At 36.2% G+C, this 57,671-nt stretch carries 39 protein-coding genes and 1 tRNA gene (2 of these 40 running past the window's edge); 20 read left to right on the top strand and 20 right to left on the bottom strand.

Annotation, left to right across the window (positions count from 1 at the left end; genetic code table 11):
- From ACN5L8_RS09840 to ACN5L8_RS09825, 4 genes are all read right to left on the bottom strand, one after another.
- Positions 1–173 carry the beginning of a hypothetical protein gene (locus tag ACN5L8_RS09840; protein ID WP_419172928.1) on the bottom strand. Its footprint begins 1,015 nt before the window's first position, so only the first 173 of its 1,188 coding nucleotides appear in the window; it begins with the start codon at positions 171–173; its stop codon lies off the left edge, out of view.
- A 161-nt stretch (positions 174–334) separates the two neighbouring features.
- A complete protein-coding gene (locus tag ACN5L8_RS09835; RefSeq protein WP_419172927.1) occupies positions 335–1,465 on the bottom strand; it encodes a hypothetical protein in 1,131 nt (376 codons plus the stop codon).
- Between the two features lie 141 nt (positions 1,466–1,606).
- A complete protein-coding gene (locus tag ACN5L8_RS09830; protein ID WP_114705625.1) occupies positions 1,607–3,142 on the bottom strand; it encodes a lytic transglycosylase domain-containing protein in 1,536 nt (511 codons plus the stop codon).
- 152 nt (positions 3,143–3,294) lie between these two features.
- Complete coding sequence (locus ACN5L8_RS09825; RefSeq protein WP_114705626.1) at positions 3,295–4,551, bottom strand: dicarboxylate/amino acid:cation symporter; 1,257 nt, start codon at positions 4,549–4,551, stop codon at positions 3,295–3,297.
- Between the two features lie 47 nt (positions 4,552–4,598).
- Between ACN5L8_RS09825 and ACN5L8_RS09820 the strand changes: the two genes are divergently transcribed.
- Positions 4,599–5,174: a hypothetical protein gene (locus ACN5L8_RS09820; protein ID WP_419172926.1), complete on the top strand. Its 576-nt coding sequence runs from the start codon at positions 4,599–4,601 to the stop codon at positions 5,172–5,174.
- Here ACN5L8_RS09820 and ACN5L8_RS09815 read toward each other — a convergent pair.
- The gene (locus ACN5L8_RS09815) at positions 5,143–5,952 is read right to left on the bottom strand and encodes a hypothetical protein (RefSeq protein ID WP_334677999.1); all 810 of its coding nucleotides are present in this window, start codon (positions 5,950–5,952) and stop codon (positions 5,143–5,145) included. The two genes, ACN5L8_RS09820 and ACN5L8_RS09815, sit on opposite strands and share 32 nt — an antisense overlap.
- Positions 5,953–6,196: 244 nt before the next feature.
- Between ACN5L8_RS09815 and rplU the strand changes: the two genes are divergently transcribed.
- The 5 genes from rplU to ACN5L8_RS09790 all read left to right on the top strand — a co-directional run bounded on the left by rplU (position 6,197) and on the right by ACN5L8_RS09790 (position 8,832).
- On the top strand, positions 6,197–6,502 hold the full coding sequence (rplU, locus tag ACN5L8_RS09810) for a 50S ribosomal protein L21 (protein ID WP_419172925.1): 306 nt from the start codon (positions 6,197–6,199) through the stop codon (positions 6,500–6,502).
- Between the two features lie 26 nt (positions 6,503–6,528).
- Positions 6,529–6,783, top strand: a complete 255-nt coding sequence (gene rpmA, locus ACN5L8_RS09805) for a 50S ribosomal protein L27 (RefSeq protein ID WP_114705630.1) — start codon at positions 6,529–6,531, stop codon at positions 6,781–6,783.
- A gap of 103 nt (positions 6,784–6,886) precedes the next feature.
- The gene (gene obgE / locus ACN5L8_RS09800; RefSeq protein WP_114705631.1) at positions 6,887–7,891 is read left to right on the top strand and encodes a GTPase ObgE; all 1,005 of its coding nucleotides are present in this window, start codon (positions 6,887–6,889) and stop codon (positions 7,889–7,891) included.
- The gene (gene rsfS, locus ACN5L8_RS09795) at positions 7,892–8,353 is read left to right on the top strand and encodes a ribosome silencing factor (RefSeq protein WP_114705632.1); all 462 of its coding nucleotides are present in this window, start codon (positions 7,892–7,894) and stop codon (positions 8,351–8,353) included.
- Positions 8,354–8,364: 11 nt separating this feature from the next.
- Entirely contained in the window at positions 8,365–8,832 is a 468-nt protein-coding gene (locus ACN5L8_RS09790) for a 23S rRNA (pseudouridine(1915)-N(3))-methyltransferase RlmH (RefSeq protein WP_114705633.1), read from the top strand.
- Between the two features lie 3 nt (positions 8,833–8,835).
- Here the strand turns inward: ACN5L8_RS09790 and ACN5L8_RS09785 are convergent, their stop codons facing one another.
- On the bottom strand, positions 8,836–9,843 hold the full coding sequence (locus tag ACN5L8_RS09785) for a tryptophan--tRNA ligase (protein WP_419172924.1): 1,008 nt from the start codon (positions 9,841–9,843) through the stop codon (positions 8,836–8,838).
- A gap of 100 nt (positions 9,844–9,943) precedes the next feature.
- Positions 9,944–10,246 carry a hypothetical protein gene (locus ACN5L8_RS09780; protein WP_114705635.1) on the bottom strand — a complete coding sequence of 101 codons (303 nt, stop codon included), beginning with the start codon at positions 10,244–10,246 and terminating at the stop codon, positions 9,944–9,946.
- 142 nt (positions 10,247–10,388) lie between these two features.
- Here ACN5L8_RS09780 and ACN5L8_RS09775 point away from each other — a divergent pair.
- Positions 10,389–10,464 (top strand) — tRNA-Met (locus tag ACN5L8_RS09775).
- 222 nt (positions 10,465–10,686) lie between these two features.
- Positions 10,687–11,916, top strand: coding sequence for a sensor histidine kinase (locus ACN5L8_RS09770; RefSeq protein ID WP_114705636.1), 1,230 nt, complete (start codon positions 10,687–10,689; stop codon positions 11,914–11,916).
- On the opposite strand, the gene ACN5L8_RS09765 is transcribed toward ACN5L8_RS09770, so the two are convergent.
- The 3 genes from ACN5L8_RS09765 to alaS form a co-directional block, all read right to left on the bottom strand.
- Positions 11,913–12,212, bottom strand: a complete 300-nt coding sequence (locus ACN5L8_RS09765; protein ID WP_419172923.1) for a hypothetical protein — start codon at positions 12,210–12,212, stop codon at positions 11,913–11,915. The two genes, ACN5L8_RS09770 and ACN5L8_RS09765, sit on opposite strands and share 4 nt — an antisense overlap.
- 69 nt (positions 12,213–12,281) lie before the next feature.
- Positions 12,282–12,635: a hypothetical protein gene (locus ACN5L8_RS09760; RefSeq protein WP_114705638.1), complete on the bottom strand. Its 354-nt coding sequence runs from the start codon at positions 12,633–12,635 to the stop codon at positions 12,282–12,284.
- A 138-nt stretch (positions 12,636–12,773) separates the two neighbouring features.
- Positions 12,774–15,344: an alanine--tRNA ligase gene (gene alaS / locus ACN5L8_RS09755; RefSeq protein ID WP_334677996.1), complete on the bottom strand. Its 2,571-nt coding sequence runs from the start codon at positions 15,342–15,344 to the stop codon at positions 12,774–12,776.
- 227 nt (positions 15,345–15,571) lie between these two features.
- On the opposite strand from alaS, the gene ACN5L8_RS09750 reads away from it, so the two are divergent.
- The 8 genes from ACN5L8_RS09750 (at position 15,572) to ACN5L8_RS09715 (ending at position 23,764) form a co-directional block, all read left to right on the top strand.
- Positions 15,572–17,155 carry a phosphoenolpyruvate carboxykinase (ATP) gene (locus ACN5L8_RS09750; protein WP_419172922.1) on the top strand — a complete coding sequence of 528 codons (1,584 nt, stop codon included), beginning with the start codon at positions 15,572–15,574 and terminating at the stop codon, positions 17,153–17,155.
- On the top strand, positions 17,155–17,691 hold the full coding sequence (locus ACN5L8_RS09745; protein ID WP_419172921.1) for a CopD family protein: 537 nt from the start codon (positions 17,155–17,157) through the stop codon (positions 17,689–17,691). Before ACN5L8_RS09750 ends, ACN5L8_RS09745 begins: the two co-directional genes overlap by 1 nt.
- Positions 17,691–17,936, top strand: coding sequence for a DUF1653 domain-containing protein (locus ACN5L8_RS09740; RefSeq protein ID WP_334677994.1), 246 nt, complete (start codon positions 17,691–17,693; stop codon positions 17,934–17,936). The genes ACN5L8_RS09745 and ACN5L8_RS09740 overlap by 1 nt, the downstream gene beginning before the upstream one ends.
- A complete protein-coding gene (locus ACN5L8_RS09735) occupies positions 17,933–18,727 on the top strand; it encodes a 2-oxo acid dehydrogenase subunit E2 (RefSeq protein WP_419172920.1) in 795 nt (264 codons plus the stop codon). The genes ACN5L8_RS09740 and ACN5L8_RS09735 overlap by 4 nt, the downstream gene beginning before the upstream one ends.
- Positions 18,728–18,810: 83 nt before the next feature.
- Positions 18,811–20,643 (top strand): phospholipase D-like domain-containing protein, encoded by a 1,833-nt coding sequence (locus ACN5L8_RS09730; protein ID WP_419172919.1) that lies wholly within the window; start codon positions 18,811–18,813, stop codon positions 20,641–20,643.
- 89 nt (positions 20,644–20,732) lie between these two features.
- Positions 20,733–21,236: a hypothetical protein gene (locus ACN5L8_RS09725; protein ID WP_419172918.1), complete on the top strand. Its 504-nt coding sequence runs from the start codon at positions 20,733–20,735 to the stop codon at positions 21,234–21,236.
- A 90-nt stretch (positions 21,237–21,326) separates the two neighbouring features.
- Positions 21,327–22,412, top strand: a complete 1,086-nt coding sequence (locus ACN5L8_RS09720; RefSeq protein ID WP_114705646.1) for a hypothetical protein — start codon at positions 21,327–21,329, stop codon at positions 22,410–22,412.
- Positions 22,412–23,764 carry a hypothetical protein gene (locus tag ACN5L8_RS09715; protein WP_419172917.1) on the top strand — a complete coding sequence of 451 codons (1,353 nt, stop codon included), beginning with the start codon at positions 22,412–22,414 and terminating at the stop codon, positions 23,762–23,764. Before ACN5L8_RS09720 ends, ACN5L8_RS09715 begins: the two co-directional genes overlap by 1 nt.
- On the opposite strand, the gene ACN5L8_RS09710 is transcribed toward ACN5L8_RS09715, so the two are convergent.
- The gene (locus tag ACN5L8_RS09710) at positions 23,765–25,501 is read right to left on the bottom strand and encodes an ABC-F family ATP-binding cassette domain-containing protein (protein ID WP_419172916.1); all 1,737 of its coding nucleotides are present in this window, start codon (positions 25,499–25,501) and stop codon (positions 23,765–23,767) included.
- 65 nt (positions 25,502–25,566) lie between these two features.
- On the opposite strand from ACN5L8_RS09710, the gene typA reads away from it, so the two are divergent.
- Together typA and ACN5L8_RS09700 are read left to right on the top strand one after the other, a co-directional pair.
- Complete coding sequence (gene typA / locus ACN5L8_RS09705) at positions 25,567–27,399, top strand: translational GTPase TypA (protein WP_114705649.1); 1,833 nt, start codon at positions 25,567–25,569, stop codon at positions 27,397–27,399.
- A 175-nt stretch (positions 27,400–27,574) separates the two neighbouring features.
- Positions 27,575–28,276, top strand: coding sequence for a response regulator transcription factor (locus tag ACN5L8_RS09700; RefSeq protein WP_120405416.1), 702 nt, complete (start codon positions 27,575–27,577; stop codon positions 28,274–28,276).
- On the opposite strand, the gene ACN5L8_RS09695 is transcribed toward ACN5L8_RS09700, so the two are convergent.
- From ACN5L8_RS09695 to ACN5L8_RS09665, 7 genes are all read right to left on the bottom strand, one after another.
- Complete coding sequence (locus ACN5L8_RS09695; protein ID WP_419172915.1) at positions 28,262–29,341, bottom strand: UDP-N-acetylglucosamine--N-acetylmuramyl-(pentapeptide) pyrophosphoryl-undecaprenol N-acetylglucosamine transferase; 1,080 nt, start codon at positions 29,339–29,341, stop codon at positions 28,262–28,264. The genes ACN5L8_RS09700 and ACN5L8_RS09695 overlap by 15 nt on opposite strands.
- Positions 29,342–29,348: 7 nt before the next feature.
- Entirely contained in the window at positions 29,349–30,506 is a 1,158-nt protein-coding gene (locus ACN5L8_RS09690; protein WP_419172914.1) for an NAD(P)/FAD-dependent oxidoreductase, read from the bottom strand.
- A 6-nt stretch (positions 30,507–30,512) separates the two neighbouring features.
- A complete protein-coding gene (locus ACN5L8_RS09685; RefSeq protein WP_419172913.1) occupies positions 30,513–32,309 on the bottom strand; it encodes a DEAD/DEAH box helicase in 1,797 nt (598 codons plus the stop codon).
- A gap of 173 nt (positions 32,310–32,482) precedes the next feature.
- Positions 32,483–33,187 carry a hypothetical protein gene (locus ACN5L8_RS09680; RefSeq protein ID WP_120405420.1) on the bottom strand — a complete coding sequence of 235 codons (705 nt, stop codon included), beginning with the start codon at positions 33,185–33,187 and terminating at the stop codon, positions 32,483–32,485.
- Between the two features lie 215 nt (positions 33,188–33,402).
- Positions 33,403–33,804, bottom strand: a complete 402-nt coding sequence (locus ACN5L8_RS09675; RefSeq protein ID WP_419172912.1) for a hypothetical protein — start codon at positions 33,802–33,804, stop codon at positions 33,403–33,405.
- Between the two features lie 113 nt (positions 33,805–33,917).
- Positions 33,918–34,319, bottom strand: coding sequence for a response regulator (locus ACN5L8_RS09670; protein ID WP_158536756.1), 402 nt, complete (start codon positions 34,317–34,319; stop codon positions 33,918–33,920).
- Between the two features lie 11 nt (positions 34,320–34,330).
- A complete protein-coding gene (locus tag ACN5L8_RS09665; RefSeq protein WP_419172911.1) occupies positions 34,331–37,471 on the bottom strand; it encodes a FecR domain-containing protein in 3,141 nt (1,046 codons plus the stop codon).
- 56 nt (positions 37,472–37,527) lie between these two features.
- Here ACN5L8_RS09665 and ACN5L8_RS09660 point away from each other — a divergent pair, with 56 nt between their 5' ends.
- Positions 37,528–39,729: an ATP-binding protein gene (locus ACN5L8_RS09660; RefSeq protein ID WP_419172910.1), complete on the top strand. Its 2,202-nt coding sequence runs from the start codon at positions 37,528–37,530 to the stop codon at positions 39,727–39,729.
- Here the strand turns inward: ACN5L8_RS09660 and ACN5L8_RS09655 are convergent.
- Entirely contained in the window at positions 39,726–40,451 is a 726-nt protein-coding gene (locus ACN5L8_RS09655) for a LysM peptidoglycan-binding domain-containing protein (protein ID WP_419168101.1), read from the bottom strand. The genes ACN5L8_RS09660 and ACN5L8_RS09655 overlap by 4 nt on opposite strands.
- Positions 40,452–40,503: 52 nt before the next feature.
- Positions 40,504–41,553: a hypothetical protein gene (locus ACN5L8_RS09650; RefSeq protein ID WP_419172909.1), complete on the bottom strand. Its 1,050-nt coding sequence runs from the start codon at positions 41,551–41,553 to the stop codon at positions 40,504–40,506.
- 272 nt (positions 41,554–41,825) lie between these two features.
- On the opposite strand from ACN5L8_RS09650, the gene ACN5L8_RS09645 reads away from it, so the two are divergent.
- Positions 41,826–57,671 carry the 5' portion of a LamG-like jellyroll fold domain-containing protein gene (locus ACN5L8_RS09645; protein ID WP_419172908.1) on the top strand. The gene runs 2,184 nt beyond the window's last position, so 15,846 of the gene's 18,030 nt are visible here — the first part of the coding sequence; its start codon is at positions 41,826–41,828; the stop codon falls past the right edge of the window.

Raw genomic sequence — 57,671 nt, 5'->3', positions numbered from 1 at the left:
ACCATGTCGCCGTAGTTGTTTACAAATGAAGCGTTAGTGAAAATGTAACGATCATCCATTGTGTAGTAGTTGTCTTCAACTTCGTCACCAAGTGCAAGTAGTCTTGCCTTAGTTGCGTAAGCGCTAGTACTTAGTAGTGCAAGTGTAGCTGCTCCTAAAAATACCTTTTTCATATTCCTCTCCTTGAGTGAGTAAAAAAATCCGTGTGTCGTCTTTATATGAAGAGACACTGATAAAAAATGTTAGTTATTAAATTTTCAAGGCAGTTGAGATGAATGTCAACACCCCGAAATTGCATAAGAATTAGCATTTACGGGGTGTTTATAGGTTGTTTTTATTTTATTTTTGATTGCACTGCAAGGCCTCTTGCGAGGAATTTTGACGACATCCAGGAATCTACGAATGTTTCATTTTTCACTGCTGACTGCCTAAGAGGAGCGTTAAAACTAAAGAAAATTAAATGATCTTCATTTAAAGACTCCTGTGTAATCTTTGAATCGTCAATTTCTGGACTATAAGAATAGTCACGAAGTATGACGCGCTCTTTTGACTTATTTACGTCAAAAGCGTCGAAATTTTTGGCCAAGTTTTTTTTCAGAAGATTGATTTTTTTAGAAATATCTTCTTCTGTACTCTCTTCTTTATCAATAAAAGTCACAAATTTAGCTGTTTGAGCATATCCTTCGCTTTCTGTTTCTCCAATCTCACCAATGAAATGTCCCCATTCATGTGTAAATGAAAGTGGAAAAAAGTATGTCTTTTCATCATCAGTAATCTTCTCTTCAAGATCGAGGTGAACATATAGAGAACAAGGTGTTTTAGTACTTTCGCAAAACTCGATAAACTCGGTAGAAAGTGTTTTCTTATCCTTGAATAAGTCTAAGAAAATGGCAGGAGACTCTCCCCAATAAAGGTTCTCACATTCAATAATTAAACCGTTCGTTAAGTACACTTTCCAATGGGCCTGATCGATTAACTCCTCAGGAGTTGTACGATAGATTTCTTTAATTCTTAAGCTATAACTATTTTCGCGAATACGATCTAAAAGCCCTTCACTATTAAGTGATGGAAGAAGATCAGTTGGGCGAACTTTTATATGTTCATCAATATAACTTTCTTCTCCCCATAAAAGAGGCATTGGCTTTGTACGTGAACCAAAATCATGAAACTTAGAGTCCTTATAAAAGCATGAGCTCAATGGATTAGCTTCTTCAATAATCCCAAGGTCACGCAGGACTGAAATATTATTTTCTCCTCTAACAAGTGACGGTCCCATCACTTTAAAATTATCTTCAGTAACTTCTTCTTCAGTTAATAATTTCACTGAAGTTGAGTCCTTTTTATAGAGATGGTCAAAGAGATCCATTGCAAAAATATCATTACCAACAATGAGATTTTTAATGAATACCTTTTCTTCGTTTTTAACTTCGACTTTTTTAAGCTTTAAAATATCGCTATAGGCCATAGTTTGAATTTCCTCGTGTATACGTGTGTTGTGTTCGTGAGGAATACAATAGCTTATTTTTTTTAGAATTAAAATAGCGAAACCACGCATTAGAGCGTGGTTTCAATATGTTTTACTATTTTTTTCTTACATTTTTTGAAATTAGCGAATCACTAGGCGGTCACCTGCACGAATTTGTCTCTTCTTAATGATTTTTAGGTTAGAGACAATTAGTGTATCTAGGCTAACTCCCGTTTTACGAGAAACAGACCAGAGAGAATCTCCTCTTTTCACAGTGTAGAATTGTGATGGATTACTGATCTTTTTCCCACGTCTCTTAGCGACACGGATACGGTTACGATATTTTCTTTTACGAATGACAGACTTACGAGGTTTATCATATAGGTCCGCATACATATTATCTTTCTTACTCTGTCCAATTCTAAATGGAAGAGTCACATAAGTTCCTCTTGGAACACGAGAGCGGTGAGACTTGTAATTATCATTTAGCCAAGTAAGAACCTTCTTATCTTTGATTTTAAACTTTCTTGCTACATCATCAAGACGAGTTTTACGACCTCTTACACGATATTTTTGAAAGACTTCTTGGGAAGCAATATACTCTTCTTTTTTAGCTGAACAACAAGCTGCCCACGTCTCTCTTTTTCCTACAGGAACTCGAAGCGTATATGTTTCATGCGTTGGTGGTGTAAACCATCTTTGAATTTCTGGATTTAAATAATGAAGATCATCAAATTCAACATTTAAATCTTTTGCAATTTTAAATAAATCCGCTCCGCCAGGAACTTGAATTTCTTGAAAATCAAGAGGCTCATGCCAATCGATTTCTTCAAAGCCAAATGACTTTAAGTTTTTACCAATAATGGCCAATGCCATAATTTTTGGAACATAATTCTTTGTCTCAGGCTTTAGGTATCGACCTCTTCTGATCTTCCAAAAGTTTTTTGTTCGGTATCTTCTTATCGCTCTTCCCATCTTACCTTCACCTGCATTATAAGATGCAGCGGCAAGCTCCCAAGAACCAAATTGCTTATATAATTTTTTTAAGTATTTTGATGCTGCGATTGAAGACTTAATTGGGTCTCTTCTTTCATCAACATACCAATTTACCTCAAGGCCATAACGACGACCTGTATATGGCATGAACTGCCATGGGCCAACTGCTTTTGCCCAAGACTTTGCTTTTGTTTGAAATCCTGATTCGGCCATTGCTAAAAAGATTAAGTCCTGTGGAAGTCCATTGTCTTTTAGAACTTTAGAGAGGATCGGCGCATATCTTCCGGCCCTTCCTGAATATCTTTGAAAGAAGCCTCGTCCTCTTCCTGTGAAATATTTAATCCACTTCTTAACAGCGGCATTATAAACAACAGGAATATCAAAATAATTATTTTCAAGATTTAAGTGCTCAGCACCATATAAGAAATAAGTTTTGATTTCGTGACTTGCAGGGTGCTCAATAACAGCAGAACCAACAATTTGATCACTAGAAAACTCTGCACCATGTTTTGCAGTTCGAGCAATGATCTTTTCTTCAGAGAAATCAGCACCATCGAGATTCTCATCTTCAGTACTAAATGACTCCGTAATCTCTTTTGGACTTGGAACGTCTTTTTCTGTACTGATGCACGAAAAAAGTAGTTGGCCTAGAACCAGTAACAACAATCCGTTTTTTCTCATTGATCTTCCTTATATGTGTTCAATTCTCTCTTTACGAAAAAGGGCCCCAAAAATGGGGCCCTAATATTTTTTCAAATTGTGGTGTCTGAGTCAACGAGGAAAAGATTTTTTCGAGTTAAGAGCTCTACTAAAATCAATAACTTATATTTTACCTATGAGTTTTTCCTAAGCATCGAGTCAACAACTACTGTCCCCATAGCATCGCCAAAAACGTTCACAGCTGTCCTGAACATGTCCAGTACTCTATCTACTGCTAAAATAAGCCCAATCCCCTCAATAGGCAGTCCTACGGCCGATAGAACGATCGACATCGTAATAAGTCCTGCGCCAGGAATCGCAGCTGCACCAATTGCGGCCAGAGATGCAGTCATAAAGATAATTATTTGATGAGTTATCCCTAATTCAATACCATAGGCCTGTGCAATGAAGATTGCCGCAACTGACTCATATAGCGCAGTTCCGTCCATATTTATTGTCGCTCCTAGTGGTAACACGAACTTAGCAGTGTCTTTATCGACCCCTAAGTTTTCCTCAACATTCATCATTGTAATCGGTAAAGTAGCCGCTGACGATGCAGTTGAAAAGGCCGTAATAATTGCTGGACCAATTCCCTTTAAGACTTCTAAAGGTGACATCTTTCCACGGATACTTCCGACAATAAGTAGAAAGATTCCATGGCATAGAAGACCTAGAATAACTGTAAGCATATACTTTGATAGTGAGACAATCGCACTTGTTCCAGACTTTGCAAGTACTCCAGTCATTAGAACAAAGATACCGTAAGGAGCTAATTTCATTACTCCCATTGTAAGTTTATTTGCAAGCTCTTCTAATGCACCTACAAATTTAACAAAAGGCTCACTCTTTTTAGGAATAAATAAAGCTGTCATTCCCATTAGGATTGAAAAGACAATTACTTGTAGAATATTACCTTCAGCAAATGCACCAAATGGATTTGTCGGAATTGCACCTAAGAGAACTTCTTTTATAGAAGCAAAAAGTGAAGCCCAACCTCCAGAATTTCCTGCAACCTTTGATTGCATCGCTTCTGATAATCCTTGAACACCTGCTGAGCCTAAGTCTGCTCCGATTCCAGGGTTGATAATATTAACAAAAATGATCCCAAATAATACGGCGATACAAGTTGTGAAGAAATAATAAGCAACGGCCCTTACTCCCATTCTTCCAAGAGACTCCGGAGTCCCAAGGTGATACATGGCCATAAAGATAGAAGAGAAAACTAATGGGACAATAACCATTTTTAGTAGGCCAATAAAGGCATCACCAATTGGAGCAATATATTGAACATAAGCTCCTTTCCCAAAATAATGTAGCACTAGCCCTAGAACTAGACCTAAAACCATCGCAATACCGATCTTCTGCGCTTCCTTCTTTGCTGCTGGTTGCATTAAATTCCCCTTTTAAATATAAAAATCTAAATCGTTTAAAATAACGTATGTTCAAAAAAACTCTAAAAAAATTATTAACTAGTTCATATATTCTCTTATCATTTTGCATATTTATCAATACGGCAAAAGCGAAGGTTGAAGAACCAAATTATAATTTTACCTTTGATAAATTTAAGCCGTTTCATCCCGGACAAAAACTATCGGATATTCAAAAAGAATATAAGGCCATAAGACTTATCAATAATGGCAAAGTCGTAAAAACTTATGAAATACAAATTAGACATCAGAACTATTTCTTTCCTGTTTTTGTTCACATAAAAAACTCGGATAATACTGTCTTAGACTTCTATGCTCGACTACCAAATTACTTTCTTCACAATACATTTCATCAGTCATTAATTAACCGTTTTGGAAAGCAAGACCAATTTCTTAATCGCGATGGAACCTCTGTTTATATTTGGAAAGACGAGGAAAATAAAAGAGTAACCTATTCAGGAGCTTGTACCATAACATGCTTTCCAATCTATATTCATATGATTAGAAAAGATGAATCTGAAAATCCAAATAATTTTCTAACCCAATTACTTAAGGCTAACTCAACTCCTGGGAAAGATCCGAAATAGCAAATTTATAGCTGTGAAAATTCTTAGCTATAGTGGCCACAACTTGGCGAATTGCTAGCGGCATCCCATTGGCACCAAAGTAAGATGAATGTATGGCCAAGAAGGCCTGTGCATCTTCAAATCTCATTCTAGCTGGTGATGATTTATGAAGAGGGTCGATTTTGATAAATACTTCAGAGTTTTTAAGGCTTACACTTTCTCTCTTAGAAAATAAGGTTCTGTTTCTTACATCAATAAATACAACTTCACCCTTTACTTCATTCATGCGTCCAAGAACGATTCCTTCCTTAAGTTTTCTTCCCCAGAACCCAGCAATCCCCATTGGGGCAAGGGCCCAAGATAAGTAGCGGTTAATTACGACTCGACACTCATATTCTTTATTTGTGTGACCAAATTCAGGGAATGTTCCCATTAGCCATTCATTTGATGCGAGTGAGAGAACAATCATCGCCATATTCTTATATCGATAAACATTATATCCAGGTTTTTGGACAATACTTTCCATTCCATACTTATCATCTTGGAAGTTTGAACGAATTTGTGAGGCAACCATTGGAGTGGCCTCATCTATCGTTAAGACCTTCGCCATTTGACTCGTTGCTATAGTCTGCTGTGCAGACTCCCCTTCTTTTTCACTTAATTCCGTAAAGTTCATTACCTGTAAGAAGCCTACAACCTCCGGATCAAACTCAGCGACCCTCAATCTGATATAAATAGGAAGCGATTGCTCCTTAGCAAATTGATAATACGTGTATTTTTCATTACTTACAGATTGCATCTGATACCTCCGTCATCCTAACTTTTCGGCTATTGAAATATCTTTATGAGCAAATGACTCACTATGACAGGAGCTAGGCAAAAAATCCTCAAAAAGCTGCGTGTAATTGCGTCTAAATGCTTGACAACAGGCCCAATTTTTCATAAAAATCCTAGTTTCATAGAGTTAATATTTTCAGTCCGAGGGATAGAAAGTGTTGGAGAAAACCTCTGGCCCCCAAAGATTGCCTTTTATAGGAGAATTTATGTACGGAGTAGTAGAAATTCAAGGTCACCAGTACAGAGTAGAAGCTGGTATGACTATTGACGTTCAGAAGTTAGATCAAGAAGCTGGATCAACTGTAGAATTTGATAAGGTTCTATTTGTTGGTGGTGAGTCTGCAAAAGTTGGTGCTCCAACTGTTGCTGGTGCAAAAGTTGTTGCTGAAGTTGTTAGACATGATCGTTCAAGAAAAGTTATCGTTTTCAAAAGAAAGCCTGGTAAGTACCAGAAGAAGAACGGACACAGACAACACTTTACAACTTTAAAAATCAAAGAAGTTAAAGCTTAATCAATTATTAATTTTAGGAGTTAGATATGGCACACAAAAAAGCCGGTGGTTCAACAAGTAACGGTCGTGATTCAAACCCGAATATGTACGGTGTTAAGAAGTTTGGTGGTGAAGCTGTTGTTCCAGGAAACATCATTGTAAGACAAGCAGGATCTAAATTCCATGCTGGTAAAAACGTTAAAGTAGGAAAGGACTATACTCTTTTTGCAACAAAAGAAGGTAAAGTTCAATTCGGTTTCTACAACAAGAAGAAGCAAATTGTTTCTGTTGTTGAAGCATAAGAATTATTAGATCTTACACTATTAATTAGTTGTAAATATGAAAGGGAGCCTATACATAGTGCTCCCTTTTTTTATATAAACGCTCTATAAAGAGTGAGAAATTATGAAGTTTATTGACGAAGTAAAAATAACAGTAATCTCCGGAAACGGTGGTAACGGATGCGTAAGCTTCCGCCGTGAGAAGTATATCCCATTTGGAGGCCCAGATGGTGGTGACGGTGGAGATGGAGGAAGTGTCTTCTTCGAAGCAGATGAAGGGATGAATACTCTCGTCAACTTTCGTGGAAAGAAAATCTATCGTGCTGAACATGGTCAGCAAGGTGGTGGCCGCCAGATGTGTGGCCCTTTTGGAGACGACCTCACAATCAAAGTACCAGTTGGTACCATTGTTCGCTTACAAGAAAATGGTCAGGTCATTGCAGACTTAACTGATCACGGTATGCGAATCAAAGTAGCAGAAGGTGGCCGTGGTGGACTTGGTAACCTACACTTCAAAAGTGCAACAAACCAAGCTCCAAGAAAAGCAACGGCCGGAAAAGAAGGGCAAGAACTTGATGTTGAATTAGAACTTAGACTTCTAGCAGATATCGCATTGGTAGGTTTACCAAATGCTGGTAAATCAACATTAATATCTTCAATTTCAGCGGCAAAACCAAAAGTCGCCGACTACCCTTTTACAACTTTAGAGCCAAACCTAGGTGTTGTTACCCTAGGTGAAGAAGACTCTTTTGTTGTTGCTGATATCCCCGGCCTTATTGAAGATGCTTCTGAGGGAAAGGGACTTGGAATTAAATTCTTAAAACATATAGAAAGAACAAAGTCACTTGTTCATCTTGTTGATGTTTCTTGGTGTCTCGATGAATACGAGGCCTTTGAGCAATATGTAATTATTCGCCAAGAACTTGGTAGATATAACGAAGACCTTTTAAATAAGAAAGAAATCGTTTGCTTAACAAAAATTGATGCAATGACAGATGAAGAGATCAAAAAGTTTCAAGTCTTTTTTGAAGAGCAAATTGATCGCAAGTGCTTACCAATTTCTTCTGTTTCAGGATTAAATATTGATATATTAAAATCACTAATGCTTAAAACGATAAAGGACGAATAAATGTCACAAAACGAGTTTATTAATAAAAATGTTGATGAAATTGCAGATAATAAGGAATTAGAATTTCCATTAAATATTGCAATGGCAAGTGCATGGATTCTAGGAAACTTCAAAGGTATTAACCTTAAAGTTCTTGATATGAGAAAGACAACATCTCTTGCTGATTACTTTGTTCTTGCTTCTGCAACGAACTCTGCAATGGCAAATGCGATGTCTGATGAGATTGGTAAGCAAATGAAGCGCAAGGGGCAAACAATTGTCTCCAAAGAAGGTCTTCACCAGTCAACAGATTGGATTCTTATCGATGCTGGAGATATCATTGTTCACATCTTTGATGAATCATCTCGTGAAGCTTACGATATCGACAATCTATGGTCTGTTCCTTCAGTTGATATTCCAAACGAATATTATTATTCAGATGAAGCTGAATCAACTTCAGGTGATGAAAAAGGTTATTTCTAAACCTTCAAGTTATGAAAGACTTTCATCTCATCGTCATTGGGAAGTTAAAGGATAAGAATCTCATCGCCCTTGAGAACGATTATCACAAACGAATTAACTTCCCAAAACTTCACATCCATGAATGCAAGGGCCACAAAGAAAATATTGATCTCGAATTAAAAGAACTCTTAAATAAAGTTGAATCCATTAAGGCCAAACATGGAAAGCAGCATATTGTTGCACTTACTGAACATGGAAAAACCTTAACAAGTGATAAACTTAGCCAATATGTTTATGAAACGATGGAAAATAAACAGTGTGGAATTTGTTTTCTAATTGGTGGAGCAGCTGGCTTTCCTAGAGAGTTTTTAAAAACTGTTGATTTCCAACTATCACTCTCCCCTATGACATTTCCACATAAGATCGCTCGACTTGTTTTTGTTGAACAACTCTATCGTGCTCAAACAATTAAACAAGATCATCCTTATCATAAAAATTAAATCTTAGTTTGAAACACCAATTGCTTTTTTAATGCGACGTAGATTCTCTTGAGCAATAGGACGTATCTTAGCAGCACCATCAGCTAAAATTTTATCAATCTGAGACTTATCTGCCATTAATGCATCATACTTCTCACGCATTGGTTTTAGCTCACGATTAACAACCTCAAAGAGTTCAAGCTTGGCATAACCCCAGCCAATTCCTTCTTGGTATCTTTTTGCAAGTGCATCTTGCTCTTCTTTTGTTGCAAAGAACTTATAGATATCAAAGATTAGAGAGTCATCTGGATTCTTTGGAGCTTCTGGAGGAGTCGAATCAGTTGTGATCTTATTAATCATTTTCTTAAGCTTCTTCTCTGGAATGAAACATGGAATATGATTATTATAAGACTTACTCATCTTACGTCCATCAAGGCCAGGTAGTAACTTATTCTCTTCTTTGCTAACAATTGCTTCAGGAAGAGTTAGAATTTCACCATATTTATGATTAAAGCTTGAAGCGATATCACGTGCGATTTCAATATGCTGAAGTTGATCTTCACCAACAGGAACATACTTAGTATTCATGAAAAGAATGTCAGCGGCCATTAATACAGGATAAGAAAATAGTCCCATATTAATTCCATAATCCTCATCGCGTTTTTCTTCTGCGTTCCTATCCTTCTTTGCCTTGTAAGCATGTGCTCGATTCATTAATCCTTTCGATGCAAAACAAGAGATAATCCAGTTGAGTTCAGTAATCTCTGGAATATCACTTTGCTTGTAAAGAACGGCCTTATCTGGATCAAGGCCAGCTGCTAACCAAGTAGCGGCAACTTCATAAATGTCATTTCGAAGCTGCTCACCATCGTGAACTGTAATAAGAGAATGGTAGTCAGCAATAAAGAAGTATCCTTCCATATCAGAGTTTTTCACATTTTCTATTGCTGGTTTAATAGCACCAATGAAGTTACCTAGGTGTGGCATTCCCGTTGGCTTTACACCAGTCAAACAAATCTTCTCATTACTCATTCTCAAGCCTATTGATAAAAGTTCACAGTCATTTATAGCTAATTATTAGACAAAAAAAAAGGGCCTTAGGCCCTTTCTTATATTCAGAAATTTTTTATTCTTAATTATCGTATTTAACAACAGATGATGATTCCATCAATTCTGTTAATGCTTCAATAGCAAATTCTAAGGCCTGATCGCCATAAGGGATAGAAGAGTCTTGGTGACAAAAACGAGATTGCTTAACAAGTGAAGCACACAAGCGCATTGTTTCGGCCGTTCCATCAAAGAAGTCGGCTTCGTCTTCCGTTGTAATAATATGTGCCATTAGCATATTGATTGTTTTGATAGCTCGAAGTTGCGCTGGAGTAAGCTCTGTTGTATCGATATCAATAGTTAGCTTACTGTGGTTTTGCATTTCCATTGTTAATCTCCAAAAAATTTATTTTTTCACATCCCTCATACATAGTTCATATCGGTAGCAACTCAAGGAATTTTAGTAATTTATGTCTGACAATTTTAATTTGACATAAGGAGCTTTCGATAATATATTGATTTTACTTTGTCGCGGGGTGGAGCAGTTGGTAGCTCGTCGGGCTCATAACCCGAAGGTCATAGGTTCGAATCCTATCCCCGCAACCAATTCCAAACAAATTCACAAACTAAGCCACTCTTCTTAAAACGATACTTTCTCTAAGTTATTTCACTGTAAAGAATCGATTCAAAGTATTATCTATAAGTTATACTTTAAAACTTTAACTATCCTAAACAAAAGTAGTTAAGCGACTGAATTTAAAGACTTTTTACCGTAAATAAATTTCAATAAGGCTAGATAATTCAAGGAAATTAAGTTAGTCTCCCGCAATGAATTTCAACACAGACAAAGAGAATAAGATTGAGGGATTCCTACTCATGGCAACAATGCTCATGGTGGGAATAAGCTATCTCTATTACTTCATATATTTTCCACATATAATTTTTGAAGTTGTTTCAAAAGAGATGTTTTATTCGATAGCTGCTCTACAGTTTATTGTTTTCATCCTTGCTAAGATTTTAAAGCTTGATCATTTAGAGAAATTCACATGTGTTATTCCATCAATCCTAATGATGAATCTATTGATCTTCTCATTTGGAGGATTGAATTCTCCAGGTGTTCTTTGGATTACTGGTACCCCAATCTTTATGGGCGTCTTCTATAAAAGAACAGGTATGCTAACGGGACTTTTTGTCATGTTATGTGTCTTCACATTCTTTCTAGTATTCGACTACCATATTTTAGAGTTGGTTAGGCCATTAACATCAATTGAATACAAGTCTTTACTTCGCTCAAATATTATTCAATTTTCAGCGTTAACAACCGTTTATTTCTCTTTTTATATTTGGCTTGAATCAAATCATCGAACGCGTCTTATATATACAAATAAGCAATTGGACACTCTTTTACATGTTGTCCTACACGACTTATCTAATCCAATTACGATTCTAAAACTTAAGATCAAAAACTTATCTAGGAAGCATGATCTTGGGATGAAGTCGGAGCAACAAATTAATAATTCATTTAGTAAAATCGAAGAGATCATTAAGTCTGTTCGTACTTTTCAACTTGATACAGATAACCTAACTTTTCAAAAAGCTGAGATCTCACCTGACTTCATTCATAGTTACTCTAAGAGATTTTTTGAAAGTCATAATACAAAAAACCTTAAGCTACATTTTGATATTGATACTAATAAATCATTCCTATGTGAAAAAAGAGTTCTGACGGATCATATCCTTGGGCATGTATTAACTAACGCCATCAAATTTAGTCATGATGGCCAGGATATTTTGATTAAAGTCTATAATGATACACAAAAGCTATATATTGACGTTATCGATAAGGGTGTTGGTATACCTAAGAACTTAATTAAAGATATTTTTAAGTTTGATAAGAAGTCAAAGCGCATAGGTACACATGGTGAATCAGGAACGGGCTATGGACTTCCTATTGTTAAATACTTTACTGATTATTCAAATGGGCGTGTAGCAATTTCATCAGAGCATAAGATTGGAACTAGAGTTTCCCTTGCCTTTAATCTTGCTAAGAAATCTTAGTGGAGACCGGCAGGAGGAAGCATTAGTAACTCTTGCCAATGGGCCAGATGCTTTAATCCACTTTCATTTAGAAGGTGCTTATCTTCGAGCAATTCACGGTAGCAATTTATCCAAGTTCCTATTATCTTCTCAACGACTTCAACAGGAATAACTTTCGCTTCAATAAGAGGAGCATCCACATGTCTCAGAGACGAAAAATAAAAGATATCATTCACACGTGAGCGATTATTTGTACAAAACTCAAGTGCTGTAAATACCTTTTGAATATATGAATGTGAATAATTGAAACTTCCCATAATTAACTCCATCTCTATCTTCCCAGCTCTTCGGAGTTGGGTAAAGAAAAAGTTAATTATGAACAAGTTTTATGCAGATATTTGATTGAAACGTTCAATGGCAATATTGAAACGATCCTTTAAGAGTTTTAAGCGTATTTCATTTTTTTCAGGGAAACGACTAATCCCCTTACTTAATAAAGTAATTTCGGCCTGAACGTAGCGCTTCTTTAATTTTGTGCCACGTACACCCTTTAATTTTCCAAGATAATTTATATTGGAAGAAGTCATATCGTTCATTTTTAGAATGATTGATTTTTCGACGACTTCACGACTTTGCTCAATTTCTGCTGATTGCAAGTGTCTTTCAATCAACTCAAGTTGCATAGTTAAACGGCGAATTTCTCTCGAAAGAGAGTCTGTAGGTAATTTCTTAGTAGTCACGTCTTACACTCCATAATCAAAAAGACATAAACTTTATACCCTAGAACAGGTTCTAAGTTATTGAAGATTGTAAGAATGATTAACGTGTTAGGATTTTAGACAATGATTGGCCTAGTTAATGAACTAGGCCAATTTACATTATAGTGATTCAATAAATTCAATAACTTGTGTGCCTGAGTTAACATCAGGAGCACCACCTTGGGCGAAATTTGGGCGTCCACCACCACGTCCAGAGACTGGCTCTAGGATCTTCTTTAAGAAGTCACCGGCTTTCACATCTGAGTTAGACCAAACAAATGATTTCATCCCTTTGTCATCTTTTGTTAAAAGACAGATTAATTGATAGTCGCCTTTATTAATTAGGTTATCACCGACTTCTTTTACGGCCTTAGCGTCTGCTTCCATAGTTGCAGCAAATAACTTGAAGCCTTCGTAATCACGTTTTACTTCTTTTTTAAATTCAGTTGATCCACCTTGTGCAGCTTTTGCTTGTGCTTCTTTGATTTTCTTTTTCATCTCAGAGCGCAGATCTTTGATACGGGCAGGAACTTCAGTCGGTTTAGTACTTAGCTCTTTGGCCGCAGCATTTAATAATGCCGATCTTTCCTGCATAACTTTAATTGCAGCAGATCCAGTAACCGCTTCAATACGACGAATTCCTTTAGCTACAGATGTTTCGGAAGTGATAACAAATAAACCAATATCACCTGTGCGGCCAACGTGAGTTCCCCCACAAAGTTCAACACTATCTTTTCCAAAGGCAATAACTCGAACATCACTATCGTATTTCTCACCAAATAGTGCCATCGCTCCACTATCAATTGCTTCTTCATATGAACAAAGCTTTGTGGTACGTGAATCATTTTGCATAATCCACTTATTAACAAGGGCCTCAACTTTTATTAATTCTTCATTTGAAACAGCTTGTGGGTTTTGAAAATCAAAACGTAATCGATCGGCTGTAACCATTGAACCTTTTTGAATTGCATGCTTTCCAATTACTTCGTGAAGAGCTGAATGAAGTAAGTGAGTCGCAGAGTGATTTCTCATTGAAGCTTTGCGATTATCTTCATTAACAATTAATTCAATCTTCTCACCAGTTTCAATTTCACCAGAGATAACTTTAGCAACGTGAACATGAACATTCTTAACTTTCATCGTATCGAGAATTTGTAACTCACCCGTTGCAGTTCTAGCAGTTCCAATATCACCGGCCTGTCCACCTGACTCACCGTAAAAAGGTGTGTGCTTTGTTGCAAAGTATGTTGTTTCATCGTCACGATAAATCTTTAAAATTTCACTATCAGTTTCTAGAGAATCGTATCCAGTAAACTCTGTATCATCGACTTCAATAAACTCAAGCTCAATTCTTTCTTGATCTGCTGCCACCCCGCCTTTTCTCGAAATAACTCGAGAAGCTTTTCGATGGGCCTCATAACATTCGTTATATTCAATTTCAGCAAACTCGATATTCTTAGAAGCAAGCTCTGCCTTAATTACTTCTAAAGGAAGCCCATGAGTCGTCACAAGCTCAAATGCTACATGACCAGGAAATAGCTCTTTAGATTTAGGATTCGTTGAAAGCTCCTCTTCAATTTTCTTAAGGCCATTTTCAACAATAGGAACAAATTCATTAATTTCTTGTTCCATATTATAGATGATTGCTTCACGGGCAGACTTAAGCTGTGGATAGTAATCACCAAGCATCTCAATTGTTTTTTGAATATGCTTTTTAAAGACTGGTTTTACGCCTCTTGAAATACAGGCCGCAACACACTTTCTAATTAAACGTCTTGGAATATAACCTTGACCTTCGTTTCCTGGCATAATCCCTTCACCAAGGATCATAATACTTGCACGCATATGATCAGAGATCATACGCTCTGTTTGAACATCAGTATTTTTGCCTAATAACTCTTTTGAAAGTTGCATTAGAGGAGCGAGAAGATCTGTTTCATATACTGAGTCACAACCATTCATAACCATAGCAAGTCTTTCAAGACCAGAACCTGTATCAACAGACTTAAGAGGAAGTGGCTCAAAGGTACCATCCTTCTTCTTATTAAGCTCCATGAAGACACCAGCGTTCCAAATCTCAATGTAACGACTTACATCATCAAAATGTCCACCTGGTTTATATTCAGGGCCATATTCAGCACCAGTATCATAGAAAACTTCTGTACATGGGCCACAAGGTCCATGGTCCCCAGCTGGTCCCCAGAAATTATCATCACCTAGAACAACAATATGATCTTCAGGAACACCGCACTTTTTCCATGCTTCAATTGACTCAGTATCTGGCTTAATACCAAGGTCTTCATTTCCACCATAAACAGTGAAATATAGGCGTTTTGGATCAAAGTCCAATTCATCAACAAGTAGGTCATATGCAAGCTTACATGCTTTATCTTTGTAATAATCGCCAATTGACCACGACCCTAGCATTTCAAAGATTGTTAAGTGATGGCGATCTCCAACATCATCAATATCTTTAGTTCTAATACAAGGTTGATAATTTGCTAGCCTTGGTGATGGTGGCGTTTCTTTTCCAAGAAAGTAATTCTTTAATGGCGCCATACCTGAATTTATAAAAAGCAGTGTCGGATCATTTTGAGGAACGATCGATGAAGCACCGATTTTTAAATGGTCCATCTTTTCAAAGTATTCTAAAAATTTCTCTCTAATTTCTCGAGACGAAAGTGGCTGCATAATTTTTCTTCCTTATATTTCTTTGCCAGTATTACTACTTGCATCATTCATTATGTGTATAAGTCCCCAAAATATACTATAAAATCGAGCTTCCGACTACTTCTAGCGTTAAAAAATATGACCAGATTTAGGATAAAAACTATTATCAATGTGGGTTAAAAAGCATATATTTATACCAAAGAAGAAAGAAACAACATGTGCGCAATATTACGAACAGGAGATGATGTATGACTCAATTTTATGCAGACATGGGAATTAACATGGAGCGCCCAAATAATAGAATATTTGTGGACTCACCACGTAGTTTTTTAATCCAAGAAACAGTTGCTCGTGGCATTGGAAAACTTACTAAAGATGGAGCGCTTGTTGTCGAGACAGGAAAGCATACGGGACGAAGTGCTAATGACCGCTACATCGTTCGCGATGAAGTTACAGAAAACACTATTTGGTGGGAAAATAACTTTAAAGAAATGACACCTGATGCTTTTTCTAAGCTAAAGAGTCATATCATCAACTACCTAAATCAAGATCGTGACCTATTTATTACAGAAAGAAGTGTTGGAGCTGATGAAGTACACAATCTTGGAGCAAGACTTGTGACAACAAATCCAAATCATGCACTTTTCTCAACTCACTTATTTAGAGATAAGGTTAGAGACTTTAATGAAAATGATTTTACAATTCTTCACGCACCAGAATTACAACTAGACCCAAAAGAGTTTGGTCTTCGTTCTGAAACTGCTGTTGTTACTTGTTTAAAATCAAAACTAACAATTATTGCTGGTACTCTTTATGCAGGTGAAATCAAAAAGAGTATGTTTGCGGCCATGAACTACCTTCTGCCAGAATCAAATATTATGCCGACTCACTCAGGTGCTTCACGTCTTGAAAATGGTGAAGTTTCAGTATTCTTTGGTTTATCTGGAACAGGGAAAACAACTCTTTCAACTGATGAAGGAACATTCCTAATCGGTGATGATGAACACGGAATTAGTGAAGCAGGTACATTCAACTTTGAAGGTGGTTGTTACGCAAAAACATATAAGCTTTCTAAAGAAGGTGAACCTGAAATCTATAAAGCTTCTAATCGTTTTGGTTCATTACTTGAAAACGTTATTCTTGATGAGAATACAGGACTTGTTGATTTTTATGACAAGACTCTTTCAGAGAATGGACGTGCATCATATCCTCTAGAATTCATCGAAGAATTAGAAACATCTTCACGTGGAGATATTCCTAAGCATGTATTCTTCCTATCTGCTGATGCATTTGGTGTTCTACCGCCAGTGGCAAAGCTTACAAAAGAACAAGCAATGTTCTATTTTGTTCTAGGATATACTGCAAAGCTAGCAGGTACAGAAATCGGTGTAAAAGAGCCAACAGCTACTTTCTCATCATGCTTTGGTGCACCTTTCATGCTTCGCCACCCAAGTGAGTACGCAAAACTTCTAGGTGAATATATTGATAAATTAGGATTTAACGTTTGGATGGTTAACACTGGTTGGACTGGTGGTGCATACGGTACTGGACAACGTTTCCCACTTAATATCACAAGACAGATCATTAGAAATATTCAAGCAAATAATCTTGATAAAGTAGAAACAGAGCAAGACCCAATCTTTGGTCTACATATTCCAAAGATGGTTGGAGAAATTCCAAGCACGATTCTAAATCCACAGAAGTCTTGGGAAGATCAAGAAGCTTATACAAAGAAAGCTCAAGAACTTGCTGATAGCTTTCATAAGCAAATGAGTACATTTGGGAATTTCTATGAAGAAAATATCTCAGGTGCTCCAACATTTGGAAAGTAATGACTTACGAGTATTTAAAAGCTTTCCATTTAATTAGTATTGTTTGTTGGTTTGCAGGACTTTTTTATATTGTTCGCCTCTTTATTTATCATACAGAGGCACAAGACAAGTCACAAACTGAACGCGATATTTTAAGTGCACAATTTAAAATTATGTCACGTAGGCTATGGTATGGAATTACTTGGCCTGCGTGTATATTTACAATTATTTTTGGTTTAGCATTAGTTTATACGACTTATTGGCCATTAACAGGACACTACTGGCTTCACTTAAAACTGACTCTTGTACTCTTACTTTTAGTCTATCAATTTAAGTGTCATCGTATTTATAAAGACTTACAAAATAATATTTTTAAGCATTCTAGTTCTTTTCTTCGTATCTGGAATGAAGTGGCCACTCTCTTCCTCTTTGCCATTGTCTTTCTTGCAGTAGTAAAAACACTACAAGGAATCTTTTATGGAATTGGAGCGATAGTAGGTCTTGCAGTGGTTCTTATGATGGCCATTAAATTTTATCGTAAAGTGAGAAAAGATTAATGAAAGACATTGTTAAGGGTGGACTATACCAACACTACAAAGGAATGAATTATATCGTACACGATACTGTGAGACATTCTGAAACACTTGAAGAATTAGTTTACTATGAATGTCTTTATGAAAACGATCTTGGAAAACTTTGGGTTAGACCAAAAGAAATGTTTTTAGAAACTGTTGTCATCGATGGTGTTGAGACACCACGCTTTAAATATATTGGTGATCAAAAGGGCAATTCCCGCCTATGAAACATATTAAGCTTAAGAAGGTAAAGCGTCTGTCTTCGTGGAGAAAAGTTTCCATCAATACTTGGAAAATGCCTGTTGACCCATCGACTTATGGACTTCTTAAGTTTAATGCCAAAAACTTTGAAAGCTTTGCAAAAGAAAATGGAGTTACACCAACTCACTTATTTACAAAAGTCATCGCACAAGTGTTTCATGAAAATCCTGAGATAAATCGAATCGTAAGAGGTGCAAACCTCTACCAACGAGAAAGTGTCGATATCTTCTTACAAATATCTGTCGATCACAAAGGACATGATCTTTCCGGAGCGATTATTCGAGATGCCGACAAAAAGTCAGTATTTGAAATAAAAAAAGAGCTCATGGAAAGTGCTCAAAATATTAGAGACAATAAAGATAAGTCTTTTAAAAAAGTAAAAAAGATTGTCTCTCTCATTCCTAATTTCCTAACTCGTCCCCTTCTCTATTTACTTGATCTTGCAATGTATCGATTCAATTTCTACTCACCGCTATTTGGTGTAAAGAATGACCCATTTGGCTCATGTATGATTACAAGTGTAGGAAATTTTGGTGCCGAGTTTGCATTTGCTCCTATCCCAACGATATCTCATGTACCAATAGTTCTGAGCTTATTTAAAGTTAAAAATGAGCCTATTGTAGAAGATGACAAGGTCATCATACAGAAAACACTTAGCGTTGGTGTAACTCTAGATCACCGAATTATTGATGGAGTTTATGCCAGTCGAATTATTGCAGGCATTAAAAAGTATGTGGAAAGTCCACAACTACTTTAAATTACACCTGTCTTCCAATTAAACGGCCCAGTAGAATTTTCAAACTTCAATAAAAAACCACGAGTCTCACTTAAACTATATCTATGTTAAAAAAGAGCCTCATTCTATTAAGCTTAGCTTCGTCAGTAATGGCCCAGATCCCTTTTGGCGATACTCCTTATGTTATCGATCTTTCTTCTAGTGAAAGAGATAATTACATATACGAAAAAGACTCTTACGGACGTCTACAAAACTCACAATGGTATGAGCTAAATTGGTATAAACTTCAAACCGATTTTAAAATAGATATTGATAAATATATTGAATTCTATAATGGCCAAACTTTTAATGAGGCGAAAATCAACTATTATTCTCAATTCGATTTTTCAAAAGAAGAAAGATTCCATTTAACAGATACTAGACCTCTTAGAGAATGGGGATTCTTAAATCATCCACCATTGCTAGAAAAACTAGATAATTTATCGAAGTTTTCAAAGAACTATCATCAAATTGATTATAAGAACTTAAATCATAGATTTTTCACTGAAAGCTTTAACAAGAAAATGGATAAAGTTTCAAAGTCTGAATTGAGTTTTGGAAATAAGATAGAAGTTCTAGAAAATACAAATTCATATCAGAGGAAATTAAGTCTAATCAAAAATGCTAAAGATGAGATCCTTATGTCATCGTTAAGCTTTGTCTGTGATTCATCTGTGAAGGTTCTTGTTAGCGAACTTATTAAAGCAAAGAACAGAGGCGTTGAAGTTTATGCAATGGATGACAGTATGATGTCTAAGCTCCTTGGTCATAGTGAATGCCCAAAGAGACTTAAAAAAGCCGGAGTACAATTCATCAGGGCAAATGATTTTTGGCGCCATGAGGGAAGAACAGTTTATCACCACAAGAAATTGATTATAGATGGAGAGATCGCAATAGTTGGAGGACAAAATCAACTCAATGCAGATAATCTTTCAATGGGAACAGACTTTAAAAACAAAGATATCGATATTCTCATAGAGGGACCGATGGTTACTGATATTGCTATTGGATTTTTAAAAGACTGGCAATATTTTAAAAAGAAGAAAACACGCCCAATTAGAGACCACAAAAGGCGTATAGTAAGGTACACAGGAAAAGATATTCATAATCTCTCTCATAAGCTTAGTATGTATGAAACGAAAAGAGATGAAGAAAGATTACTTCAAAAGCGCGGTCAAGAGTATTACAGAGAAATTCTTAATGATTCAGATAGAAGAATGAAAGGAGTATGTCGCTTCATTCAACAATCACCATATGAGAATCAAAGAAATATTGGAGAGGCTTATCTTCTGGCACTGGATAATACAAAGAACTACCTAGGTATTATGGACCCAATTCGAACAGACACATACTACCCTTCTGTTTTTAAGGATGCTCCATTCATTGAGAAGCTCGATTCATTTAAAATGTTTAATAAACTACATTTTAAAGTTAAGAGTTTACAAGAAAGAGGGCTACCAGTTGACTTCATTACAACAGGAACAGATATGACTGGTAATGAGATCATCGACTTCAAAAATCAAGAAATAAGAAAGTTATTAGAAGATTATGATTTATCTGAAAAAAAACGAAATAAGAAAATAAAAAAGAAAGTCAAAAGTATTGATAAGTGGAATGACTATTTTGGAGTTGCACACTTTAATAATCTAATTAATGACTACGCAAAATATGATACAACGAACGTATGGCTTCATTTAAGCTTTCTTCATTCAAAAGTATTCTATTTTGATCGCATTTTATCAAGTATTGGAAGCTATAACTTTCAACATAATGCCACAGACCACTCTTATGAAAATACAATCCTTTGCCTTGATGAGCAGCTTAATAAAGAGCTAGACGAGGTTTTTGTAAGGGATATGGCCAACTCTGTTCCTCTTAAATTTAATAAAATCAAATAATATCCGATAAATTAGTCGTACTAATACTTTCATGGGTGGAAAGGATGAATAGATTAAGGATATTATTTATTATAGGATTATATTTTTCTATGTTTTCAACGAGCGTCTCAGCAATGACTATCGACCTCGGGAGAAGCTTCTTTCCTAAAAAAGACATTATTATCGATGCAGATTCACCAAATGAGATCACTGTTAAATACAAACTACGATACTATATCAGTGACGGTTGTGCGTACGATATTGTGACATCTTACAAGCTTGGTGGATGCCCTCGAAAAAAATATAAGACCTATGAAGAAGATAGTAAGTATATTTTAAAAATCGACAAATCAAGTGCTAAAGGTGGCCATGGAGCCCAGGTTCTTCGTCTTTCTGTAAAACAAAAAGAGCGCGGCTCTTTCGATATTATTCCAGTTGTTGAAATCTTAGAAGGAAATGAGGATGCCATATCTCATGATGACCCATGGTTTGGAGCAGCTGAAGTTAAATTAAAGTCAAGAGATCGTGTTGTAAACGAAACAAGAGAAAACCTCAAAAAATCACCTCAACAATACAGCGGCGAGAAGGCCAGAGAAACGGCAATAAGCCAGTAATATTAAAAACTTACATTCCGACAACTCCTCTCAAGTTCTGTCTAACTCCTTCCGATAAGCCAAGGGAGTATTAGAGAGAAGGAACTAATTGTGAAGAGACAAAATTCAAGAAATCGACTGAGGTTTGCTAACGTCATCTCAAAGATTAGCGTACTTAGTTGTATATTAATTTCCCAAGTAACAAGTGCAAATAGCAGTACTGACTTCATTCAACAAATTGTTGATGGACATTCATATAGAAAAGAGAATGTACACGGTAGTCAAATTAATGTTCTTGAATCAACTGCATATCAAAGAAACTATTATCTTCACTTAAGAAAGCTCTTACAAAATAGAATCATTCAAGTAGTAAGTCCTTATATTGAAGAACAAAATCAACTAGCGGCCCTTATTGAAAGTGGTAATGCTACTCAAGAACAAAGATCGAGACTCGCACAAATTGAGCAAAAAATAGAGTCTATCAAAAGTAGAGACTACGTATTAAATCTACACCAAGAAATCAAAGAGTATGAAGATCAGAATATGGATTATTATTGTTACGATAATCAAAAAACGACATTAAGGCTCATGAAAGGTGAAGACTTTGATGTGCGTTGTATTGATAATCAAAGTGCACAAAGAATCGTAGATGTTGCAACTAATGATCCTCAAAAGGCTAACGAGATAAGTGTAGAGACATCATCTGGTAAAGCTCCTCAACCAGAAGGAAAGCTTTATTTCTGTTATCAAAGAGATAAAAGCATTCTTACAAAATCAAAGAGCTGTAATCCTAAAAAAGTCAGATTAACTGATGATGAACTTGAAAAAGTTGGTAAGTCGAATTGTTATCCAATTAATCAAAACTATACATATAACGAAGCAGATGGTTTCACACCAATTGCTAGGCTATATTCTCGATGTCGTGATGAGATTTGTACAAATGCAACAGATCAAATAGACTTCGAAAACTTTCAAATGATTTCATTCTCACAAAATCAAGCTGGTCAATGCTTAAATGACAATAGTGAGTCTAGAGTTTGTGCACAAACTTATACATGCCAAAACAAAACATACCAAGTTACTTGTCAATTTGATGATGAAAAACCAGTTGATAATAACAAATGTAATGTTCAATCAATTAATGAAGATACAATTATGAATAAATGTACAATTGTTGAATTAGGAACGGAGGTGTAATGATGAAATGGTTAATCGCATCTCTGTTATTTATCAATACAACATTGGCCCTAACTGTACCTAAGGTTTACAACACAGGTAAGCTTATAAACGTAACTAAGGACCATTACTTAATACAAACTAAATCAAAGAAAATGATTAAGGTAAAACCATTTTTGAAAAAACCAAAAGTTGGTGTTCAAATTAGTTATCCGGTTTCAAACACTGAAATCAAGGTTGATAAAGGCTTTATCCAACAACACGCCTTGAAAATGTTGTCACAAGAAGAATACACGTCTGACATTATAGAAGCTTATCTTCAAACCTTATCTGATATATCAAAGAACGGGTTATACAAACAAGAAAGTACTACTGGTTCAATGTATTCATCATTGTTCTTAGATATGTTAGCTCCTAAACTTTGTGCTCATGAGAGTAGTTGCGATAATATGTGCTACTTTGGAGGTTGGGCATCAACGAGAAAAGGAGGCTACTGCCAGGCTCCTTGGAAAACAAAGAATGATGCAAAAGTGAAAGCTGTTGATAATGAAGTATATTCAAGAGACTACAGCTGTGGTGGTAAGAACCGATTTCGTTGTAACCCAAAGATCTTCGGTCCATATGACTCTAGCTTAGATCCGGTACAAATGGTTGATACAAGTGATTCGAAAAGAAACTCTGCCGCAGGTATATGTATAAAGGTCAGGGGCTCATATAAGTATGCAACAGCACAATGTTTAGAGGCTTCGTCAAAGATACCAAATTTCAAAGAAGCACTTAGAGAACGCTATAATAACAATAAAGAAACATTTGAGCGCATTATTGATAACGTAAATTGCTTCTGTGATGCTCAAATGACTGATAAGAGAGAGTTTAGTTGTAGCGCTCTTAGATCGCGTTTATCTAAAATTTTTGAAGAAGAAAAAGAAGTTGTGGAAGTTGCTCCTGAAGTAGAAGAAGTTCAAGAAGCGCAGGAAGTTGTCACACCTGCGATAAAGGCGATCCCACCACCTAGAGGTGATAAATCAATTCCAATTCCTCGTGATGATGACGGAAAAGAAGAATTCGTACTTGATGAGCAAGAAGAAGAGCCTCTTCCTGAAGATCTTATCTATTATAATTGTAACTTCACTGATACAAAGAATCTTTTTAAAGGAAAGAATGCTCAATGTGCAAATAAAGGTGTTTGCTTAAAGAAAGTAACTTGTGAATCTTATTCAAAAGAGAAAAAGCAATACGATATTAAAGCAAAATTACTAGCATATTGTTCATGTGATGAGAGTGATGCCACAGAATGTGCTAATGCTATAGCAGATAAAGCCGTTGTGACTGAGAAGGATAATTCTCAAAGCACTGAATCAACACAACAATAATTACAATAATTCTAATAATTCATCTATTTTTGCATTAACTAGCTCGAGCTCATGGCCCGCGCTAGTTATTGCATCAGTATCACCTGCTGCTGAAGCATTTTGAATCTTTTCTTCTAACACAGATTGATACTTCTCTAGAGTTTCAATCTGGGCCATAACTTCTTCCTCGCGATACTTATTTCCGCTAGAAGTCTCTTGTGTTTTTTCTGGCTTTTTCTCTTTTTCAACGGCCTTCTTTTCTTTCTTTGTCTGAGGAGTTTCCTCCCATCCAATCTTTTCTAAGAATTCATCGTATGTACCTTCAAAGAACTCCGCCCCATCCTGTCTAAAAATAACAAGCTTATTTACACATGACCTAAGTAGATCCTCATTATGGGTTACGATCAAACATGCTCCGTCGTATTCATTAATAGCTTCACCTAGAGAGTCAATACTCTCCATATCCAAGTGATTTGTAGGCTCATCTAAAAAGAGCAGGTTCGTTTTCTGGGCCAAGATCTTCCCAAGCATTACTCTGGCCTTTTCTCCCCCTGATAAAACAGAAATCTTCTTATCAGAATCCTCTCCAGTAAATAGCATTGTTCCCGCAATTGCTTTTACTCTAGTGATATTTAGATCAGTATTTACTTCCTGAATCTCTTGAGTAATTGAATTTTCAGGATGCAGCCTTTGGACATTAGTTTGACCAAAGTGACCTAGAGCAAGACTTGGATGCTCCCAAATCTCTCCTGTGCGCTCCTTTAGCTCGTGGGATAAAACATTTAATAGTGTCGACTTCCCTTTTCCATTTTTTCCAATAATTCCAATACGATCTTCACGATCGACTTCAAAAGTCACACCTGAAAATAAGTTCTCTTCAGTGTAGCCGAAACTTAGATTCTTAACTTTCATAATCTGCTTTCCAGGACATGGAGTATGATTAAAAGAAAAGTCTAAATCAGCGATCTTATCAAGTTGCTGCATATCCTGCATTTTCTCAATGGCCTTAAGTCGAGACTGGGCCTGAGAAGCACCCCTTGCACTTACGCGGTATTTATCCACGTAATCCATCATATGCTTTATCTTCTTTTCTTGATTTATACGTGTTTGCTCGTAAACAATTTCATCTTGTTCCAATTGCTCATAATATTTCTTTGTTTGACCTTTTATTTTTCGAAGCTTTCCACGATGAACACCCATCGTATGTGTTGTCACTGAATCCATAAATGAACGGTCGTGAGTGATGAGAATAACTTCTCCGTTAAAAGACTTGAGAAATGACCTTAGCCACCTAAGGGAAACAATATCGAGGTAATTTGTAGGCTCATCTAAGAGCAAACAATTGGGTTCAGTTAATAAAGTTTTCACTAAATTGATACGAATCTGGTATCCACCTGAAAAACTTTGGGGATCTTTTTCAAAATCTTCATCTGAAAAACCAAGCCCTGTAAGTAATTTCTCCGCTCGATAAGTATCATATTTAAACTCTGGACCTAAAGCAGACATACACTCATCCACAACACTTTTGTGAGTGAAGTGAATATGCTGATCTAAGGTACCGATTTTATAAGACTTTGGTATCTTCACATCACCACTATCATAGGGCTCGACACCAGTGATGATTTTAAACAAAGTCGATTTACCTGTTCCATTTCTACCAACTAGGCCGATTATTTCACCACTTCCAAGAGAAAACGTCACTTCTTCAAAAAGCGTTCGGCCACCAAAAGATTTAGTTACATTTACAAGCTGAATCATATATATTGTGTAACAAATAAATTCATTATTAGAAAGTAGATTAGACAGACAGGAAAGGGCACAAAATGAGTCAATTTGAGAAATTAAAAAATATCGCAGTAGTTGCGCACGTTGACCACGGTAAAACGACGATGGTTGATGAAATCTTAAAACAATCAAACACTTTTGAAGAAAGAGCTGAGATTGTAGAAAGAGTTATGGACTCTGGTGAAATCGAAAAAGAGCGTGGGATTACGATCACTGCAAAAAACTGTTCTTTCTTTTATAAAGATACAAAGATTAACCTACTTGATACTCCAGGCCACGCGGACTTTGGTGGTGAAGTAGAAAGATCTCTTATGATGGTTGATGGTGTACTTCTTCTCGTTGATGCTTCAGAAGGTCCTCTTCCACAAACTCGTTTCGTACTAAGAAAAGCACTTTCTCGTGGTCTTAAGGTTGCGGTTATTATTAATAAGGTTGACCGTCCAGATCAAAGAATTGATGAAGTTAGAGGTGAATGTGAAGACCTACTACTTGAGATTGCAACAGAGCTAGAGGTTGAAGATTTTGATATTGATATTCCATTCATTTATGCATCAGCTAAAAATGGTTGGGCAGCAATGGAGCCAGGAGTTGTTCGCGAAGATATGATTCCTGTTCTAGACTTCATGGTTTCGGATTACTTCCCAGAGCCAAAGCAAGATATCGAAGCTCCACTGCAACTTCTTGTATCAAACCTTACATATTCTAAATTCCTAGGACAACAATTCGTAGGGCGTATTCACCAAGGAAAGATTGTTAAGAACCAACAATTTACTTGTATTGGTGCTGACAAATCAAAGAACTTTAAAGTTTCAAATATCCAAACTTATTCAGGACTTCAAACTGTAGAAGTTAACGAAGCTCATGCAGGTGAGATTGTAATCTGTGCTGGTATTGAAGAAGTTCATATTGGAGATACAATCACTCCAACAACTGATCAAAATCCACTAGAAAGAATTGAAGTTGAACCACCAACAGTTGCTGTTAACGTTTCCGTTTCAACATCTCCAATGAGTGGTCAAGAAGGTGAATACCTTACTTCAAGAAAGCTTGAAGAATTCTTACAAGATGCTTGTCGTCTAAATGTTGCTCTTAAATATGAAGCAACTGACGATGCAAAAGTATATAAGCTAAAAGGACGTGGAGAGCTTCAAATCGCTATCGTTTTTGAAGAGCTTAGACGTAAAGGATTTGAACTAATGGTTTCAAGACCAGAAGTACTTTTCCAAGAAATAGATGGTGAGAAACATGAGCCGTATGAACTTGCCGTTCTTGATGTTCCTGATGATTTCACAGGTGTTGTAACAGAGAAGCTTTCAATCAGAAAAGGGATCATGTCTTCAATGATGCCAATTGGTGAAGGTCGCACAAGAATTGAATTTGAAATTCCATCACGTGGTCTAATTGGTTACCGTGGTGCCTTCATGACAGATACTCGTGGTGAAGGAATCCTTTCTACTGAATTTCTAGGTTACCGTCCATACGCTGGTGATATGCTTGCTCGTCAAAATGGTGCAATCATCTCAGATAGAGCTGGTAAGGTTACTGGATACGCAATCTTTAACCTACTCAACAATGGTGAGTTCTTTGTTGAACCTGGTGATATGGTTTACGAAGGAATGGTTATTGGTGAGAGCAAGAAAGAAAACGACGCTAACGTAAATATCTGTCGTGGTAAGCAACTTACATCAGTTCGTACAGCAGGTAAGGATGAAAATATTATTCTTCCTCCAGTAAGACCTAGAACTCTTGAGTGGGCCCTAGACTGGATTGATAATGATGAATGGGTTGAGATTACTCCTCAAAATGTTCGTATCAGAAAGAAAGAACTTGCTGCAAATAAGCGTTCTGTAGTTAGAAAAGAAAAGAAATAAGTTCAAAATACTACTTAAGAGGCCTTTTTTAGAGGCCTTTTAAGTAATTAATATCATAGAGAATTTTAAAATTTCTCCCAAGAAATGCACTGCGCATATATTCAAATTATTGACGACGCCCCCTTTCATCCTATAAAATCAATATGTTATTGATGAAAACTAAAGAAGTTGAATTATGTCTAGATTAAGCCGATTAAAGAAACCACATGTAACTATTGTCGACGATGACTCTGATAACTTAGAAAATTATCAAGACCTTCTGGAAGATGATTTTGATTTACAGTTAATTCAAAGACCTCTCGAACTACTTACTTTTCTAAACACTAACAAAACTGACATTATGGTTCTTGACCTTCATATGCCAGAACTAAATGGTTTTGAACTTTATGAAAAAGCGCGACTTCTTGCCAAGAAGACTCCTGTTATTTTCTTAACAGGTGACCCATCAGAAGAAGCTTGTGTTAAGGGCCTTCAAATTGGAGCAGAGGACTTTATTGTAAAACCTGTAACGATCAATGAGTTAATTGCTCGTATCAAAAATAAAGTTGAAGCAAAGAAGAATCGTCACCGTCGTAAAAAGAAGAATGAAATTAGATTTGAAGAGCAAGGCTTTAATATCGATCTTGACCAGCAATTAGTGTATCTAAATGAAAAAGAAGTTAAACTGACTTCAACAGAATATAAGATTATTACACTATTAGCTTCTAATCCAAGTAAAGTTTTTCCAAAAGAGCATATCTCTCAAGTCGTTTGGGCCGAAAGCAATAACAACGCCCAAAATATTGATACTCACCTATCAAACTTACGACGCAAGCTAAAACCGTTTTCAGAATATATTAAAACAATAAAATCTCGTGGAGTCCTACTTAGACTGTAGGACTTCATCTAGAATAATTTGAGTTGCATGTTCACGGTCCTGTGGAACACTCGAGCTTGGAATCTTTTTGAGCTCTTCTTCGATTGAACAATTCTTAAATTCATCTTCCTCAATAACAATGGAGCCTAATACGCGATGTGCTTCCATCGCATTGTGATATTGTTCATTCTTTTGAGCAATTTTTAATGGAATAAAAAGACTTGGTTTTCCAAGAGCTATAAGCTCGGCAACTGTACCAGCACCAGAGCGCGAAATGATGTAGCGAGAAGCTTTCATTAGATCTGGCATTTCATCACCTAAGAAGGCCAAAGGTATATAGGTTTTACTACGAAGAGACTTGAATTCATCGATAGACTGACTACCAACTTGATGAATGACTGTGAATTTTTCACATAATGAGTCTAAGTTCTCTTTGATTTTATCATTAAGTAATTTTGAGCCATTTCCTCCACCAGTAACAAATAGGATTGGCAGAGCAGGATTTTTTAATTCAATCCCTTCAAAAGTACGAATATTGAGCTGAGTTGTTTTAAACTCTTCTCTAACTGGATAACCAGAATATCGAACCTTATCTTTTGGGAAATATTTTAAGGAATCTTTGAAGCTTACAAAAACGCGATAAGCAAAAATCGATGCGATCTTATTTGCAAGACCAACACGTGATGTTTGTTCATGGACTATTATTTTATAACCAAGAACTTTTCCGGCCATGACAGTGGGAACACTAACAAAGCCTCCCATCGACACAATAGTACTGGCACGAGAACGTAGTAGAAGTAGATGAATAAAAGATTGAAATAGACCTATTATTAAACGAAAAATATCTGTGAGATTTTGAAAATCTATATATCTTCTAAGCTTACCAGTAGAGACTCCAATATAGCGATCAACCTTACCTCTTGTCAGATTTGATTCAATCCCTTTATAAGATCCAAAATAGACTACTTTGATATTTGATTTTCTTATTTCACTAATTAGAGTTAGTGCTGGAACAACATGTCCCCCACTTCCACCACCAGTGAATACAACGGCCTTTTTATTTCTATCAATTAATTCATTTTGCATGCATTAATTATACATACTTTGCAGCTACATAGCCAGAAGACCAGGCCCACTGGAAATTGTATCCACCAAGAAGTCCTGTTACATCAAGAACTTCTCCTATAAAGAAGAGATTTTTTTGAAGTCGACTCTCCATTGTTTTTGAACTTACTTGATTTGTATCGACTCCACCACGTGTCACTTCGGCCTTACGATAGCCTTCTGTACCGCTAGGGATAAATTCCCAATGATGAAATACTTTAACTAAAAGCTCTTTTTGATCACCTGATAGCTCGGCACATTTTCGGTTAAGTGGTAGCTTAAATAATTTTAACCACTCTTCAACAAAGCGAATTGGCATTTCTTCTTTTAGAGCATTAAGAAGTGTCTTCTTATTTTTATCTTTTAGGATTTGGTAAATATCAGACTTAGGCATGAAGTTAATCTTTACTTTACTCTTAGATTCCCAATAGAGAGAGGCCTTTAAAATCGATGGCCCACTTAGCCCCTTATGTGTCCATAGGATATTTTCGAGGAATTTCTTATTACCTACACATACCTCAGATTCAATAGCAACACCTGCTAAGTTCTTTAAGACATTCTCTAAAGTAAATGGAACAAGAGCTGGTGTTGTTTCAACCATTTTGTGTCCAAACTGCTTTGCGATACGATAACCAATATCAGTGGCCCCTAATCCAGGAAATGAAAGTCCTCCAGTGGCAACGACTAGGCTATCTGCTTGGAAAGAATCTCTATTAGTAAGACTAACTTCATAGCAGTCTTCATAAGATACTTCATTCACTCGACTACTAACTTTTAACTCACAATTTGAAGGAATTGATTTCAAAAGTCCTTCCAATATTCCTCGTGACTTTTGGTCGCAAAATAATTGGCCAAGTGTTTTTTCATTATATGTTAAATTCAATTCGGAGATAAAAGAAATAAAATCCCAATTCGTATACTGGCTTAAAGCAGATTTACAAAAATGAGGATTTTGAGAAACGTAGAAATTTGGTGTGATATCAAGATTTGTAAAATTACAACGTCCACCACCAGAGACTAAGATCTTCTTTCCAGGGCCTTTGGCACCTTCTAGAATTAATACCTTTCGCCCTCTTTTGGCAGCATGGATGCCACAGAATAAACCTGCAGCACCCGCACCAATAATTATGACATCATATTTACTCATATTTAATTAATAACGGCTTTGACGAGAACTTCCTCTACTTCCACCGTTTGAAGAGCGTTTGTTGCCCCAGCTTTCATTTCCGCCACGACTTCCACTACGACCGCTACGACCACCACGATTTCCACCGCGTCCGCCACGATCTCCGCCGCGACCACCGCGTCCACCACGATCTCCACCACGCTCACGAGTAGCTTCAAATCTTAGCTTTTTATTTCCAATGAAAACCTGCTCTTGTCCATCAATTAGAAGCTTACCTGTTTCAAAAGGAATATCAACAAAAGAGAATTTATCCTTAAGTTGAACATTACGGATTCTTCTTTGATCAATATTTAGCTCACCTGCGATTGCATCTAAGAAAGACTTAATCTGAGCACCGTCTTCACGTCCATAATTTACGAAACAACGAATATTACCACGAGCATCAGCTCTTACTTCTCCACGAGGTCCACTTGCTCTTTCGCCACGGCCCTTTGGCTCAAGGTCGATTGTCGGGTTCATTTCAAAGCGCTTTAAGTTATCCGCAAATAGAGACTTGTACATTGCTCTTAGAACTTGTTCTTTTTCAAGATGATCGAAGTTCTCTGCAAAAGTTGCAAAAGAATCATCAAGATCGTCACTTTCCTCTAATTCTTCAAAAATCTCAGCAAAGTGATTAAGCTTACGACGTACCATCGCACCTTTAAGAGTATCAACAGAAGGGATTCTCTCTCTTTCAATCTTTGCTTTTGTTAGTCTCTCAAGTGCTGAAATCTTTCTTATTTCACTTGGTGAAACAACAGAAAGTGCTAAACCTTTCTGACCAGCACGACCTGTACGACCAATTCTGTGAACATAAGATTCAAGATCTTGTGGTAATCCAAAGTTGAATACGTGAGTTAAGTGATCAACATCAATTCCACGAGCAGCAACATCTGTACAAACAAGAAGTTTTACTTTCTTATTTTTAAACTTCTTCATAGTCACATCGCGATGCTTTTGATCCATGTCACCATGAAGAGAGTCTGCAAGATAACCTCTTAGGTTTAGCTCATCACAAAGAGAGCTTGCTTCAATTTTCGTCTTAGTGAAAATGATCCCGTAGTAGTCTTCAACAGCATCAAGAAGACGACAAACAGCTTCACGCATATATTGATCACGAACAAGATAGAACTTCTGAGTGATATTATCATTTGATAAAGTCTTCTTCTTAACTCTTACTATTTCTGGGTTATCCAGGTAATTCTTAATAAGATCAAGAATTGCCGGTGGCATTGTTGCTGAGAACATCCACGTTTTCTTATTTTCCGCTTGTGCTAAAATTTCCTTAACATCATCAAGGAAGCCCATATCTAGCATTTCATCTGCTTCATCAAGAACAGCATAATTAACTTCAGAAAGCTTTAGAACACGTCTTCTAATAAGATCAAGAACACGCCCAGGTGTTCCAACTACGATTTGTGGCTTTATCTTTTTTAAGTTTCTAATTTGATTATCAATTGATGTCCCACCATATACAGACATCGTCTTAATATTGTCATGTGTTGATAATTTTTTAATTTCATCACAAATTTGATTTGCAAGCTCTCTCGTTGGAGAAAGAATAATTGCTTGAATCGACTTACTATTAGTATCTAATAAGTGTAGAAGCGGAAGTGAAAAGGCCGCTGTTTTACCAGTTCCAGTTTGGGCCTGACCAACAAAGTCAGTGTTCTTTTCGATTAGTAGTGGAATTGCTTTAGACTGGATATCTGTAGCAGTTTCGAACCCTCTCTCTTCGAGTGCACGAAGCAGCGATTCCTTAAGTGGAATTTCGTTAAAATTCAATTTTGACTCCTTAAACGCAAGCCTAGAATGCAGGCCACGGATGTATTGCTCTCACTGAGCTGAAATAATGACTTTGTGACCGTCATTGATAAATAGGCGTATTTTCATATTTTCAGGGAATCTAACATGCTAGATGCGGTGTTTCAAGGGCCATTGAAAAAGTTCTATGGTGTTCATTTTTTTAATGTATTAAATTCTGATCTTAGATTCTGGGCCATATCACTAAAGAATTTAGAGACGGTTATGGATTTATTGAGTAACCAGTGATCAGTAGAGCATGTAAAAGTATAGGTATAACGTGTTTTTCCCTTACCTTCAGGAAGTATAAAGTAGGTACCACCAGAGGTTTTCATCACACTCTTCTTATTTAGAGGAGTTGAGATATACTTCTTAGAGGTAGTATCATCAAGCATCTCCATTGTTATCTTATAGCCATCTAAATAGCGAAAGACCCTGATTAAGTCGTTGTAAGTATAGACTCCATGGTTATATGAACGTCTTTTAACAATGAATCGATTAACTTCATTCTTAGCGAGATCAGCTACTTTTAATTTTTTAACGATGACAGACTCTATAAGCGAGTCACTATTATAAGGACAATCAATACTCTTATCAGAGATCTGGCGCTTATCCTTGTACTCATTATTACAGCGCTTATCAAAGGCCAATACTGTCTCCAAGACAGCTTCTACAGGTCTTTCTATCACGTCACTGATTGTTCCTTGATAAAGGCGAATTCCATCTTTCTTTCCAGATAGCATATGGACGCCGAATTTCTTCGACTTTTCTCTGTAATCAATATCAAACTTTTTAATATTGATGGCCATTGAAGATAATGACATAGAGATCGTTAGGAATGAGTATAAAATGCACTTCATAACAGATTATTTACCATTAACTCCCAAATTGAGCAAAAAGTAGATGACACTCTGAAGTCTATACAGGGTTAGACTAGTTAATAGATTAAACCTAGTAGAGGACAAACTAATTACTTTCTTTTATTTTCTTTAAAGAAACGATCGATAACTTCTTGTCTTTCAAAGGGTGTTCTGAGATTTTACAATTCACCACTTCTCATAAGTAGCTAATAATACTAATGGAGTGAAACGCGAAAAATCTCATCTTCGATAAGTTCACCAGTTTTAAAGTTCTTAAACCAGATACGAGCAGAAACCGTTTTATATGTAACCTGATGCTTAATATCCCAGATTCCATCATCTAAATTGGCAATCTCTAAGGCCATGCGCTCACACTCCTCTAGTGAGATATTTTCAACAATCTCTCTACGACTCCATTCACGATAATATGAGGAAAGCTTAACTCTAATAGGTAGATTCTCCAGAAAGACACCTTGAAGTACACAGGCCGTAGTGAATTCGATCTTGATATCATCTTCAATAACCTGAGTATCGTTATCTTTAATATCATTTCCCTCACTAGCAAAAGTGAGTGATGAAAATAGAATGGCCAATATTAATAGATTTAGCTTATGCATAAGAAACTCCCCCTAACTCTTAAAATCATAATAGGGGAAGCTAGCAATTGTTCTTTATGTTTTCAATCAGCCTAAAGTTATCTTTAGAAACATTAAGTAAAAGTTAACCACGTTTAAGCTAGAAGCTTATCAATTTCTCCAAGTTTACTTCTTAATGTCATTTTTGTGAAAGGCTTAAGGATGTAATTAGATGCTCCACTCATAACAGCTTCCATCACGATTTCTTTCTCATTTTCAGAGCTGAGCATAACAACGGGGATATCAACAAAGCGCTCATCGCTTTTCAACTCTTTTAATAACTCAATTCCATTCATATTTGGCATATTGATATCTGAGAAGATGAGATCAATTTTCTCATCACGTCCATAAAGTTCCTCTAATTTCTTTAGAGCATCTTGGCCATCAATGGCCTGATAGATTCGACCAAACCCTTCCTCTCGTAAATGGGAAACGATTGTCTCTCTTAAAGTATTTAAATCATCAATAACAAAAATTTTCTTATCTTCGTAACTCATAATCAACATCCTTAGAAATCAGTTAGTGGAGAAATTGGAAAAATAATCTCAGATATATCCGAATATTTTGAGCCACTTCCCCAATAGTCTATATATTTATAACGGAAAAAATATTTACCATCTCGATTACTTCGCCAACAAAAACTAGAGCTATTTGACCAAATCTCTCTTACGATCTTAGTCATTTGTACATCACGATAGATTTCGACGAAGTATTTACTAGCAGTTAAGTAGCTAGGCAATGTTACTCGGTAGCATAAATTCTTCGAATCATATTTCATGACATACGTCTTAACTTCTTCAGGGTTTATATTCTTTGGTGGTTTTACTTTAAATTCTTTTTCACCAAGTGCTTTCTTCTTTCCCTCTTCAATCTTAGAGACTTTAATCTTGTAGTCACTCATATCCTTACTTTCAAAATCAATACTATTTTGTTTTACTTCTTTTTTCATAATCAAAGAATTTGCAGTATCGAAGACTTCGACAATATATGATTCCTTATTTTCAGATTGTTCTAAAGGCCTTGAAGAAGTGTCGGGACTGTCCCAAGAAAAAGAGCTAACAATCACATTTTGCTTATTTTTTACGGTCTTCTTCTTAATTAAAACAGCTTCATCAATTTTAATATCTTTGGATAAAAGCTTTACTTTTGACTCTTCATTAACAACAGCTAAATTATACTTTCCACTTTTTAAATTTGTACTTTCAAATCCACCATCTTTACCGATAGAAAGTGGCACAAGTGCACCACTTGCCTTCTCAACCAACTTTACACTATGACTTGGGGCAATTAGAGGACGGTTTATATTAATCGATGTCACAATTTTATCCTCAAGTGACTTAGATTTGATTTCTTTTAATTGATACGGGTTCTCAAGTTTCAAATTTAACTTTTTCTCATAAGCTAAATTACTGGAAATACTCTTTGCATTAGGAGAAGTATTTGCTGTTGATATATTAGGGATGACAGATGCGGCTCCAACTGAGATCAGTGGAAGTACTGTAACGTTAATATTTTCTTGATCAAATGATGGAAAACTAAAGTCATTATCAGAAACAATATACTCAGATTTTTTCTTAATATCTGGGTACTCGACAATTACCTTAGATTTAATACCTTTTCGCATATTAAGTTTTATTTCAACAGGCTTCTCATAATCAATCGTCTTACTTTTAAGTGCTATTGGATCCATCTTATTGGCAACGACATCAAGACTATCAAATTCGCTAAAATCAGGACTTGTTGAAACGATATATTTCCCAAAGCTTAAGCTACTAATATCAAAACTTCCATTTGTTATAGGTAACTTTGAAATCTTATTTAATACATCTGATCCTAAACTTGTAGACTTAAGATAGATATGTGAAGAGTCTATTTGAGTAGATTTTTTCTTTAAAACAACCTTGTCCTGAGTGAGTAAATCAACTTCATCAGTTTCTAAAAATGAAGTATATTGCTGAATCTCTTTAACACTACTACCTATATCGTCGTTACTTGGAAGGATATCGAAACTATCGATGACCTTAAATGCTTGTGTAGTTGCAACTATGTACTTACCGGCCGCAAGCGTAGTTATATCAAACTTATTTTCTATTACACTTAACTCTATAGGAGCTAAATTACTATTTGCAGGCTTAACAAACACATGAGTAGGTTTCTGTATTTGAGAGATATCATTAAGCTCTACTTTTGTTGTTTTTTTAATATCGACAATATCCTGTGTGACAATTTTTTGATTTGCTACATTATTATTTACATTAACTACTTCCATTGATTGGAAGTTCGGCGATGAAGAGACAATATAACTTCCAACTGCCAATTGAGATAGATTAACAAGGCCATCTTCTACTTTTATTTTCAAAGGTGCTTCACTATTATTTACTGAACGTATATAAATCTCATCTGGTATTTTTTCTGATGTCATCAAATTAGGATTTAAAGATACTTTCTTTGTATCTGCTAAATTAATTTCATCATCGACAAATAGAGATCTACCATCTATTTTATCTATTGCACCAATGACTTTGAAAGAATCAACTTTCTCAAACCCTGGACTTGTGGAAATGAGGTACTTACCTGTCGCTAGAGGTGCAGTAATAAAGCTGCCATCAGTAACTTTTAATTTTATAACATTTGTTCTTTGCCCTGAAGGCTTAAGATAGACTTCACTGATATTTTGCGAAATCAAACTCTCATCAAGCTTGACTCTATCATTCTTTGATATATCGACTTCATTAGACTTTATAATGGAAATAATCTCAGTTTTAACTTTAGAATCAGTAATTTCAAAACTATCAATAGTTTGAAAATCAGGAGACGTTGAAACAAAGTACTTACCTGCCTTTAACAAGCTTACGTTAAACCCTTTGTTCTTCACATCAATCACAAAAGGTTGTGCTGAATCATTAACTGCTTTTACATAGACTTGTTTAACTTTTCCAATATCAAATTTTTCGTTGAGCTCTATCGTTTTCTTCTCTTCACGCTTAATTTTAGGTGTAGCAACAAGACGCTCTCCTTCAGCTAAACTTATTCCTTCTGGGGTAAATGAAGGAGAATTAGAATTTACTAAAGTTGACTCTCCTTCTTTTAGGTCTAACTTAGCTTTATGCTCATCTAATAAGTTTATAACAGAAGCCTCTCCTTTTAGAAGCTTAACTCCATAATTCTCTTCATTAAGTTTTTCTAGTTTTACAACCCCACCCTTTGCAACTTCAACAACAGAGTTTCCACGGTTAATTCTTAGAACTTGTTTTGTTTCACTAGCATCAACTTTCAAAGTTCCTTGATCGATATTTAAATCAAGTCCCTTTGATTCATTGATGACAACTCTAACGAGGCTATTTGGATTTATTTCAAGAGAACTCTTATTCTCTAATAATATATTGAGCGTCTGATTTGAACTGGTAAAAATCTGATCATTATTAAAAACCGTTTCTTGATTATTAATTTCAGACCATGAAAAACTTCTCTCAGTCTTTCTCTTGGCCCTTCCATCTGTTGTATCACCAACAATAATTAATTCTGATGAAATCTGATCCACTTTCGATAAATTCTGACTTAAATAAATACCCAATAAGACGAGTACACTACCTGATACCGCAAGCATTATTTCAAAGGCATTAAAGTGAGAAGATTTTAACTTGTTCATAATTTTGTGTATTTAGTCTAACATAGAAACAAAATTAATTTTATATAGGATAAAAAATGCACTTTTTTAATCTTCGAAATAAGATTCTTTCATTTGGCTTAATCATTTTAATCTTGGTTACTTCATTTAACCTCTACTATACCTACAATGTTTTTGAGGAGGATAAGGAATCATATATTTTCGAGAATGTTCTCAGAAGTACCGAATTAATCGATCGAGAGCTTGGTAAGTTAATTAGTCAACCTGACAAAGTTAAGCTCCAATTAAAGACTCAAGCTTTTAACGAAATTAAGTCCTTAATGGAGTCAGATAAGATATTTTCCTACGTTATAAAACACAAAGACAAGATTATCTTTGGAGAAGATAATTTATTTAACAAAACTGAGATAACAAGCTCTTCTCATCAAGCAATGGTAAAAGAGATAAGTTTTAATGAGGCTAAATATTTGGCCGGTATCGTGACTAACAAAACAAATGGAATCACTACAATTGCCTATATTAACAAAAGTAAGGCCTTTGCCTCCCTTGATTATCTAATAAAGAAGAATATCTACTTTGCAATTATACTCTTTGGAATTGTTCTTATTTTAACAATATTTTTTGCAAGAAGTATCACGACGCCAATTCTACAGATCATTCAAAGAACTGTGGATATTTCTAATGGTGATTATGACAATAAGGTTGTTGTAAAAACTAACGATGAGCTTAGGATACTTGGGGATAGTGTCAATACAATGTCCCATGAGATTAAGACTCTTCTTGATCAAAAACAGGAAATGATCGTCAAATTAGAAGAGGCAAATAAGCAACTCGATATCTACAGTAAAGACCTCGAAAAACTTGTTGATGAAAGAACAAAAGACTTAAAAGATGCGAACTCATATATTACAGCAATGCTAAATTCGCTTTCACAGGGTTTATTTGTTATACGACCAGATGGAACATGTTCTGACTTATATACAAACTCTTGCTTATCAATTTTTGGAAATTCCCCAGAAAACAAACGATTTGCGGAATATATTAAGTCCGAAAATGAGTCCGCTACACAGAAGTGGCTAGAGCTAACTTTTGCACAGAAGATGCCTTTTGAAAGCTGTGCACCACTTGGACCAGATAATTTCCAACAAGGTAGTCTTGGAGATGAGAACTTTAAGTATATTAATTTTGACTACTACCCTCTTATGCTTGATGAGACTCTTAGTGGCATTGTTGTTTTAGCAACGGACTTTACAGAAAAGTTAGTACTTGAAGAAAATATTAAGAGGAAAGAAGCTTATATTAACAATGTCACAGAGTATGTCCTCAATGAAGAAATCATAAAGAATCTAGTATCTGAAGCAAACAGTCTTCTTGACGAGATTATTGATTCACCTGCTAGTGACAGCTTTTGTGATCGCGCCCTTATGGTATTTCATACATTAAATGGTGGTTTTGGTACATACTCATTTAGTGATATTCAACAATATGCAATTGAATGTGAAGAATTCATTCAATCAAATGAATCCAATCCACAAGTCGTAAACGACATAAAGATTCGTGCTGCATCTGCAAAGGACCTTATTAACGAATCAATTAACGAGTTAGATGAAAAGTTTTCAAATCATAATATTATAAGCTTTGAAAAAGACGATATCGACTATCTATCAAGATCATTAAGCTCTCTTGGTAGCGAAGGTAAAGAAGTTCTTGAGAACTTTCTACATAAGAAATCGATATCAAGTATTTTTAATCCATACCCTAAATTAGTTGAGAAGATATCACAAAGCCTAGGAAAGCCGATGAAGGACTTAATCATTCCACAGTCAGACTTTCGTATAGCACCAGAAAAAGTTCAAGAATTTTCCAACTCTTTAGTACATGTTTTCAAAAATAGTATGGATCACGGTATAGAGCCGAGTGATCGAAGGTCAGAACTAGGAAAAGAAGAAAAAGGTGAAATAAAAATTGATATTCAAACTAATAATGATCAAATTAAAATATTAATAAGTGATGACGGAGCTGGACTCAATACAGAAGCGATAAAGGAAAAGCTTTTACAAAAGTATGAATCTGATGAAATTGAAAAGCTAAGTGAACAAGACTTGATGGCAAAAATATTTGATCCCAACTTCTCCACAAGAGATAGTGTCTCCGAGTTCTCAGGACGAGGAATAGGAATGAGTGCAGTTAAAGAGGCCATTGAGAAGCTTAATGGATCAATTTATGTCGATTCCAAGAAAGGTCATGGCACACGCTTTGAATTTAATTTAAAAGTTTAATTCTTTATTGAGCTAATATCTCTTCTCTTCGGATTTGAGAAGTCGTACTTTTTTCGTACTTCACGGTACTCTTTTCTCACAGTTTGGTAATCCTTGTAATATAGAGTAAAGCCAGGAAAAATTAAATCATAATCATCAATAACTTCTTTATTATTATCCCAGATATTGATCCAATAGCGACTACGTCCATCATATACTTTTTCCGAAATTCGTCCTAATGTATCATCCTTTTTAATTAAGTATGGATCACCTTCAGGTCTTGTATAATCTAAAACTTCTGGAACAACAGGAACTTTAATTTTTTGCCCTGTAAATAAATTAGTCGTACCATTTAATCTTTTAATATCCTTCCATCTTCTAATATCTTTATATAAGTAAAAGGCAATCTTCATGGCCGTATCATGTTGTTTTACGACATAGTAGTCAAAGGCTTCTTCATCTGCAGAAGCTGGGCCTCTTTTAATATCGTTAAAGCTTATTTCTTTTTCTATTAGTTTTGTTTTTGGTACATCTTCAAAAATCGAATCAGATCTAAGTATAGAGTGTTCCTTTTGAGCTGTGACTTCTCCAAGATCAAAAACCATTTCATCTTCAGAAACAACAACTTCTTCACTTTTACTCTCTTCCATTCCTAGTTGTTCAACTAAATTATATGAATCAAATGAACATGACTGAAGAGTTAATAAAATGACAATACTTGATAAAATCGAATTACTTTTCATACTAAATACCTCAATAACTATTCGGCACTAAGTAAAAAAAGTTTAAAGATTATTAAAGGATATAACCGAAACCTAACCCCAGTCTAAGTGTTGTGATATCAGAAGGACCACTCATCCAATGGTATTTAAATAAGCTATGAGCAAAGAAACTATTTCCAAGGTTTTTAAATAGATAAAATAAAACCTTACTACCTGAAAAGGTTTCATTATACTCAGAAGCTGCGAAGCTATTATCTCTACTGGAAACAACTGAGTGTGAATAACTTAATTTTGTAAAGAATTTATGGCCGAGAATATCAATAGATCTTGAAGCACCAACTGTTAAATAGATAACCTGATTTGTATCAAAAGTAACAAGAGCATTTTTTTGTAAATTTTCAAGATTAAAGGTATTAAACTTCTCAAAATCAAGCCCTGTATACCACGACATCTTTGGTGACTTTAATTTATAAGAAAAATAAATATTGCCTCCAATTTCTGGATCAACTTTTACTTCATCATCTGTTTGATCAATCAAGGCAGTCGTTAAGTAAGAATAATAAATGCTCCCCGCAAAGTTATAAGGCTTCTCCTTTGGATAATAAGAAACACTTAAACCTAGAGAGATGGGTGAATTTTGTAAAAAAGTTACATCTGCATGGGCCGGATTATTTTGCGTAAAGCTTCCATATGATGCCATATAGAAAACAGAAGCCCTCAAGGGAGACTCACTTAATTCTTCTTTCAGTTTATCGAGCTTTTCCTGAGTTGTTCTTTGGGACTTCTTTAAATTAAATTGAAACTTTGAAAGCTTATCAAAATCCAAAAGATCAACAGAGATATATAGCTCAAAACGAGAGTTAGCTTTTAAGTTATTAAAATTGATTCTCTTATTATTCTTAATTGTTTTCTCAACCATAGGATGATTGATACTTACAATCGAATCGTCTTTGATAAACTTCTTATAAATTTCAGATAAACGCTCTTTATCCTTACTTACTCGGTAAGGAAGCTTAATAAACTTGACCTTTTTACTCTTGATAATTTCTTGGAAATCTAAGGGTTCTGCGCCTACTGGCAATAAAAAGACACAAAAAAGAAATATAACCTTAAGAAATCCCACACTTACCCACTTTAAGAGTTAAACTATTTTTAATTATAGCAAAAGCTGTAACTCGTTCAATAAACAAGGAATGAGTACAATTCTGCCTCCATAACTACCTAATATTTGTTTAAGCGAGATAATAAATATTATTGGCAATAATTTACCCCTATAAGAAAAATTAAACAAGATTTAAACTAACTTAACGGGATGGCGCGTTAAACGTTAACAAATGAAACTAATATCATGGGGTTAGTAGAATAAGTTTATTTAATTTATCAATATATTCACTTGTGATTATATTCCTTTTTACTGGGTGTTCAGATCCCTTAAAAGGCCGCATCGATATTAACTCAATCACTGAGTACGATAAAGTTCCACCTGAAATTGACTTTGTTACCACTGCCGGTCCGATGAACGGTAATAATGATTTTACACTAAACTACACACTAACTGATGACAACTCTGGTGTAGCAAGTGCCAAGATTCTCTACACACCAGATTTTAATACAACTAATTATTCTGAAGTTACAACTGTTACAGGTAGTAGCAATCAAATAAAATTCTGTGTTCCTAATAAGAATCACCCTGCCCCTGCTTTTAAAATCATTGCTAGAGATGAAGCAGGTAACGTCTTTGAAAAAGAGCTCGGAACTAGTGGACCATACTTTTCAATTAACTTAGATACTGACCCAACTATCCCAAACTTAACTTCATCTCTAGGTACACTGACAAAAGATCAGCCTACAACCTTAAATATTGATAGTTGCTCACTGAATGCCTGTTCAGGTGATGCTGTCTATTTTGAGCCTCCAACTCAAACAAAGTATGTCTTTGCCAATACGACAGGAACCACTCCTAGTGTCGGTGATGCTTGGGTAAACTGTGAAACGGCTCTCTCAAGTGGTTATTTACAAAACAACTTTCCAAGTGAAGGGCTTAATACTTACTATCTATGGACAAAAACAGAAGATGTAGATGCAGATAGTGTTACTCCATTGAATTTTATTTCAAGTGCTAACACAACAATAGATATTACTTACGATAATACTGCTCCTATTGATAACACTGGAACAGGTTTTACTTTTGATAATGATGTTGAAATTGTTGGTGATAATATCCCTGTTCAATGGAGCCTTTTTACTGATCAACAAGTCGTCGATCATCGCATTGAATTATATACTGATAATACCTGTAACCCATTAAATCTCTATAATAGCTATACGACTTCTAGTGCCGCCATAACTGATAATACGAATGTTGATGGCCTTGTGGATGGACAATACTGGGCAAAGGTCATAGCAATCGATCATGTGGGACTTGAAGGCTCATCCTCTTGTTCACTCGATAGTGTTTTTGTCGATGCAACTGCACCTGTTGATAATGGTGCGGACTTACAATTTATCGACACATTAGATAATGACGGAGATGATCTTTCTATTTCATGGACAGCATTCAGTGACTTAACACTTACAAATCATCGTATTGAAATCTTTAGTGACTCAACATGTTCAACATCAGTAGGTACATTTCTTACTGGAAGTAGTACTAATTCTGACAGTGCTGCTGTGGACGGATTAAATACAGGAGACTACTGGGCAACTGTTACAGCAATTGATGGAATAGGAAGTGAAACAACTTCAAACTGTTCTACAGATACCATAAGAGTCGACAAAGACTCACCTATTGATAATGGAGCAGATTTACAATTTAGTGCAGCTACTGATATTGATGGAAATAGTATTGCTGTTACTTGGACAGCATTTTCAGACCCTGATGGTGTTGTCGACCACAAACTTTATACATACACAAATAATACTTGTACGCTTGGTGAAACTGACCATGGAGCAACTTCAAGTGGTACAAATTCCAATGCCACAAATATTACTTCTCTTGCCGATGGCCAATACTGGGCAATTGTTGAAGCATTTGACCCAGGTGCAAATAGTACTAAGTCTGCATGTTCAACAGATTCAATTATAGTTGATTCAACTCCACCACTAGATAACACCGCCAGTGTCCAATTTAGTGCAACACATGAAAATACAGGAAATAATATTGCTGTTTCATGGACAGCTTTTACAGACTTAACTCTAAGTGATCATCGACTTTATACCTACACTGATTCAAGTTGTACTTTAGGCATGGTTGATCACGGGTTAACAGGCTCAACGACGACTTCATCTAGCATCATAACTGGACTGGCCGAAGGTACATATTACGCTAGAGTAAGAGCTTATGATGCCATGGGCTTTGATACTCTATCAGCATGTTCTACAGATTCAATCGTAATTGATAAAACAGCTCCTGTTGACAATACTGCTGATGTTCAATTTACAAACGATTACAATAATACCGGTGAAAACGTTAATGTGTCTTGGACAGACTTTTCTGATACATATTTAAGTGATCACAGAATTTATACTTACACAGACTCTGCATGTACTTTAAATGAAGTCGATCACGGCCTAACAGGTAGTGCAACCAGCACCAATGCTGCAATCATTGATGGTTTAAGCGATGGTACTTACTACATAAAAGTAGTTGCCTATGATTTAGCGGGTAATGAAACAACAAGTGCTTGTTCTACTGATGCAATTACCATTGATACAACCGCCCCTACTGACAACACAGCAAACCTCATCTTTGCAGATACTCATGATATTGATGGTAATGATCTAAATGTATCATGGACCGCATTTACAGACACAAATGGAATAGCTGATTATCAAGTTCTAACTTACACAAACTCTTCTTGTACATTAGGTACAGTAACTCATCCTTATATAGGAAGTAACGCTTTAACTGATTCAACTTCTATTGATGGCCTTGCCGACGGAACTTATTTTGCAAGAGTTCGCGCAATGGATAGCGCAGGAAATACAACATTATCAGCTTGTTCAACTGACTCGATCATTGTTGACTCAACACCGCCGCAAGATAACACAGCAAATATCCAATTTACTCTTACTCATGAAAATACTGGAAATAATATTGCCGTTACTTGGACTGCGTTCTCTGATTTAACATTAAGTGATCATGAAGTTTATACATATACCGACTCATCTTGTTCTCTAGGTGAAGTTAATCACGGACTAACAAGCTCCACAGCAGCATCTGCAAATAATATAACAGGGCTTGCCGAAGGTATTTACTACGCAAGAGTTAGGGCCCATGATCTCATGGGATTTGATACATTATCTGCTTGTTCTACTGACTCTATCGTAATCGATAAGACGCCACCAACTGACAACACGGCCAATATCCAATTTACAAATGACTACAACAATACAGGAAATAATATAGATCTTACTTGGACGGGTTTCACTGACACTTATTTAAGTGATCATCGTATTTTAACTTATACAGATGCTGCTTGTAGCTTAAATGAAGTAGACCATGGACTAACAGGAAATACGACAGTTGCTAATAATACGATTGTTGATGGACTTACAGATGGTGTTTATTATGCAAAGGTTGTTGCAATTGACCTTGCAGGAAATACGACAGAATCAGCTTGTTCAACAGATGCAATTACAATTGACCTTATTAGTCCAACAGATAATACGGCCGATCTTCAATTTGCTGATCTCTATGATAATGATGGAAATGATATTAGTGTAAGTTGGACAGCCTTTACTGACCTCAATAGTATTTCTGACCATCAAATCTATACGTATACAGATGCAGCTTGTACTTTAAATGAAACAATACATCCATTAACAGGAAGTGGCACTAACTCTGATGCCGTAACAATTGATGGACTCACAGATAATATCTATTATGCAAAAGTATTAGCTTTTGATAGCGCAGGTAATTCAACTCTTTCTGCTTGTTCTACAGACTCAATTGAAGTCGATACAACTCCTCCGACAATTGGTGCAAGAGAAGTTGTGGGAACAGTTGTTACAGGACAACCCCTTGGTCTTTTCAACCTAAGTGATTGTAACGATGTAACTCATGTGAAAATCACAAAAGGACTTGGAGCTCCACCACTTGCCGCAGATTCAGGTTGGCAAACTTGCGATACTGTAAATTATTCGATGACATTTGATGATCTCGATGTTGGAGCAAATAATCTTCAATTTTGGATTAAAGACGTTGCAGAAAATGTGCAGCCTTCATTTATTGCCCATCAAGTTTTCTTTACACCACCACAATTAACGGTAGAAAATGGGCCAACAATTAATACAACTATTGCAGATATTTCCATTGATTACTGTACAGAAGCTGGAATAACTGAAGTTATTTTTAAAGACGTCGACGGACAACCTGCTGCGAGTGATCCTGATTGGCAAACTTGTACAACAGCAATTGGTGGACTTAAATCTTATACACTTACTCCAGGTGATCATACACTAAAAGTATATCTTAAATATGAAGACACAAGCATCTCTCTAAATGCTATTGATCTGCCTCTTCGATATGATCCTGTCATCAACTGGGTTGAGTCTCCAGTAATTAACAGACCTCATGTTTCATTTACTTTTGAAGCATGTGATGGGATTAGTGAAATTTTAATTAATCAAGGTACACAACCTGCACCTGGTGATCCACAATGGCAAACTTGCTCTACATCGGCCGGGGCCATTACACATACACTAACAAGTGATGGAGAACAAACTCTAAACTTCTGGTACAAAGATTTAAGTAGTAATGTTCTAACAGGTTACTCTCAAGTTAACGTAAACTTTGTACCTCCTAGTGCTTACTTAGCAAATGGAACTGATCTTGACACAAATACAGCTGCTATTTCAATTGATAGCTGTACTGATATTTCAAAAGTATATGTAAAACTCGATGATACAATGGAAATACCACCTTCAGTCGCAGATTTTACAACTGGCGATGGCCAAGACTGTACGACTGCGATGAATGCTATCACTTCACCAATAATTCCAGCAGAAGGGATACACACACTTGATGTATGGTTCTACTTTAATGATGGATATACATTAGATCCGTGGCATGAAAGACTTACTATTCGCTATACTGCTGTTGATTCAACACCGCCTCCAGTTTCTGGAGGAGATGGAGCAGCTGTACCATTGGCAATGACATTAAACAATGGAGATGCTAGCTCTCCGCCAATTTTATTAGATAATGCATCTCGTGCTATTTTTACTTTAAACACTTGTGAACCAAATCCTCCAGTTGCAATGACAGGGACAGTAGATATAACGGCATCGACAACTAATGTAACTGGTACGGGAACACTTTTCACAAGTGAGATCAGCGTTGGAGATTATATAAATATTGGAAGTGAGGTTTTAAAAGTCGCTTCAATAACTAATGATACATCTTTAGAACTAGTTTTCCCTCACACTGCGGGAGCAACTGGTCAAAGTATTACAAAAGAATACCCTGATGATGTGATTACTGACATGATCGTAACAAAGAGCTCAACGGCCCCTGATGCTGACAGTCCAGACTGGCTAACATGCTCTAATTCTGCAGAGCTTTTAAAATCAGCTTCACTTACTCCAGATGGAGTATATACATTATATGCATGGTTTAAAGATGCTAGTGGAAATGTTTCGACAACTTCTCTCACTCAAGATGTTGAAGTTCAAGCAAATGGGGATTTAACTCCTCCACCGAGGCCAGAAATTATAGTGGAAGGAGCACCTGAAGTTGCGAGTGCACCTGTTGGAATGACTGTAGTTGACTGTACAGATGTCGATCAAATTTATCTGAAGCCATCTGAATATCCATCTCCATATGTTGCACCAGATAAGGATCAATCAGGTTGGCAAGACTGTAGTGAAGCAGTTGGTGCACTGACATATCACGTTGACCTTATTGGATCTTATACAATATCAGCATGGTTTAAGGATGCTGCAGGTAATATAAATTCAACTCCAAGAGATGTATCATTCATCTTTAACCCAACTCAAGGAGCTTATCCAGACGCTATAGCATATTGGACAATGGATAACGTTCACAAAAAAGAGGGTCGTATTATCGACGCTCTAGGTGAAAACCATCTTGTCTATTGGAATAATGGCAGCGTAACAAGTACGGCCGGAAGAAGTGATGAAGCAGTTTCGCTAAGTGGTACCAACAGTTATCTATTAACAAAAAATACACCTATTCTAAAACCGACGACCGCTGTTTCTGTCTCAATGTGGGCAAACCTAACAAGTGGTGACACTGGAAACAAGGTTATCATGGGAAATATAGAAGAAGGTGTTGGTGGATATGGATTCAAATTAAATGGAGGAGACCTGCGTTTCTATGCTAGTGGACAATCGGTCTCAATTGCTACTTCTTCGTACACAACAGGTTGGCATCACATTGCTGGTACTTCTGATGGACGATTTATCAATATTTATATTGATGGACAACTACAGGCAACGACAGATTTAGGCTCTCCAGCAAATCTCCAATATGGATGTCCTACAATTCTTGCAGTTGGTACGGATGTTAATTGTACTGATCAGCCGACTATAACAAGTAATTTCGATGGACAATTAGATGAACTAGCAATTTGGGATAAGTATTTATCTGAACAAAATATTTTAAATCTCTATATTGATACATTCAACCAATTTAAGGTTAGTCAACATTCCACTAAGCCAGCAGATATAGCTTCTGCTTCTTTCTATGGTGAGACACTACAAAATACAAAATTAACTATTGATACTTGTGGAGATAATAAATTCATCTATATCGATGAAACGACTCACCCACCAACAGTAGATACACCACGTTGGCAACTATGCCGTGAAGTTATTGGTGCAGCAATTAACAAGAACCTAACACAAGGTCCTCATGAATTAAAAGTGTGGGGTAAAGATGAATACAATAATATCACTAATGCTTTTTACTATGTAGATACAGTTGTAACATCAACAAATCATTATGAACCAAGTATCCTACATTATACTATGGATAATGATCATATTGATGGATCACTAGTTCAAGAGATCAGATCTGGTTACCATGCAACAAATAATGGTGCGACACCAAGTGTATCTGGAGTCCAAAATGAAGCTTATCAATTTGTAAAAGCAAGTAATACCTACTTAGAGACTAAACATGCCGCACTTTCTCAAGTCGCAGATGAAGTAACCATTTCGATCTGGGCCCAACTGACTGCAAATGATAATCGTCAGCAGGTGCTGGCCGGGAATAGAATCTCTTCTCATGGTTACTCAATTGAAATTGACAACAGTACAAGTGAATTGAAATTCTTTGTAGAAACTAGTGGTGGAACAAGATCAGTTGCAATTGCAACCTCGGCCTACACAACAGGATTTCATAATATCGTTGGTGTCTATGATGGACGAAACACAAATCTATATATTGATGGTATACAAGTTGCAAGTGTTGACCACGGAAGTGTCCTACCTATTCAATACACTTGTCTAGGTTCATTTGTAATTGGTGCTGGAGCAACATGTAATAATGGTGCTGCTCTTGGAACGCATTTTGATAATAAAATCGATGAAGTATTAGTTTGGGACTACTCATTAACTTCTGCAGCTATTACTGAATTATTTGAAGGACAAGATACTGTTCCTCCACTTTCAGTACCAGTTACTCCACGTGATAATCTTTACACAATTGGAATTCCTGTCGCAAGACTCAACGTAGATAACTGTAGCGATATTGCTAAGGTCTATGTAGCACTTGATGATACCAAGCCAACTGGTGAAATTGCTAATTGGCAAACTTGTTCAACAACAGATGACCTAATTAAATCGAGTTTATTAGAAATTGGTGCAAATGATCTGCGTGTATGGTTTATGGATGAGTCTGGAAATGTTTCTGACACTTCAACTGATTTAACAATCACATATAACTTTGATGCAACCATACCTACTCCTGACTCTTACTACACACTAGACCGAGCAAATCGTGATGGAAGTGTGATCTATGACGTAACAAGTGCTCATCATGGTGAAAACTATGGGCCAATTGAGTCAACGGGTGTTGCCGATGAAGCAATGAATTTCAACGGCACGAGTGATTATATTGAAGTCTTAAACGATGTATCATTTGAGCCAGCTTCTGAAGTAACACTATCAACGTGGTTTAATGTGGATTCTTTCCCAACTTCAAGACAAGTAATTGCAGGTAACTACAACAACGGCGGTTACGAGATTGCTCTTGATAACGGTGTTGTAGAATTTAAGGTTCAAGCCTTAGGTGGCCCTCAAGTCGCTTCCTACTCAACGACATCATTAACTCCAGGAGATTGGACTCACGTTACTGGTGTTTGGAACAATGGAACGATTAGACTATTTATTAATGGAATAGAAGAAGTTAATACTGTTATTGCGGGTAGTGCTGATATTGATTATGCACAAAGCAACTCATTCTTAATTGGAGCATCACCTACAACATCAACAGGCCCATCGGGTAATTACTTTGATGGTAGTATCGATGAAGTTTCTTTTTATCGAGCTGCTTTAAGTGATACAGTTATTAATGAATTATACGAGAGACAATCTAAAGGTGATAAAGCATATTACGATGTTACTCCTCCATCAATCCCGGTAAACTTAAATATCATTTACTACAACTCATTAGTATCAAGAGCAAATCTAACAGTCACAGACTGTACTGGACTTGATTATATTATTGTTACAAAGAATGAATTCCCTCCAGATAAAAATGATGAGGACTGGCAGCTTTGTAATACTTTAACAGGTGGTCTACTTTCAAAAAGACTAGATCCAACTGACAATTATGCAAAATTTTGGACAAAGGATATTTACGGAAATATTTCAAAAACTTTTGAGTATGTTCCAATTATAACAAAATACGATAAGCCTATTGCAAGACCAGTTGTTCACTGGACTTTTGACGAGGCCCACTACAACAATACCTCAAACGAAGCCTTAGACCGCATCAGTGGCCTAAAGCTGAAAAATGAAGGTTATGAATTAGACTATGTTGATTTTGATACTGATCCATGTGATCGAACGATGGTACACAATCCAGCACTAGCGCCTGTAACAATCGACTCTAATGGTGTTTTAAATAAATCGATGCTCTTTGGTGATGACCGATTCTTACGCGTTAAATCTCCTCAGAACTCAAAACTTAAGCCAAGTGATACACTCTCTGTTGCAGCATGGGTTTACTTAACTGGTGACGGTGTACACTCTGATGATCATATCATCTCAAATGAGTTCAATGGCAAAGGTTGGTCAATAAAAGTTGATGCGGCCAACAAGGATGACAAAGGGCTTCGATTTACTGTTCATACAGCAGATGGGCTCCTAGAACCATATCTTGAAACAAAGAACTACACAACAGGATGGCACTTAGTTATTGGTACTTACGATGGACAGAAGGCCAGTCTTTATTTTGATGGTATTTTTGTCAAGTCCTTCTCTAATGCTTCACCATCGCCAATCGTCTATGAGACAGGTGTAAACACTTTCGTTGGGGCAAAAGCATCTACTGGAGATGAGCCAACAAATGGTAAATCACATTACTATGCGCGCTCTGGTTTAAATTGTAACTTATACAATATCGAAGATAGTAACTTTGCTAATAAAATAGATGAAGTCATTATTTGGGATCAAGTTCTAACAGGACTAGAAGCGTCTTCTCTATATCATAATGGTGCAGATATTCTTTATGAGACTGATGTAACGGAACCACCGAACCCTACTTTAACACTAGAAAATACTAGGCCAGATTTATTCTCTAATAAAGCATATTTCACCGTTAACGACTGTACAGATATTTCAGGAGTTCTAGTTAATGAAGGGACAAGACCAGACAAGCAGGATGATCGCTGGGAAGTATGTCGAGAAAGACGTGGTTCATTTGGACTAGAAGAACTTACAGAAGGTGGTCACACTATAACGACATGGTTTAAAGATCTAGCTGGTAATGTAACAAGCTCTTCTTCTGACCTAGTTGTAAATTATACTCCAATTGCAACAGTTCCATATTCAAATGCTTACTGGCCAATCGAAAGTGTTGCAAGCGTTGATAAAACTGTCATTGATATTATTGAACATGGTGTACACGACCTTATCGAAGTCAACGTAGATGCTGCCGATAACCCGACAGCAACTTATACCACAGGAAAAGTAGGAGAAGCATTATCCCTTACAGGTAGCCAGTCTTATCTAACAACTCAAGACACTGTCTTATTGACACCAGTTAACTTCTTATCTGTTGGTGGATGGTTCTATCTTACACAATCTGATAGTACAAACCGTGTCTATATCGACCGCCACGTCTATTCAACAGCAACAAACAGAGGTGGTTATAAACTCTATCAAAGCGGTGGCAACATACGATTTACACTTGAGTTAGATATTGCAGGAACAATTAATTTAGCGAGTTCAATGGCCGGTGTTACAACAGGATGGAATCATGTAATCGGTATTTTTGATGACCAGGAAGTTAAGTTGTATTTAAATGGCGTCGAAATTGCTACTTCAGGAGTACTACCTGAAAGAGATTTCGTTCGCTACGATGTTCCAACTGATTTTAGAATTGGTGCAGAATCTAATCAGAATAATCTTGCGACAAACTTTTTAAATGAGAAAGTCGATGAAATTGCTGTTTGGGGATATGACTTATCACCAACAGAAGTAGCAACCGCACATACAAAAGGGCAGTCATCGACAAGACAAGTTGAGACGATGAATGCACCTTCAAATGTTGATAACGCTTATATATATTTCGATAGTCATTTCGGCCCTTACGCTAAGATGACAATTTTAAATTGTACAAATACTCCTTGGGTATATATTACTTATCAAGGGGCACCACCACCGGCCGATGACAGCGATGACTGGCATCGTTGTGTAACTAACCCTGGTGCTATATTATCTGAAAAGCTCCCAACTGGAACAACTTATGTTGATGTGTATGCAAAGAATGCACTTGGTGATATTTCGACTTTAGCTGGTACAAAAGAAATTGATCCGATCCCAACATATTCAGACTACGATCTAGTAAAGCCTATTTATCATGCATCTTTTGACAATGGCACGATTAACGGTTCAACACTTACTGATCATACCTCACAAGTATCAGCTCAGTTAAATGGAAGCCCTACAATCTCAACAAGTAGTAACGGTAACGAAGTAATATTCGATGGTAGTGATGATTATATAGATATTGCTAATAATTTTAGATTTGAAAATCTGTATAACTTTACATTAATGACATGGCTACATTTAAATAGTACTGATACAGCTACTAGACAAATTATTACAAAGAAAAACTCAAAAGATGACATACGTGTTTATCTTGATAGTGGCGATATTGTTTTTGAAGTAAATATCGTTCAACCATCTGGCTATACCAGAAGTGTTCCGTACGGAATTATTAGATATCCTCTAGAATTAATTCAAACCGGAATGCATCAACTGGCAGTAAAATACGATGGACAAGAGTTATCTTTATATATTGATGCTAACCTTGTTGCTCAAGCAGATCCAGGCTATCAAAACTGGTCAACGACGACGATACGTAAAGTTGACTTTGATTTTGTAAGTGGTTTCTATCTAGGAGATAATACACAATCAGAAAACTTCCAAGGTGCTCTTGATGATTTTATGGTATTCAATCAGACTCTAACTGATGAAGAGATTTTCTACCATTATAAGAGATATGTAGATGAAGTTTATCCAACTGATTCAACAGCTCCTACAACAACGCCTACACTTTCTGTTGTTAACTCGACGTTTGGAACAAATTGGCCAACAGATAATCCAAATCCAGTTTATTCAATAAATGACTGTAATGATATCACTGGTGTCTATATCACTGTTGATGCTCAACCGGGGCCAACAAATACGTCAAGCGGATGGCAACAATGTAGTACAAAAGATGGTGTAATTGATTCACCGACACTCACTCCAGGTGTACATACTGTATACTTTTGGTTTAGAGATGCAAGAGGAAATATAAGTTCTCCTCAAAGTATCGTTGTTGAATACACAGACCCTCCTCTTCCACGGCCAGTTGCTTATTGGACGCTCGATCAAAATACAAAAATCGGTAGTATTTTCTACGACTCATCAAACGCTATCAACATCAATAATTTTGGTGCTCAAAATATAGCCTCTGCAAAAGTTGGAAATGGATTAAGTTTTGATGGTGAACGTCAATATTTAAAAACTGATTACGATCCACAACTTAAAGTTACAGATGAATTCACTATTGGATTTTGGATGGACCACAATATTCCAATGGATGAAGGAAGTGGAGATCGTTTCTTTAGTATGACAGGTACACAGCCAGGTGGTATGGAGATGTATCTAAATTGCGATGAATCATCTTGTGGAACTAGTAACAAGTTTGTTGATTTCAAAGTTAATATCGGTAATAGAAATTATGTACTTGATCTACCTGTTTCACAATTTCCTTCATCTTGGGTGTATGTTCTATACACATATGATGGACGCTATCTAAGATATTATGAAAACGGAACACTTAAAAGAGAGAAAGACTTAAATGATTTTGAAAGTGTAACTTATGATGCTGTTGAAGAAGTTCCTTTTGTTATGGCCGCAAAAGCGGGAGCAGACGAACAAATATCTAAACATTCAAATATGAATATTGATGACGTTGCAATCTGGAGTAAGGCCCTAAATCAATCTCAAATTACAAATCTCTATAGTAATTATGCAAATAATAATACGAGAAACTATGATCCATTAAGACCGATTGTAACTCCGGCAAATACAAGAGCTTCTATTTATAACCCAGGTTATAAATCATTTGGTTCAAGACTTCGTCTGACAATGAATGATTGTACAGATACCGATATGATCTTGGTATCTGACTCAACAGTACAGCCAAGTGATACAGATGAAAATTGGCAAGTTTGTAACACAATAGCTGGTGGTATATTAAGCTCGCCTCTACCAACTGGATCGGTAACGCCAAGGGTTTGGGCAAGATCATTTACTGGTGAAGTTTCCGCAGCTTCTGGTACTGCAAATGATCAATCATATACAATGCCAACCTATGTTTCTGACATACCAAGGCCAAGTGTTCACTGGTCACTGGATTCAGCAGCATCTGGCGCTTATGGACATCCTCAAGTTTATGATAACTTTGGTACTGCACATGGATCACTTGATGCCACAACACCACCTGAATCAACTGCAACGAGTGGAGACAATGCTGTAATCGAAGAAGGGTTCAGCTTTAATGGTATCGATGAATTTATTAAGATAAAACCAGATGCAAATACAAACCCAATGTATACAACATCAATATCGGCATGGGCCCATCTCGTAAAAGGCGAAACAAAGCATCGTCACATCGCTGGTAATATTCAAAAAGCAACACTCACAGATGGATCAGGGATTGGACTTAGAGTTAAAAATGGTAATTTACAATTTTATGTGACTGCAAGATCCCCTGGAGCAACAGGAAGCATTCAAACTCTAACTGTAGATTTTGATACAAGTATCTACAATACAGGCCTTCACCATATAGTAGGAACATTTAACAAACAAAAACTAGAGCTATATCTTGATGGTGTAAAAGTAGCAGAAAAATACGCTCAGCTCTTTGATGGAAATTATATTGAAGTTGTTAATGATGATTTCAGTTATTGGAATATTGGTGCAGAGACAGGATATCTACAAACAGCTGAAGCAAACTCTTTCTTTAAAGGCGTTATTGATGATGTCATGATTTGGCACAATGTTCTATCAGAAGAAGAAGTTTACTATCTATACGAATACGGATCAGACCTTCTTCCTACGACACTAGCGGATGGTATTGCTCCAACTGATCCAGGAATAGAGCTCACAGGTAATCTTACAACGACGTCTTCACCATGGAGTCATTTCACAATGCCAACATGTACTGGAGCAAACGGGATTCTGATTAATGCAATTTTTGTAAATTCCAGTTCGGATGCACCACCAAGTAAAGACGATATTGGCTGGCAGTATTGTACCCGTGATGAAGGATATGTAATTTCCCACTTACTTGAAAGAGGTGATAACGATATTACTGTCTACTTTAGAGATGAAGAAGGAGATATCTCAGGATCAACATCTTTTAATGTTACCTATATTCCACCAGACTTAATTCATCCACTGGCATACTATACATTTAACACTGAAGATTCTATTAGTGCTGACCACTTTAGAGACTTAGCAGGAAACCTTCATATTATAGCCTCAAGTGATATACCTAAAGTTTCATCTACAATTGGTGGGAATGCAATTGAGTCAACAACTTCATCAGAGACAATTAGTAATACTTTTACTTTTGAATACGATATGGAAAGAGATTTTACGATCTCTATGTGGCACTTACCACAAGATACATCTGAATATAAAATCTTAGAGTATGGGCAGATGCGAATTTCAAGAACATCAATTAATCAAATTGAAATTCACATACCTGATATCGGAACATTTACAACAAATCAATCACTGATACCTGCGCAGTGGACACACTTAACTTTTAGAAGAGAAAATAACTCTCTAAAAATATATTTTAATGGAAAACTAATTTCATCTTTTTATACAAAGACAAACAATCTAAAACTTCATAACAGTGGGAAACTATCATTATTAGAAACTAGAGGTCGACTAGATGAAGTCGTTATCTATGACTCACCTCTTACAGAGGATCAAATTGCTTACTTATTCTTCAAGGGAAGTAATCAAGAAAAGCTGGAACTATATCCTTTAAACTATGTTGAACCTGCTGTTCCTGACTTTTACTGGAACTTTAATAATACACAACTTACTTCAAATAGCTTAAGTGGGGTAACAAACTCAGAATCTCTAAATGTGAAAAATGCAGTGACGACAGGAAGTGTTAATGCTATTGAAGGAGAGGCTTTCCAATTCACTCGTTATGAAGATATTTTAGCAGGCGACAATATAAATACCGTTGGCGCAAGACAATTTTTACGATCGGACTCTGTTGCACCAATTGACTTCACTTCTGAATTCACTTTATCAATGTGGATCAAGCAACCAAATGCAGATAGCGCAAATATTTTCACTGACGATAAGAGTGTTATTATTGATCAATGGGGATCAGAGTTTGAAGAGAGAGTTTTTAGACTAGAATATAAACACACTTCTACTGGTTCAGGAAAGTATATACTCTACCTTAGAAATGGTTATGAAACGGATATTACCAAACAAGCTATTAAAGTTGAAACAACATCTTTTAGTGGAATTAATGGTTGGCACCATCTTGCGATTAAAAGAGATGTAAGAAAGCTTGCTATCTTTATTAATGGCCGTGAATACGGTGCCGCTTTAATTGGAACGGCTACTCAAATTGTTAATAACAACCTTACAACACCTTTAAGAATTGGTGAGTCAGGTCTAAGTGGGCTTGACCTTATGGCAGAAGATGTCTCAGTTGCAGCTGGAACAAATACTATCACTGGTATTGGTTCTGATTTTGAGAATAAATTCTATAATTATATCCATGGAAGTGTTGATATCATTTCAAATACTACAGTTGTCACAGGTACAGGTACTCGCTTCACTCAAGACTTAACGGTTGGAGAAAGTGTACTCATTGCAGGAGAAGTTCATACTATTGCAAGCATTACAGATAATACGACATTTATACTCGATGTAAATCATGTTTCAGGAGCCTCTGGTGAGAATGTTAGAAAGGTTATCCCAGGAACAGTATCAAGTACAACAGGATCAAATATTATTACAGGAGTTGGAACAAACTTTACTTCGGCCCAATTCCCAAATAACTCATATATAACTTTTGGTAACGAGATTGGTCAAGTCGCTTCAGTTAATAGTCCAACACAAATAACATTAGTCAATAATGCTATCTCTACACAATCAGGAGTTTACGCTGAAAGTACAAGTGACCTAAAGCGACTTAAATTAGGCGCTGAGATTTTCGATTCTTATTATGTTAATGATGCAACAACAATTACATTAAGATCAAATCACATAGCTGGTGTTTCAAATGTAAATATATGGAGAACTTATAATAATACTCACAGTGATGAATATGGATTTGATGGTAGTATTGATGAACTTGCTGTATGGTACGATGCTCTCGACTTTAACCAAATTTATAAATTATATCAGAAAGGATTGGCCAATGAGCCTATTTCAGCAGCACCTACAATAGCATTTAACGGTGTTGGTAATACAACTAATGATTCAACAGTTTCAATCACGCTCAATGAC

Source organism: Halobacteriovorax sp. (assembly GCF_048381875.1).
In the GTDB taxonomy this organism is placed as follows: domain Bacteria; phylum Bdellovibrionota; class Bacteriovoracia; order Bacteriovoracales; family Bacteriovoracaceae; genus Halobacteriovorax_A; species Halobacteriovorax_A vibrionivorans.
Note: the sequence above shows the minus strand (reverse complement) of the source record. Positions and strands in the feature narration are given on the sequence as shown.

What these genes read in the sequence shown, in the direction of transcription:
- ACN5L8_RS09660 (WP_419172910.1), top strand. Translation starts at nt 37,528, where the DNA reads ATGCACTTTTTTAATCTTCGAAATAAGATTCTTTCATTTGGCTTAATC.
- ACN5L8_RS09655 (WP_419168101.1), bottom strand. Translation starts at nt 40,451, where the DNA reads ATGAAAAGTAATTCGATTTTATCAAGTATTGTCATTTTATTAACTCTT.
- ACN5L8_RS09700 (WP_120405416.1), top strand. Translation starts at nt 27,575, where the DNA reads ATGTCTAGATTAAGCCGATTAAAGAAACCACATGTAACTATTGTCGAC.
- rpmA (WP_114705630.1), top strand. Translation starts at nt 6,529, where the DNA reads ATGGCACACAAAAAAGCCGGTGGTTCAACAAGTAACGGTCGTGATTCA.
- obgE (WP_114705631.1), top strand. Translation starts at nt 6,887, where the DNA reads ATGAAGTTTATTGACGAAGTAAAAATAACAGTAATCTCCGGAAACGGT.
- ACN5L8_RS09715 (WP_419172917.1), top strand. Translation starts at nt 22,412, where the DNA reads ATGATGAAATGGTTAATCGCATCTCTGTTATTTATCAATACAACATTG.
- ACN5L8_RS09790 (WP_114705633.1), top strand. Translation starts at nt 8,365, where the DNA reads ATGAAAGACTTTCATCTCATCGTCATTGGGAAGTTAAAGGATAAGAAT.
- ACN5L8_RS09730 (WP_419172919.1), top strand. Translation starts at nt 18,811, where the DNA reads ATGTTAAAAAAGAGCCTCATTCTATTAAGCTTAGCTTCGTCAGTAATG.
- ACN5L8_RS09695 (WP_419172915.1), bottom strand. Translation starts at nt 29,341, where the DNA reads ATGCAAAATGAATTAATTGATAGAAATAAAAAGGCCGTTGTATTCACT.
- ACN5L8_RS09780 (WP_114705635.1), bottom strand. Translation starts at nt 10,246, where the DNA reads ATGGAAATGCAAAACCACAGTAAGCTAACTATTGATATCGATACAACA.
- ACN5L8_RS09675 (WP_419172912.1), bottom strand. Translation starts at nt 33,804, where the DNA reads ATGCATAAGCTAAATCTATTAATATTGGCCATTCTATTTTCATCACTC.
- rsfS (WP_114705632.1), top strand. Translation starts at nt 7,892, where the DNA reads ATGTCACAAAACGAGTTTATTAATAAAAATGTTGATGAAATTGCAGAT.
- ACN5L8_RS09825 (WP_114705626.1), bottom strand. Translation starts at nt 4,551, where the DNA reads ATGCAACCAGCAGCAAAGAAGGAAGCGCAGAAGATCGGTATTGCGATG.
- ACN5L8_RS09725 (WP_419172918.1), top strand. Translation starts at nt 20,733, where the DNA reads ATGTTTTCAACGAGCGTCTCAGCAATGACTATCGACCTCGGGAGAAGC.
- ACN5L8_RS09820 (WP_419172926.1), top strand. Translation starts at nt 4,599, where the DNA reads ATGTTCAAAAAAACTCTAAAAAAATTATTAACTAGTTCATATATTCTC.
- ACN5L8_RS09690 (WP_419172914.1), bottom strand. Translation starts at nt 30,506, where the DNA reads ATGAGTAAATATGATGTCATAATTATTGGTGCGGGTGCTGCAGGTTTA.
- typA (WP_114705649.1), top strand. Translation starts at nt 25,567, where the DNA reads ATGAGTCAATTTGAGAAATTAAAAAATATCGCAGTAGTTGCGCACGTT.
- ACN5L8_RS09750 (WP_419172922.1), top strand. Translation starts at nt 15,572, where the DNA reads ATGACTCAATTTTATGCAGACATGGGAATTAACATGGAGCGCCCAAAT.
- ACN5L8_RS09830 (WP_114705625.1), bottom strand. Translation starts at nt 3,142, where the DNA reads ATGAGAAAAAACGGATTGTTGTTACTGGTTCTAGGCCAACTACTTTTT.
- ACN5L8_RS09740 (WP_334677994.1), top strand. Translation starts at nt 17,691, where the DNA reads ATGAAAGACATTGTTAAGGGTGGACTATACCAACACTACAAAGGAATG.
- ACN5L8_RS09835 (WP_419172927.1), bottom strand. Translation starts at nt 1,465, where the DNA reads ATGGCCTATAGCGATATTTTAAAGCTTAAAAAAGTCGAAGTTAAAAAC.
- ACN5L8_RS09785 (WP_419172924.1), bottom strand. Translation starts at nt 9,843, where the DNA reads ATGAGTAATGAGAAGATTTGTTTGACTGGTGTAAAGCCAACGGGAATG.
- ACN5L8_RS09710 (WP_419172916.1), bottom strand. Translation starts at nt 25,501, where the DNA reads ATGATTCAGCTTGTAAATGTAACTAAATCTTTTGGTGGCCGAACGCTT.
- ACN5L8_RS09745 (WP_419172921.1), top strand. Translation starts at nt 17,155, where the DNA reads ATGACTTACGAGTATTTAAAAGCTTTCCATTTAATTAGTATTGTTTGT.
- ACN5L8_RS09770 (WP_114705636.1), top strand. Translation starts at nt 10,687, where the DNA reads ATGAATTTCAACACAGACAAAGAGAATAAGATTGAGGGATTCCTACTC.
- ACN5L8_RS09815 (WP_334677999.1), bottom strand. Translation starts at nt 5,952, where the DNA reads ATGCAATCTGTAAGTAATGAAAAATACACGTATTATCAATTTGCTAAG.
- ACN5L8_RS09670 (WP_158536756.1), bottom strand. Translation starts at nt 34,319, where the DNA reads ATGAGTTACGAAGATAAGAAAATTTTTGTTATTGATGATTTAAATACT.
- rplU (WP_419172925.1), top strand. Translation starts at nt 6,197, where the DNA reads ATGTACGGAGTAGTAGAAATTCAAGGTCACCAGTACAGAGTAGAAGCT.
- ACN5L8_RS09765 (WP_419172923.1), bottom strand. Translation starts at nt 12,212, where the DNA reads ATGGGAAGTTTCAATTATTCACATTCATATATTCAAAAGGTATTTACA.
- alaS (WP_334677996.1), bottom strand. Translation starts at nt 15,344, where the DNA reads ATGCAGCCACTTTCGTCTCGAGAAATTAGAGAGAAATTTTTAGAATAC.
- ACN5L8_RS09735 (WP_419172920.1), top strand. Translation starts at nt 17,933, where the DNA reads ATGAAACATATTAAGCTTAAGAAGGTAAAGCGTCTGTCTTCGTGGAGA.
- ACN5L8_RS09665 (WP_419172911.1), bottom strand. Translation starts at nt 37,471, where the DNA reads ATGAACAAGTTAAAATCTTCTCACTTTAATGCCTTTGAAATAATGCTT.
- ACN5L8_RS09680 (WP_120405420.1), bottom strand. Translation starts at nt 33,187, where the DNA reads ATGAAGTGCATTTTATACTCATTCCTAACGATCTCTATGTCATTATCT.